This window comes from Metabacillus sp. 22489, from assembly GCF_052044855.1.
GTDB classification, from domain to species: domain Bacteria; phylum Bacillota; class Bacilli; order Bacillales; family Bacillaceae; genus Metabacillus; species Metabacillus niabensis.
Genome location: NZ_JBQENT010000031.1, coordinates 1 through 57,671, shown reverse-complemented (window position 1 = coordinate 57,671; position 57,671 = coordinate 1). Strand labels below are relative to the sequence as shown.

Below are 57,671 nucleotides of genomic sequence, written 5' to 3'. Positions count from 1 at the left end.
ATAAATCGACCATTTTTTGAACAATTCGATTTTGTTTAGATGATTTTAATTCTTCAAATTTATGAGCGTATAAATCAATGAAAAATTCAAAGGTAAGTACAGATAGAGTTAGCGGTCTGATAGGATGTGGTAATAAATATCGATCAACAAGTTTTTTTAATTGTAATTCTGTATACTCGGGGTTACTAACAGTACCTTTCTTAGGAAGTTTAATTTGTGAGGCATAAGTTTCTTCTAAGATTAAGGATGAATGCTGGTAGTATTGTGAATATTCAATCGGATTGTTTTCTTCATTTAAATATGGAGAATCATAAAAATGAATATAAAACCATTCTGTACCAGGACTATATAAAGAACCACCCCAATGCGGAATATTTTTTCTGAGAAAAAGATATGTTCCTTCATAAAGATTGTACTCAACACCATCTTCAAATACTTGTATATGCCCCTTTTTAACATAGACAAATACATTTATTTTCTCCATTAATCTGTCAGGATGTCCACTAGCTCCGTCTATATCAGTCATATGGCCAATTTCTCTTATTAATGGAAGAGAATTTGAATAGATGCTTATTTCATGCATATTAACGTATCCATCCTCTCTTTTTTCTTGATTATAGCAAAAAAACAAAAAATAAGATATGTAATATGCTAATCTGTGAATTCCGTTTCCATGCTTTTCGTTCCATAATATTAAACAAGAACAAGTTTAGGAGGACATCTAGATGGAAAAAGTATCATTATTAAATGGGATGTTTAAAGATTCACAAGAAAAAGGTATGGAGTATTTGCTTTACTTAGATGTAGACAGACTGATTGCCCCATGTTATGAAGCAGTTGGGAAATCTCCAAAAAAGCCGAGATATGGGGGATGGGAATCTACTGGTATAAGCGGACATTCGATTGGTCATTGGCTTTCAGCTGCCGCAACAATGTATTCTTTGACGTCAAACGAACAATTAAAACAAAAGCTGGATTATGCAATTGAAGAATTGGAAATAGTTCAATCATTTGATGATAAAGGATATGTTAGTGGTTTTTCTCGATCGTGCTTTGATCAAGTATTTACTGGGGAGTTTGAAGTGGATAATTTCAGCTTAAGTGGTGGCTGGGTACCATGGTATAGCATTCATAAAATTTATGCGGGTTTATTAGATACATATAATCTTACAGGAAATGAAAAGGCACTTGCTATCGTAATAAAGCTCGCGGATTGGGCGAAAAATGGTACAGATCAACTTACTGATGAGCAATTTCAAAAAATGCTAATTTGTGAGCACGGTGGAATGAATGAAGCAATGGCAGATTTGTACATGATTACAAAGAACAAAGATTATTTAGAGCTTGCTAAAAGGTTTTGCCATCAATCCATTTTACAACCTTTGGCTAACGAGGTTGATGAACTTCAAGGTAAGCATGCTAACACGCAAATACCAAAAGTCATTGGTGCTGCAAAATTATATGAGATAACGGGAGATAAAACGTACAAGAAAATGGCTCAGTTTTTCTGGAAACAAGTTACTAGACACCGTTCCTACGTTATCGGTGGAAATAGTATTAATGAGCATTTTGGTCCAAGCGATACAGAAGAGCTTGGGATTACGACTACAGAAACCTGTAATACCTACAATATGCTAAAGCTTACAGAACATCTTTTTCATTGGTCACAGGATGTTGAATACATTGATTATTATGAAAGGGCATTATACAATCATATTCTTGCATCACAGGATCCGGATTCAGGGATGAAAACTTATTTTGTTTCAACACAACCAGGTCATTTTAAAGTTTATTGTTCTCCTGATGAGTCTTTTTGGTGTTGTACAGGGACGGGAATGGAGAATCCTGCAAGATATACGAGAAATATATATTATTTAAAACAAAATGATTTGTTTGTTAATTTATTTATTGCTTCTGAAATTAAACTACCTGAACAAAATATTCACTTGAAACAAGAAACGTCATTTCCGGAATCTGACAAAATCAAACTAATCTTTGAACATGCAAAACAACAACAAATAACACTACATATTCGCGTACCTAACTGGACTGCAGGTCCGGTAATTGTAACAGTAAATAATGAAAAGAAATTTGTTAGTACAGAAAATGGATATATAAAAATAGATGAAAAATGGAACTCAGGAGATGTGATTGAAATCGAGCTTCCGATGAACTTGTATTTGTCTCCATCTAAAAGCGATCCGTTAAAGGCTGCAATTTTATATGGCCCAATTGTATTAGCAGGTGCTTTAGGAACAAAAGACTTTCCAAAAACTGATATTTTAGCTGATCACCTATCATTAAACAATCATCCATTAATTGATGTACCAGATATAGTTACTGACGATAAGGATTTGTTAAATTGGATAAAGCGTGTAGAGAATCAACCTTTAGAATTTATTACAGATGGAGTTGGCCAACCTGGAAATGTTTCAATAAAGCTAATTCCTTTTTATAAACTTCATCATCAACGTTATACAATATATTGGAATATTATGGATAAAGAGACGTACCAAACATTTGTTGATAAAGAAAAGGAGGAACAAGCTAGATTAAGAGAAATAACAATTGATGTTGTTAATCCACATGAACAACAGCCAGAGGTTGAACACGGAATAAAGAAGAAAAATTCAAGATCCGGATATTTAAATCTCTTTAATAAAGGGTGGAGAGATAGCATTAATGAAGGGTATTTTAGCTATGAAATGAAAGTGGAACAGGGGCAAATGTATTTGCTTGTTACCTATAGCGGAAATGATACAACGTTACATGAGAATGGAAAAGCATATCAACGAGACTTCTCGCTGTTAATTGATGGCACAGTAATCGCTCATCAAACATTGAAAGCAAATCAACCAGGGAAGTTGTTTGATGAATGTTATCCAATTCCACTCTCACTTACAAATGGAAAGAAGAAGGTTGAAGTCAAATTTGTATCAAAAGAAGGAAAAGTGGCAGGTGGGGTGTATGGACTTAGAATGATTAACAATATAGAAGGCTTGAATAGAGATAAAAGATAAATTAGATACAAGAAGGGGCAGTTGCGAATTAGCGACTGCCCCTATCTGTTTATAGCTTGAAATTATCGACAATATTCCTTAGCTCCTCGGCCTGATTGGATAATTGCGACACAGAATGAGTGATTTGTTCCATTGCAGCTGAACCCTCCTCTGAGGCTGCTGCAGTTGATTCAGTATTCGAAGCGGTTTCATTTGTAATTTTAATAACCTGATTGAACGATTTTGCAACTTCTTTGCTTAGTTTCAATGTTTCTTGGATATGCTCAACCATTTCGTTAACAACGACAGTCGTCCGTTTTGTTTGATTGATTATATCCTCTAAAGAGGAATTAGTTTGGTTTGTCATTTCTACTCCTGATATAACCTCAATTACTCCTTGCTGATTTTGTTGGACTATGTTTTTAACTTCTTGTTGAATCGAGAGAATGATATCTTTCACACTATGTGCAGCTTGTTGAGATTGCTCAGCTAATTTTCTCACTTCATCCGCAACGACTGCAAAACCTTTTCCATGCTCACCAGCACGTGCAGCCTCAATAGCAGCATTAAGTGCTAAAAGATTAGTTTGTTGGGCAATATCTGTAATTGTTCCTATTATTGAAGTGATTTCATTCGATTTTTTACCTAATGCTTCTACAGTTTGACTAGTATTTGACATAATTTCTTCTAGAGACATAATTTTTTCAGATGAAGCCTGCACTGTTTCTCCACCTTTTTGGGCAACAAGAAGCATTTCAGTTGAATTAGCTTTTACGATTTCAGCTTGGTTATTTAAGAAATGAGCTGCTTCTTCAAGACTGCTCATTTTTTCTGACGATAGATTCATTTTAGATTTTGTCGCATCACTTCCAGCGGCAATTTCACTAGATGTTGCTGCAATTGTATTGATTGTCGTAGAGGTTTCCTCTGCAGAAGCTAGTAATTCCTGACTGGTTGCGGTTACATTTTGTGCCATTAATGAAACCTGTCGAACTAAACCAGCGATACTATCGATTAATTTATTTGTATCATTTGCTAAACCACCAAGTTCATCCTGTTTGTTTATTTCAATTCGTTTTGTCAAGTCACCACCTGCATTGGCAATTTCAACAATTGATTCGCTGATTTTTGTAACATTTTTCCTAATACCTCTAGATATACTAATTGAAAACAATATGGCTAAAACAATTGCAAACAGTGTTAAGCTAATTGTAACGACTTTAAAAATAGAAACCTGTTGATTCAGTGCATCTATTCGATTAGCTTGTATTTCCTTTTGTTCCGATATAATTAATTCTACCTGGGTTTGAATCGCCTCCATAAATGCGGTACCTTCACCAGCTTCTACAATTGATGCTGCTGCTTCAAGCCCCTCTAACTTCCGAGTATTCACAAGAGAATCCGCATATTCAAGCCAACTTTCATAATTTTCTTTAATAATTGATAGCTTTTCTAGCTGTTTATTATTATCTTTAAACAATTCTTGTAAAATATCATATTCTTCTGTGAATTCGTATTTACCATTTTCAAATGGATAAATTAAATCGGTAAGACCTGTAATGACAAAGCCTCTTTGACTTGATTCCATTCTAAGTAAAATCTCGGATAAATCTTGTGAACTTCGATTAATTTCTAAGTCATTTTCAATTAAATAATCAATCTCTTTATCTAGGTGTGTCATATTTGTGTAGGAAATAACTGCGGAAACTAATAATACAAATGATAACATCCCAAAAGATAATGTAATTTTTCCACGAATCGTTTTTAAGTAGCTTTGTGATTTGTTTTTCTCTACATTTGATTTTCTTTTTCTCCCTTTTTTAGATTGCTTTCTGTCCAAGTTTTATCCCCCTCCAAAACGTAAGGCTTTTTTACTAATTAATATAGATATTAATAGTTAACATTTATATTTATATTAAACTGAATTCCGCTTTTTTGCTAGTCTTTATGGAAAAATTGTTAATTTTTTGATAAAGAAAAAGTGTGAAATATCTAGAAAAGAGTAACAAAAGGCTAGTCTTATATACCTATGAGGTGACAAAGAATATAATCCTTTTTATTGGTTTATTTTGAAAGCGGAATATATATTTTGAATACAATTTGCTAAAATAATAGTGGTATAAAATGTATGTGAATCTACATAGGAGGGAATTTAGATGGAATTTAATGAAGTTGTCGCTAATAGACGAGAGATTACAAGTTTTTTAACCAAACCAATTCCTTATGATGTACTAGAACGGATTTTATCCTCTGCTTATTTAGCACCAACAGGTAATAATTTGCCTTCTCGTGAATTTATTGTCGTTAACGATAAAGAAATGCTCCAAACACTATCTAAAACTACACCTTACGTATCTTGGTTAAATGAAGCAAGTTTCGCAATTGTAATTACTGGTCGACCAGATGTAAGTAAATATTGGATTCAAGACTCCTCCATTGCAAGTAGCTTTATTTGGCTTTCAGCTGTAAATGAAGGTATAGGATGTGCTTTTGGAGCAGTATTGAATACGACAGATGAAAAAGAGTCTGAGCAAAGAGAAACGTATGTAAAAGAAGCTTTAGCTATTCCCTCTAATCGAAGAGTTTTGGCAATCTTAGGATTAGGTTATCCAAATGAAAAACCAAAGGAAAAGGTTTTACCTGAAATGTCTGAGATTATATACTATGGGAAGTTTGGTGAAAACGAAATCTAATTGATAAGTTAGGATGCAAATTAATGCATCCTTTTTTTATTTGCTCGATCATAACTTGTACTATTTAAGAATAGAATAAAATCAATGAAAGACTATGTGGTGAAATAAAAATCAGGATGGGATTATGAAAAATTTTATCATGAAAGCAGGTTTTGTTTTAGCAGGCGGTATTACACAAGGTATGGGGATGGGATTTTTTTTATTTCCTCACGCGATTCCATCAGGGGGTGCGGGTGGTCTAGCGGTTTTAATTAATTATTTTTTTGATATTAATATGGGGCTTGCATTGTGGATTGTGAACTTTTCAATGCTTCTTCTCGCAATAAAGTATCTTGGGAATAGCAGTACAATTTGGACAATGGTAGGGATGACGATTACTTCCCTTTCCGTTTATTTTTTTCAAACTGTCATTAATTTATCTGTAGGAAACATTTGGACAGACCTATTGTTAGGTTCTATTTTTCTAGGAATCGGTATAGGGCTCTTATTAAGAGAAGGCGTCTCCAACGGAGGAGTTGGAGTTATCGCCTTAATTTTTGCAAATTCAAGAGGTATATTACCAGGTAAAACATTATTTTGGATGAATGGATTCATCTTTATTATCATTGCTTTTATTGTACGTTGGGAAATCATTTTACAAGCGTTAATTAGTCAATGGATTTCGACGAAAATGGTAGATAGAGTCTTTCGTTATCGAAAAACTTAATATTTACACATAATTATATCTGAATGACTCTTTTTTCTTTCCTTTTGGATCCTTTTCCACATGAATTAATGTTATGGCTAACAAGCCTGCAATAAGAGTTAATATCGCTACGGATAAAAACATTCCAGTTCTAGACCATTCTAATAGACGAGTAAAAACTGGTGGCCCAATCGCGACACCGAGAAAACGAACTGAACTATATAATGATGTGACAAATCCTCGCCTTTCCTTACCTACTGAACCTGTAATAAGACTGTTAATACAAGGTAATACAAGACCTGTTCCGACACTACTTATGACAAGCACAAGAAGAAAGGGGAATAACTTTTCAACCAAAATTAATAATCCATATGAAATTGTCATGAGAGTAAGTCCTAGAACAATTAATCTCTTCATCAACAGCATATTCTTCCCAATTTTACTTCCGGTAATATAAGAGGTTGTTACCATCACTAATAATGGAATTGCTAATATTAACCCTTTTACAACTCCGTCAATCTTATATGTCTTTTCGAGGACATCAGATAAATAAAAGAGGATTCCGAATAATGTAAAAAGGCAGATAGAACCAGCTAAGTAGACAGTGAATAACCATCTACCTTCATATTTAAAAACAGACAATAATCCTCTAACGTATTTTTCAAAGGGAGGGGGAGCTTGTCTATTTCTTTTCTCCTTTATAAAGATCCAAGTAAGAATTACGGAAACTAAAACAATTGCAGGAAAGGCAAAGAATACTGAATACCAAATTAATAGTCCTAATAAAGAACCTAAAATAGGGGATAAGACCTTTCCTAAACCATTAGATGCTTCAACGATTCCTAGGACCCTGCTTTGCTCTCCACCTTTAAATAAATCACCAGTAAGCGCCATGGCAATTGGCATACTTCCTGCTGCACCTATCCCCTGCAAAGTTCGTCCGATTAATATCCATAAAAACGGATTGGAAAATTTCCAAGCTGCAAAACCAGCGAGCAAACCACCTAAACCGTATAAAATAAGCGCAGGAATGATAATGATCTTTCTTGAAAAACGATCAGATAAATAACCTAATATTGGAATGAAAAATGCTGCAACAACTGAAAAAACGGTAATTGTTAAGCTAACTTGCATTTGTGATATATTCAAACTGGATTTCATTTGCGGCAAGATAGGTATGAGCATTGAGTTCCCTAATGTCATAATAAGGGGGATTGAACCAATTGCTGTTATGGTCATTCCGTTACTTTTAGCCACTCTCACACACCCTTTATATTTTATTTAAGTTGCAGATTTAACCATTAATGGTGGTGGGACGAGCCAACCTTTTTCTTTGCTTATTTTTAATAATTTTGCTTCGTACTCTGTTCGCTGTACTAAAAATTCATCGAACATTGTTGCGATATCCTCTCGAATGGCACTACTAGAAACATAACTAAAAAACATTTTTCCTGACATAAGTTCCTTTTGAACAAGAATAGCTATTTCAGGATCATTAAAACGTGCTCCAGCAGGAATATCCTCGACATGAACATCGGGACGGCCCGGGGGTGCAGGAGGTAGCCTAATGCCATTTTGCTTTAAGATTGCCTCTGTTTGTTGTTCTTCCTGTTTAAAGCAATTTTCCATTAAATCCTCTAAAAACACTTTTAAATCATGGTCTCCAGCATGATTATCTAGTATTTGCAAAGATACAAGGGTACCTTTTGTTGCAAAGAGGTGTGACCATAGATTATAAATTTCACCGGAATGAAGGGGTTCTTCTTGTGGCTTACCACTTAAAATGCCCACTAACACGACCTCCTGTTTGTTTGATTTAGCTTTTATATTCTTTCATAAAAATAAGAAATTTATGTCCTTCCTTTTTCAGGAAAGAGTGTTAGTTAGTGATTCAAGATCACAAAGATATATATTTTTTCATGGTAAGGAAAATTCAGCTAATAATGGAACTTTTTCCATTTTAAAACGTATTAAAGATGAAAGGTCATAAAGAACATTTGATACATACTCATGCAGGATAAACACAATTTTCTTTATGAATAGACAATTTTGGAGGGGGTGATATAGTGGATTTCTTTGGTCTATCGATTGAATCGATCTATTTAATTACACTTATTGTAGTAGGTTCGATTACTGTACTGTTTATCTTATTTGGTAACGGTCTTATAGATGTATCAGATGCTGGAGGGGTATTAAATCCTACGATAATTTTGTCCTTTATTACAATTTTTTCAGCATCTGGGTATTTATTTGAAATGTTTACACCGATTTCGAGCATGCTTATTTTATTGTTTTCTTTGCTTATTGCTCTTATTCTTGTCACAATTCTTAATATTTTCATTTTAATACCATTATCTAAGGCGGAGGAATCCTTAGTTTATTCCTCAAATTCATTAAAGGGAAGGGTAGGTAAGGTGATTACTCCGATTCCGTTAGATGGATTTGGTGAAGTGGTTTTAACAGATAAGAGTGGAACAATTGCAAAATCAGCAGTCAGCTTTAATCAAGAAGAAATAAGCGAAGGAGTAAACGTACTTGTAATTGATGTTCAAAAAGGAGTTCTTCATGTGACTCCATATGAGCAATCAACTCATTATAATTTATAGGGGGAGTTTTTATGACATTACTATTATCAGTTATTGGAGTAGTTGTATTTCTGTTAATAGCATTAATAGCTATCTTTATTACGAAGTATCGTACAGCTGGACCTGATGAGGCACTGATTGTAACAGGGAGTTATTTAGGTAGTAAAAATGTCCACGTTGATGAATCAGGAAATAAAATTAAAATCATTCGCGGTGGCGGTGCCTTTATATTACCAGTTTTTCAACAAGCTGAGCCTTTAAGCTTATTATCAAGTAAATTGGATGTAACGACACCTGAGGTATATACAGAACAAGGTGTGCCTGTTATGGCGGATGGAACAGCAATTATTAAAATTGGTGGCTCGATTGAAGAAATTGCAACTGCAGCAGAGCAATTTTTAGGCAAGAAAAAAGAAGACAGAGAGAATGAAGCTCGCGAAGTACTTGAAGGTCACTTACGGTCGATTTTAGGGTCGATGACAGTCGAGGAAATCTATAAAAATCGTGATAAATTTTCTCAAGAAGTTCAAAGAGTTGCAACACAGGATTTAGCAAAGATGGGACTTATTATCGTATCTTTTACAATCAAGGATGTTAGAGATAAGAATGGGTACTTAGATTCATTAGGGAAGCCAAGAATTGCCCAAGTAAAGCGAGATGCTGATATCGCGACTGCAGAAGCAGAAAAAGAAACACGAATTAAGCGGGCAGAGGCGAGTAAAGAAGCGAAAAAATCTGAGTTAGAGCGTGCAACAGAAATCGCAGAAGCCGAAAAAGAAAACCTTATGAAAATGGCCGAGTATCGAAGAGAGCAGGATATTGCCAAGGCACGTGCAGACCAAGCATATGACCTCGAAACGGCTAGAGCTAAGCAAGAAGTAATGGAACAAGAAATGCAAGTAAAAATCATTGAGCGTCAGAAACAAATTGAATTAGAGGAAAAGGAAATTCAGCGTCGTGAACGTCAATATGATTCAGAAGTGAAAAAGAAGGCAGACGCTGACCGTTATGCAGTAGAACAGGCAGCATCTGCAAATAAAGCAAAAGAAATCGCACAGGCTGATGCAAACAAATATCGCATTGAAGCGATGGCAAAAGCTGAAGCCGAAAAAGTAAGAATTGATGGATTAGCAAAAGCGGAAGCAGAAAGAGCCAAAGGGGAAACAGAGGCAGAGGTCATTCGTTTGAAAGGTCTAGCGGAAGCTGAAGCTAAGCGAAAAATTGCTGAAGCATTTGAACAATATGGTCAGGCGGCAATTCTTGATATGGTTGTTAGAATGCTCCCTGAATATGCTAAACAGGTTGCAAGTCCATTAGCCAATATCGATAAACTTACTGTCGTTGATACTGGAGGAAATGGCGAGAATGGCGGAGCAAATAAGGTCACTGGATATGCAACAAATTTAATGAGTTCTTTACAGGAATCGTTGAAGGCATCATCTGGAATCGATGTGAAGCAATTACTTGAAAATTTCTCAGGCAAGGGAAATATTCGAGAGAGCATTGATCAGCTTTCAAATGACTTAGTTAAAAGTGAGAAAGTAGAAGATAAGGAAATTGGTTAAAAACGTAATATGAATTGAACGGGCAGAACTTTACATGTTCTGCCTTTTATAATATGAAAAGTTGAAGAAAAGTTATGTTTACAAACTTCCCCTTAATTTGTCTTAATAATTTTCAAATCAATACTTGATAATGCTGTTGGTAAATCAGCAAATGTTGTAATGCCTGTAAAATCAACTCCGATTGAGATTATGGTCTGAGCGATCTCTGGACGAATACCAGTGATAATTGTTTCTACACCAAGCAATCTTAAGGCAGAAATTACTTTGAACAAATTATCTGCAACCATTGTATCAATGATAGGAACACCAGTTACATCTAATATCAAATATTCAAGCTTTAATTTGGAACATTCCTCCATCGTTACTTCTAAAACAAGTTGTGAGCGATGAGTATCAATTTCTCCAATTAACGGAACGACTGCAACATTTTTGTTAATCGGGACAACAGGAACAGATAATTCTTCAAGTGCGGTATATGCAATCTTCATTAAATTATTGTTATGCTCTTGATAGACATTTCCATATTCTGCACTAATTTCGTCGAGTAAAGGGTCGATAATTTTACTTACGTCAAGCATTGTAATTGCCGCAAACTGTTGTTGTTCCAATTCCTCAGTAAATACGTCCCAAATCACTGTTCGATAATAAGCTAACGATCTTAATGCAGTAGTGAGAGTCGTATTATCGACTAAAAAGCTTGCTTCATTATGAGCCCATTCAATTATCTCATTTGAGACATCCTGATTATCAATTAATGATTTACCTAATAATTCAATTAATTTAGATGAACTTTCATTTCTGCTTTCTTCCAATGTTTCATTCGTTAATAAATTTGCTTGTAGCTGTGTAACATTAGCAGCTAACACTGTCTTGTTTTTCATGATTTTTTGACCAATATAATTTAGTTCATCCTTCATTTTTCCAACTCCCTAAACAATATGTACCTTATATTATGATAACATAATTAAATAAATTGAAATGGCTTTAAAATAGCGGAACTTGAATTTTATACTTAAAGTTGCTCGAATACATGGGGGAGTGTTGGATTTCTATAAAGTAAATAGGCAAAGTGAAATTCTATGTTGCCCGAATGAGTCAAATAATAAAGGGAGGATAAATTTTTATTTACTACAAATAAAAAAACAATAAATATAAGGATATATCTAAAACTGTCTGTCAAATACTATTAAATATGCTATAGTTATTTGATTACAAATATAAATGAAGTAGAAATGAGATGTGATATTTTGTCAGATTTTATCAATTTAGGAGTTCGTAAAGAAATAAATCATACATTAAAGTCATTAGGAATTGTAGAACCAACAGCGATTCAAAAGCTTGTGATTCCCACAATACTTGCTGGTAAGGATGTAATCGCTCAAGCACAAACAGGTACTGGAAAGACTCTCGCTTTTGTATTACCAATCCTAGAGCGGATTAATGTTGATAATCATGAAATACAAGCACTTATTCTGACACCTACAAGAGAATTAGCCCAACAAATTTCGAAGGAAATTAAAATCCTTCTTGAGAATTTGGAAGGCATTCAAGTCTTAACAGTGTATGGTGGTCAAGATGTCGCCCATCAATTAAAAAAGTTAAAAGGGGTCCAGCATATTGTTGTTGCAACTCCAGGGAGATTATTAGATCATATTCGTCGACAATCAGTGGACTTATCAACAGTTCAAATGCTTGTTTTAGATGAGGCAGATCAAATGTTACATATGGGATTCCTCCCAGAAGTGAATGAAATTATAGTTGAAACATTATCATCGAGACAAACTTTACTTTTTTCTGCAACAATGCCACAAGAGATACGGTCACTTGCAAAAAAATATATGGTAAACCCTGAAACAATCCAAGTAAAGGCAAAAAATATTACACTTGATGAAATTAAGCAAGTTGTTATTGAAACTACTGACCGTAGAAAGCAAGCAACATTATTACACTTATTACAAGAGCAGCGTCCGTTTTTAGCAATTATTTTTTGTCGAACAAAAATCCGTGCGAAAAAGCTAAACGAAGCATTAATTGCAAATGGTTATGAGTCAGATGAATTACATGGCGATTTAACACAGGCGAAACGTGAAAAAGCAATGAAAAGATTTCGGGATGCGAAGATTCAGCTTTTAGTTGCAACAGATGTTGCAGCACGAGGACTTGATGTAGAAGGAGTAACACATGTTTTTAATTATGATATTCCTCACGATGTAGAGAGTTATATTCATCGAATTGGTCGAACTGGTCGAGCTGGGGGAGAAGGGGTTGCTTATACATTAGTAGCACCTAAAGATTTTGACTTTCTAACAATGATCGAAAAAGGGATTAAACATCGTTTGGAGAAACAAATTATAGAAGGGATAAGCGTACCTAATAAGGAAGATATTAAGACACCAAGAAACCCCAAAACTAGCAAGGATAATTTCAATTCTTCTTTATTAAATGGTAAAAGAAAAACAGGGCGTGAAAAAACGAAGCATCGCTCTAGTAATGGAAGAAGTAAAAGGAAAAATCGATAAATTTGAAGGAAGGAGTCACAATATAAACCGTGTTAGGTACTTAATATTGTGACTCCTCTAATGTTATTTTTTATTTTGTAAGTCTTTTTTCGTTATGTTACTTCTAATCGTAATATCCTTAGAAAATTCAGTATCTCGTTGATTATGTGGATACTTATTTTGACGTTCACGGTTATCGTTACGGTTCGTCATATTTTTTCCCTCCCCTTTAATTGAAGCACTTTTAGTATGAACAAGGATAGGAAGAAATACTAAAGAAGTAATTGGAAGTAGTAGGCATGCTTACTCTAGCTTATAAATTCGTTTACGGTTCTACAGTTTAAAAACCGCCTTCAGCTGGGGAAAAAGGTATATTTAACCGATTTTCAACTGCTCGAAGCCGTTGATTTAATCGGTTTAAACGTCTAGTATGCTGTTCAATACGATTGGTTAGTTCGCGATTTATGCGATCTACCTCTTGATTTAGCCTATTATGTTCTTGGTTTAGTCTTCTAAGTTCATTATTTAATCTTGTTAATTCTCTTGTTTGACGTTCAGATTGACGCTCAAGGGCTGCAACACGTCTTTCTAAAGCAGGCTGTCTCGTATCATCGTACATTTCTGGTTGCTGATAATATTCTTGTTGAGGATAATAGTACATGCTTTCTTGTTGTGGTACGTATTCATAATAATAACCATATGGATTCATGAAGGACTCTCCTTTTTTGTAAATAATATGAAATCCATATAAGTCTATGTAGGTTTTTGCGGAGTGTGAAGGCTTTTGCCTAGGTTGTAACAATCAAAATAATGTCTTTAAAAAAAAGAAAGAGAGCAAAAATTCGCTCTCTAGATTGATTATGTTTTTAATTAGTCAAATTTCAAAAATGGTAAGGAAATATCTTGTGAACGGTAATCACTCGCATCGAGCACCCATTTGTCTTTTCCTGATTTTTTCAATTGAAGTTCTACTGTTACTTCACTTGTAGATGGTTTCATAGTAGCAAATTCCTTTGCCATTTCATCAAAAACAAATTTTTGCAATTCCATTTCAGTCGCTTGTTGATTTTTACTCACATAATCTTCAGCTTTCTTTTGGAGTGAAGGTTGCATAGATGGTACATCAAGTGGTGAGGCAGTTAATTCAACAATTGCTGTATCTTCACTTATAGTTTTTGTTACAGTTTGCGCTTTTACTTTTTCTTTTAATGCAGCCTTCATGGACTTGACTAAATTAAATAAGCTTTGTTTATCAATTTGATCTTCTGAAATATAAGCTGTGCTCATGAAACCTTCGATAATTGCATCATCAAACTCTCTAACTAGAGCTTCTTTATCTTCTCCAACTAAAGTCTCGAACTCTGGGCTTTCACCATTGTAAAATAAAACATCTATGTAAGCTGAGAGAGCTTTTGCAGGATTTTGTAAATCTTCAGCCGTTTCTAATAACTTTTCATCTTTACCATCAATATCAAACTCAATTACTTCCTGTTCTTTTTCATATTGTTCAGTAGATGAATAAACTAATTGATAATCTTCACCTTTATCAACTAAAAAGTATAAACTTCCTTCAAGCTTTTTACCTTTACTAAGTGTTGCATATTTTAATACTGAATTATAGTCTTCAGGCTCTGATTCACCTGCCATTGTGTCACCTTGATAAAGAACGAAATTATTGTTGTCAACATCTAATGGATCTTTACCATTATTCGTAACGGAAATATCAATTTTTAATGCCAACTGGTCATCTGATGCATTATCATATTCTGAAGGTAATGTGTATTCCACATTATCGATACTAATATCGGCTACCTTTGCTTTTTCTTTCTTTTTATCTTCGCCACCTGATTCTTCCTTACTAGTTGAGCTTGATGAACATGCAGCAGCAAACGTTGTAAGTAAAATTAAAGATAAAATCATCATAAATTTTTTCATTATTGCGTCCTCCTAATTATCTTTTGAATACAACATTTTCCATGATATATAATTTATCCGAATTATGGAATAGGAGGAAAATCCTGAATGTCTACAAAAGATGAGTATTTTTTACTATATTCTACAAATTTTGACCTTCCTCAATTTGGATTAAAATAGGGATTTCATATTTTTCAAGAGCTTCAAAAAACTCATTTTCGTTTTTTAAATAAGATAAGGAAATATTAAAAGGTGGGAACCCCATTCTTTGATTAAGACCGACTAATTTTCTTGCACGACCAGATAATTTATCAATATAATGTTCCTCGTTTTTTAGAATAATACCTAGAAATCTACTCATCTGATATTTATAAGGGACAAAGCCTTCAAAGTCTTCCCAAGGTACAAACCCTGGATTTCCTGGACCGTTCAGTGTTATTCCATTTTTCGAAAGGATAACAATCGGTTCATGTTTTATGAGTCGTTTCAATATTGTATATGTACATAGGATTAAAATAATGGCCAATATAAAGGTAAAAATCATCATAAATATCTCTTCACCTGATAGTGCGAGAATAATAGCAAAATAGAAAGATCCGATTGTTAAAAGCGTCAAGAAAATAAATGCCAATACCATTTTTGTTTTAGAATTATAAAATTTTTCTTCCAATGGTGTACCTCCATTATAAGTAAATATTCATCACAACAATTTTTCAAAATCGTTGTGATCATTTAGTCAAACCATATAACATTATAGCAATCCAAAATGGAATTTTTTACAGTATAGAAATAATCAGGAAAAATGTCTTAGTAAAAAGTTTTGTACATAGTAATTAATTACTATGAATTTATTTATATAAAATATTTAATTAGATTCATCATTCTAATTTTGTGTGTTGAATTGCATAATTTCTATAAACATATAAAAGTAATTTTTCAATTAAGAAAAAGCCTTGATAAAAGGATAAAAATAATATAAAGTAAATCCATGTTTGAAAAGTTTAAAATTTTATAATGTTCAGTTAATAGGTGTTAAAAGTATTTGTTGCTTTTAACTTAAAAGGGAAGTTCGGTGTAAATCCGACACGGTCGCGCCACTGTAATGGGGAATTTTGTATCAAACCACTGTTACTCATTTATTTGAGAACGGGAAGGGATACAAAATGATGAGTCTAAGTCAGGAGACCTGCCTATTAAATGCACTTGTACCTACGCGTAATAGGGAGGAGTGATGGTCATATGTTGAATCAGTTTTTATATTTCAACTCCAGCTAACTATGGAATTTGACGATCAATCCCTCTCATCATTTTGAGAGGTTTTTATTTTCATACTAAACATAGAAGAGGAGTACATGAAATATGATAAAAAGTTCAAATATTGGTTATCCAAGAATTGGAGAAAATCGGGAATGGAAGAAGACGTTAGAACTCTTTTGGTCCGAACAAATGAGTGAAGAGGAATTTGAGAAAGAAATGAAACAGATTCGTTTATCGCATTTGAAAAAACAACAAGATAAAGGAATCGATCTCATTCCTATTGGAGATTTTAGTTATTATGATCATGTATTAGATACTGCAGTTATGTTTAATCTTATTCCTGAACGTTTTAAAACAACGAACGGAAAATTATCATTAGTTAACTATTTTGAGATTGCAAGAGGTAGTAAAGGCAAAGTTGCTTCTGAAATGACGAAATGGTTTAACACGAATTATCATTACATCGTTCCGGAACTAAACAAAGTGGAACCAAAATTAATGGAGAATAGACTTGTTCATTTGTTCAATGAGGCGAAGGAAGAATTAGGTATATATGGGAAGCCAGTTATTGTAGGGCCGATTACTTTGTTATCATGCTCAAAAGGTTTTACAAACGAACAAAGAGCTTCTTTGTTACAATCTCTTATTCCGTTATATATTGAAGTATTTACAGAACTTAGAGGTGCCGGAGCTGAATGGATTCAAATTGATGAACCAATTTTAGTGAAGGATGTCAAAGAGGAAATTGTTAACGAATTACAGCTTGTATATTCAGCTTTCGCGCAAAATGTTCAAGATGTGAATCTAATCATTCAAACTTATTTTGAAAGTACAGAATACTATAAAGAACTCATTAACCTTCCAGTAGCGGGAATTGGTCTTGATTTTGTTCATGATGCAGGCGCAAATCTCAAGCTTCTTGAAAAATACGGCTTCCCTAATGAAAAATATTTATTTGCGGGGATTATTGATGGGAGAAATATTTGGAAGTCTAAATTGGTGGATAAATTCGATTTTGTAAAGGAACTTTCAAATAAAATTGGTGAAAATCGTATGTTTTTACAGCCATCATGTAGTTTACTTCATGTTCCTGTTACAGTGAAAAATGAACAACAGCTCGAATCTCAAATAAGAGATGTTTTAGCATTTGCAGATGAAAAATTAGATGAAATCGCATTACTTACTCATGTTTTTACGGAAAAACAGCAGATTGATGATTTAGAAAATTATGATAAAGTTATTCATTCTTTTAAAGAGTCTGCTTATCGAAATGTTGAGCATATTCAGGAAGCGATAAATAATCTTGAACACTATTCAAGTTCTCGAATATCTGTAGAGAAGCGAAAGCAAATCCATGAAGAGAAGTGGAAGTTACCACTTTTACCAACGACAACGATAGGAAGCTTTCCGCAAACAAAGGAAGTCAGAAAACAAAGATTAAAATGGAGAAAAGGTGAACTATCCGATAAGGACTATGAACAATATATTCAAAGTGAAATTAAAAAATGGATAACTATTCAAGAAGAAATAGGATTAGATGTTCTAGTTCATGGTGAATTCGAACGGACAGATATGGTTGAGTTTTTTGGGGAAAAGCTTGAAGGAGTTGCGATCACAAAGAATGGATGGGTTCAATCATATGGATCCCGATGTGTGAAACCGCCTGTTATTTTTGGGGATGTATACTGTAAACAGAATATGACAGTTAAAGAAACTGTTTATGCACAATCCTTAACAGATAAGCCTGTAAAAGGGATGTTAACAGGACCTGTCACAATTATAAATTGGTCCTTTGTACGTGATGATATTAGTCGGACTGATGTAATGAATCAGGTAGCATTAGCAATTCGAAGTGAAGTTGAAGCTTTAGAGAAGCACGCTATAACAATGATTCAAGTTGATGAAGCAGCATTACGAGAGGGGTTACCATTAAAACAGGAAAAAACAGAAGCGTATTTAAATGCTTCAGTTTATGCCTTTAAACTAGCAACTTCTTCGGTAAAACCTGATACACAGGTACATACTCATATGTGCTATTCGAATTTTGATGATATTATCCATGCGATTGATGCCTTAGATGCCGATGTTATTTCTATTGAAACATCAAGGAGCCATGGAGAGCTCATCACTTCCTTTGAAGAGCATCATTATAATAAAGGTATTGGCCTAGGTGTATATGATATTCATAGTCCGCGCGTTCCTACAATAGAAGAAATAACGCAAAATATTAAACGAGCACTCGAGGTTCTTGATTATCGAGCATTTTGGGTAAATCCTGATTGTGGATTGAAAACACGTGGAGAAGCTGAAACAGTTGCTGCATTAAAAGTAATGGTAGAAGCTGCACATCAGTATCGAGTAAAAATTCAGTCATTAGAGACTGTTTAAGCGTAAAATATAATTTGTAACCATTTGGCACTGATACTTCTGTATCAGTGCTTTTTTATTAGCTGTTTTTCAGAGCTAGATTATATTTCTCTCTAAGGTTTTCTTTTAGACACACTTTATAATGAGATTTCTATCAAACGGGGCTCTCATAGATGATCCTTGGATATAGGTTTTAATTATTACTTTCCAAATTTACATTCTCCATTTTAATTTGTTTTGAAATTATAATAGAAGGTTTTATCGCTAGAAAATCGAATAATATTATGAAACGGGAGATTTTCCTAGTTGCATTCAACTCTGATATTTATTTATCTAGTTTAGGAAAGAGTCGCATTCTTTGAGACTATGATAGAAGTAAGAGGGACTGTCAAGTTGACAGTAATCCCCTTATGGTAAATCGGAGTGTTTACCAGGCTCATCTTTTCCACCAGTATCATTACCTGTTCCTGACGTATAACCAACTCGATAGACAGAATCTTTTTTTTGACGAAGTGCATCAGGCATTTGGTATTGTTTTTCATCATTTTGAAATTGCCCTTTTTTTGACATTGGAATACCTCCCAACATTTTATAGTAAACATTCCAAAATAGTTTAACCTAATAAGGACAAATTATTAGCGGATTTAGATTAGAGCATTTTTCTTGAAACATCATGATAAGTTATTTACGTTATAAAATAGCAAGTGAAGAAAAGGTATCAAGAGGAGGAAGTCATGAAACATTTTCATATTTTTATAGATGGTCAATGGATAGGGGAAGACCTTGAAAAAATAGACGTAATAAATCCAGCAACTAGCGAAGTGGTTGCAACTGTACCTAATGCAGGGAAGAAAGAATCGGAACATGCAATTGCTTCGGCTTATCGAGCATTTTCAGAATGGTCCTCTTTATCAGCATATGAACGTTCCGAATATATTCGTCAATGGTACGATTTAATAAATGAGCATCAAGATGAGCTTGCTAAAACAATGACAGTCGAACAGGGAAAACCATTAAAAGAGGCATTAGGTGAAATTGGTTATGCAAATGGTTTCTTATCGTGGTATGCGGAGGAAGCTAAGCGAATATACGGTGAATTGATTCCTGCCACTAGTCAGAATAAACGCCTTTTTGTTCAAAAACAACCAGTTGGAGTTGTAGCAGTTATTACCCCATGGAATTTTCCAGCTGCAATGATTACAAGAAAGGTTGCCCCTGCTTTAGCTGCCGGTTGTACAGTTATGATTAAACCTGCAGAGCAGACGCCATTAACAGCAATTAAACTGGTCGAATTAGCGGAAAAGGCAGGTATTCCTAAAGGTGTTATAAATATAGTGACTGGTAATGCAGAGGAAATCGGAGATGCTTGGTTACAGGATGAAAGGGTCCGAAAGCTAACCTTTACTGGTTCAACTGAAGTGGGAAGACTTCTTATGCAAAAAGCGTCAAAAACAATTAAAAAATTGTCTTTAGAGTTAGGGGGACATGCACCAGTTATTATCCTTGACGATGCAAATATTGAAAAGGCAGTCACAGAGGTAATCGCAGCGAAATTTCGCAATGCTGGACAAACGTGTGTTTGTGCAAATCGGATATATGTTCATGACTCCGTATATGAATCTTTTTTACAAAAGTTTAAAAATAAGGTAAGTGAATTGGTTGTCGGTAATGGATTAGAAGAAGGGGTAGATATTGGGCCATTAATTGACAAACATGCTGTTAAGAAAGTGATCGACCAAATTGAAGATGCAGTTGGGAAAGGTGCGGTACTTGAAACTGGAGGGAAGGTAATAAATGATTTATTTATTGAGCCAACCGTTCTTTCAAATGTAGAAGATGATATGTTATGTATGATGGAAGAAACATTTGGACCTGTTGCACCTGTTACAAGATTTAGTAGTGAAGAAGAAGTTATCGAAAGGGCCAACAATTCTATTTTCGGTCTTGCAGCTTATATTTTCACGGAAAGTATCTCAAAAGGCATTCGAATAAGTGAAGCATTAGATTACGGGATTATCGGTTTAAATGATGGTTTACCTTCAACACCACAAGCACCATTTGGAGGCTTTAAACAAAGTGGTTTAGGTCGTGAAGGTGGGTACCATGGAATTGAAGAGTATTTGGAAGTGAAATATATATCACTTGGTATATAAACTATAGTAACAAAAACAAAATAACTTTCCTTTAGATATTTTCATTTAATTATTTTAAATGATATTTAAATGGAGAGTTATTTTTTTATTTTTAAATAAAGAGTATAAATGAAAAAAAATGAGGGGAAATATGGAATTTAGCTCTCCTAACTCTAATGTTCATTTGTGTGAAAAAGATTACTAGAATGCTAGAAACAAACAGATTCACTCTTGGTTTTAATATAAATTAAAGTTATTTGGTCATAATTTTAACTATTAAATTATAATTATTATAAAAAAGTATTGATTTTTAATTGAGAGATGTTATTATAATACTATATTCAAATAAAATATGAGGTGATTCTTAAAAATGACTAATAACAGATTAACTACTAGTTGGGGTGCTCCCGTTGGAGACAACCAAAACTCAATTACAGCAGGCTCTAGAGGTCCAGTATTAATACAGGATGTTCACCTTTTAGAGAAATTAGCGCATTTTAATAGAGAACGTGTTCCAGAGCGTGTTGTTCATGCTAAAGGTGCTGGTGCACATGGATATTTTGAAGTAACAAATGATGTTTCTAAATATACTAAAGCAAAGCTGTTTAATGGTGTTGGAAAACGTACACCAATGTTTATTCGTTTCTCAACAGTTGCAGGTGAGTTAGGTTCTGCTGATACTGTTCGTGATCCACGTGGATTTGCTGTAAAATTTTATACAGAAGATGGTAATTATGACATCGTTGGGAATAATACACCTATTTTCTTTATTCGCGATGCTATTAAATTCCCAGACTTTATCCATACTCAAAAACGCCATCCACAAACACATTTGAAAAACCCTAATGCTGTATGGGATTTCTGGTCACATTCACCTGAATCTCTACACCAAGTAACATACCTTATGGGAGACCGTGGTATTCCTGCAACACTTCGCCATATGAATGGATATGGAAGCCATACATTTAAATGGACAAATGCTGAAGGTGAAGGCGTATGGATTAAGTATCATTTTAAAACAGATCAAGGTGTTAAAAATCTAGACCCAGCAGTTGCTGAGAAATTAGCAGGAGAAAATCCTGATTATCATACAGAAGATTTATTCAATGCAATCAAAAATGGTGATTTCCCTTCTTGGACATTATATGTTCAAATTATGCCATTAGAAGATGCAAATACTTATCGTTTTGACCCATTCGATGTAACAAAAACTTGGTCTCATAAAGACTATCCATTAATTGAAGTTGGTCGAATGGTGCTTGACCGTAACCCGGAAAACTATTTTGCAGAAGTTGAGCAAGCAACATTCTCACCTGGAACACTTGTACCTGGTGTAGATGTATCACCTGATAAAATGTTACAAGGTCGTTTGTTTGCTTACGCAGATGCTCATCGATACCGCGTTGGTGTAAATCATAATCAATTACCAATTAATCGTCCACGTGTTGATGTAGACAATAATCAACGTGATGGATTCATGACTATGACAAATGGTAAAAATCCAGATGTTTATTATGAGCCAAACAGCTATGGTGGTGCTGTTGAAACACCTGAAAACAAACAAGCTGCTTTCCCAGTTTCAGGTGTTGCTGAAAGTGTACCTTATGACCGTGATGATCACTATACACAAGCGGGAGATTTATACCGTTTAATGAGTGAGGAAGAACGTACTCGTACTGTGAATAATATTGTAGGAGCAATGAAGCCAGTTGAAAAAGATGAAATTAAACTTCGTCAAATTGGTCACTTCTACAAAGCAGATCCTGAATTTGGAACACGTATTGCAGAAGGCTTAGGATTATCCGTACCTGAAACAGTAAAATAATTTTTAATAGTATAGAAAACTAATTTAATAGTAATACACGACTTATTCTCAAACTATTCTCATTTTTTCTCAAATAAAAAAGTATCCGTTTTTGCGGATACTTTTTTTATGGTTCTTTTGATTAAGGGTACAAATTTTTTTCTATCAAAAGAGTACTAAATTATAATGTAACGACCTTTGCAAATGCAGCGCTATGCTCTCTTCGCTCTTTACGATGATTAATTCGTTGCTGTGCTGTATTAAATAACATAATTTCCTCATCTGATTCTGGTTTTACTTTCGGAACAGTGACTGGCTTTCCATTGCTATCTAAGGCAACGAAAGTTAAAAAGGATGTGGCAGCAAGCTTTCGTTCCCCGGTTTTTAAATCCTCAGAAATAACCTTTACAAAAACCTCCATCGAGGAACGCCCTACAGATGAGACGTACGATTCCAAACTAACTGAATCACTTTGACGAATCGGAATAAGAAAATCTACTGAATCTGTAGAAGCAGTAACTACTTCACATCTCGAATGTTTTGCGGCTGAAATTGAGGCAACATCATCAATATAGCTCATTAATTTACCACCAAATAATGTATTGTGGTTATTTGTATCAAGTGGGAATACACGACTAGTTTTAATGACAAGTGATTCTTTACATGTCTTTTCTGTTCTTTCAACCATAAAAATCGTTCGCCTTCCTTCTTAACAAATAGGATTTTCACTTAAACTGACATAGGTGAGGAAAAGTTACCCTTTAAACCCTCTTAGCCCTACTATTATTAGCTTTTTAACAATGTATAGTCAATTATTTAGTTAACTCATCTTCCTAATTATATCGTAAGGTAAGAAGAAAAACCTATAGAATGCATCATTTATATATTGTTACAGAAAAAGAAACATATTATAATGAACGATAACGAACAAAAAAATACTAAACTGTACAAAAAATATTACTTTTTTGGAAAGGATGAATAGGATGGGTAGAAAAAAAGGAGAAACGCATTGGATTATTCCGGATGGTTATATTCCACCATTAAGCTCAGGAGAATTAGTTAGTCATGAATCAATTTGTATTTTAAATTGCAATGAAACAGCTGCTTCAGTATTCATTACAATTTATTTTGAGGATCGGGAACCTTTTGAGAAAATTCCTGTTATCATTGATGCAAAAAGAAGCAACCATTTACGTACATCATCTTTGGAATTTAACGGTGAAAAAATCCCTGTTGGCGTTCCTTATTCAATTGAAGTTGAGAGTGACCAACCGATAATTGTCCAATATAGTCGATTAGATGCTACACAGCCAAGCTTAGCTTTAATGTCAACGATGGGTTATCCGTTAATTTAATTATCATTTAGTATGAAGGCTTATAAGATAAAAAGATTTGTTTTATAATTATTTCATATAATAGATTGTAAACCCTTTCATACTCTGGTAAATTTGATAGACAAGCAAGGTTGTAGTGTTTTAGTTTCAATTAGCATAATAGAATTTTATTGTTTAAGTACGAAAATGGTGGAGGAGAGACGAAAAAATGATGAAAAAAATAGTTAATTTCGTTTTACACCTCCTTAATGCATACAATGATTTAAAAATTAAATATAAGCTAATTGCAATTATTTCAATTATTATGCTTGTTTGCCTTTTATTTACGATTGTTGGATTTCAGTATGCATTTAAAAGCTATGATGAACAAATCTATCGAAAATCCTCACAAGTGTTAATTATGTCTTCTAATCAAATTGAGGATGAGTTAAAAAACATTGAAGAATTATCATTTAATATTTTAAAAGATAATACCCTTCAAACGAACTTAATGAAATCAAAGGAAGAAATTACGAACTACGAGCAATATCAAATTGAGAGTGAAATTTGGGAGAAGCTCACAAGCTACATAGGGAATGAAAAATACATTCAATCGATTTATTTGTTTGATCAATATGGGAGAGAATATCGCGCTGGAAGAGATAATTCTGAAAAAATTGATAAATATAAAAGTAAGCTATTTAAAAAATCGATTGCAGGTGATGGAAGTAACGTATGGGTTTCGTTTGAAGACTCTAGTAATTTAATTTACTCAACAAGACAGATTAAGGCGTATAAAAACTTAAGCTTTGAATTATTAGCTACATTAGTCATTGAAGTAAATTTAGATGAAATCGTAAAAGAGTTACCAAGAGAATGGGATGGTCAAGAGGGTGGAATTATCATTTCGAATAGTGAAAGGCCATTTTACTTAGAAAATAGCATCCTAAACTATGAACAACTCATTTTTCCTATAAAAAATAGTCAAGGTTACTTAATAAAAAAAGAGAAAGGGAGAACGTTCTTTATTACTTATTCAAAATCTCCTTATGCTGATTGGACATATTGGAACATCATCCCGTTCGGTGCGATGTTTGCGAAAGTAACGGCAATGAAATATATTGTTATTATTATTTTTTTATTATTATATTCAGGAGCTATTTTTCTAGCTATTAAGTTTTCAAAACATATTACGAATCCAATTGAAAAATTAGTTTCTTCGATGAAATCTGTACAAAAAGGAGATTTTAATATACCTGAGTCGATAAAGTCAAACGAATATAATTTTCATAATGAAGTCGCTATCTTGCATAACAATTTTTATATGATGATTGATCGGATTAATGAGTTAATTAAAGAAAACTATGAAAAGCAATTGTTAATAAAAGATACTGAATTTAAAGCACTTCAATCGCAAATAAACCCACACTTTTTATATAACACTTTAGAATCAATTAACTGGTTAGCAAAGATAAATAATCAGCAAAAAATATCTAATATGGTTGAATCGTTAGGTTATTTATTGAGAAATGCGATTAGTATTAAAGAGGATGTAATAACGGTCCGAGAAGAATTAGAAATTGTAAAACATTATGTCACAATTCAAAAGTTTAGATTTGAGGATCGTTTGAATTTTGAAATAGAAATCAATGAGCAGGAAATGGATTGTATCGTTCCGAAATTAGTAGTTCAGCCATTGGTAGAAAACTCGATAAATTATGCATTAGAAACTATGATTGAATGTTGCCAAATTAAAGTGATAGTTAAAAAAGTTAAAAACGATCTTCATATAATTGTAGAAGATAATGGAATAGGTATGGATAAAGACCACTTAGAGAATGTGATGAAAGGTGAATACAAAAGTAAGGGAAATGGAATTGGATTAAAGAATATTGAATCTAGAATAAAATTTGTCTTTGGTCAAGAATATGGTTTAACAGTTGAAAGTAAGTTAAATGTAGGTACGAAGGTAATCCTTGTCATACCATATCGAATGAGGTGGGAATATGCATAAGGTTTTATTAGTTGATGATGAAAGAATTATTTTGGATGGAATATCCAAAATAATCGATTGGGAACAATTAAATCTACATTTAATTGGAACTGCACGAAATGGTTTAGATGCCTATAACATCATAAAAGAAAAAAAACCAGATATCGTTATTTGTGACATTAGAATGCCTGGGCTCAATGGTCTTGAGTTGGTAAAAAAAGTAACCAATGAGGAAATCAATGTGAAATTTATTATATTATCTGGATTTGGTGAATTTTCTTATGCTAAACAGGCGATGGAATTTGGAGTGAAACATTATTTGCTTAAGCCATGTAATGAAAACCTAATTGTTGAGGCTTTGAATTCAATAAAAAATGAACTTTCTCTTGAAGAAAAAAGAGAGCGTTTTCTTGTTGATATGCGGAATCAATTGAACCAAATTCAACCATATGTAAAAAAGCAGCTATTAAAAGAATTTATCTCAACTAAATTGGATAGTAATCATGGTATTACCTTTTACGAAAGATTATTCCGGATTGATTTCGATGATGAAAAAATTAGAGTCATTTTACTTAAGCCTGAAGGTGATTATCATTATGAGCATATGTTTGTCATCGAAAATATCGGGGAAGATTTATTTGCTCCATCTATTCTTACAACAACTATTGGTGAACATATAGTGTTTATTGTAAAGGATTTAGAAATGGTTTCCCTTCACGAAAATTTAAAGCAATTAAAGGAGTATTTTTATCAAATATATGAGCTCGATATGACCGTTGCAATTAGTGAAGTAAATCAAATTACAGCTGCCAGAGACTTATATTTAGAGGCGTTAGAGTGTTTAAATCATCGGTTTTTCTTAGGTGAAGGGAGCATCATTACGAAACTAGATATTCAGAAAACAAAAATTCGAAATCAATATGAATACGATGGACAAAATTTATGCCTTTTAATAAAAACGGGAAATTGGGAAAAAGTAGAGAGTGAAATTTCTAACTTTTTTGGAAATTTAACGAAAATGATGCTCTCAACTAATATGACGCGCTCGTATGTTATGCATCTTTTCATAGAAATGATTCAACATTCTGATTCAAATTGTATTCATGCCTATATGGAAAAGATGTCATCATTAATGGATATGGATACAATTCAACAAATGAGATCTTTCTTTGTCAACAATGCAAAAGAAATAACAGATTTTCATTTAAATAGGCATAAATCAAATCATTCAGAAATAATAAAAAATATGATTGAGATTGTAAATGAGAATCTAGGAAACTCCGAACTTTCGTTAAAATGGGTTGCAAATAGAGTATTTATGAATGCTGATTATTTAGGTAAGCTTTTTAAACAAGAAACTGGTGAAAAGTTTTCGAGCTATGTGACAAGGGTCAGAATTGAAAAAGCAATTGAGCAAATCCAACAAATGGATGATGTAAAGGTATTTACATTAGCTGAAATGATTGGGTACGGAGATAATCCGCAATATTTTAGTCAGGTTTTTAAGAAATATACTGGATATACGCCATCTGAATATCGGAAAGTTATTTGTTAGACTCATTATCTTATAATTCTTTGATAATGAGTTTTTTTTGGCTCCTTTCGAAAGATGCGTTGTTTCAAACTAATTGAGTTCCGAGGTTATATTTAAACTCTTGAGGGTATTCCCACAAAGAGTCTTTATGACATCTCTAAAGACGGCAGACATGATCATTTTAGTTATTCTTATATTTTGAAAGCTAATAATATCATCAATATTTGTCATGAAAAGGATTATTTTGTTTTAATTGGTGGAAGGTTGTACAAATTTCAGTCCAAAAGTATGAATAAAAAATAATGAACTCTGTTTTTTAAACATAAATCTCTGTTTTTTAAATTCCTATGAGACCGAAAAGGCTCTAGAATAGTAAGTGTAAGCGGTAACAAAAAATAAGGGGGATGAAAATGAAGAAATTTTTGTTGTTATTTGTAGCAATTTTTATGGTATTCTCAATGGCTGCTTGTAGTAGTGGAACGAGTTCTTCTGGTGAATCGGGATCTGATTCTGGTGGAGGAAAAGACGATAAAGTTACTCTACGTATTGCCTGGTGGGGGGAACAGACAAGAAATGATTACACTCTAGAAATTATTAAAATGTACGAAGAGAAAAATCCAAATGTAAAAATTCAAGCTGAATATGCAAGCTGGGATGATTATTGGAAGAAATTGGCTCCTCAAGCGTCAGCAAATCAATTACCTGACATTATTCAAATGGATTTATCCTATTTCTCTCAATACGCTGAAAACGGACAATTAGCAGACTTAACACCGTTTATTGGGAAGGAAATTGACACGACTAACTTTACAGAAAATTATATTAACGGTGGGAAAATCGGAGACAAGTTATACGGATTTAATGCTGGGGTAAACGTACTTGGCTTCAATTATGACCCTGCACTGTTGAAGAAAATAGGAGTAGAAAGTCTTGATGAGAATTGGACATGGGATGATTATAAAGAGATTGCTGCTAAAGCAAAGGATGCTGGATTATATGTTGATACAGGCATGAAAGCAGATGTGTTCTTTAATTATTATTTAAGAACGTTAGGACACACATTATTTAGTAAAGATGGAACTGGTTTAGGATATGATGATGATCAATTATTTATCGATTTCTTTGAAATGACATCAGGTTTGGTGAAGGATAAGGCTGTTCCAACTCCTGATTATCTAGCTCAGTTAAAAGGAATTGAAGATGACCCAGTTGTAACAGAAGATGCGATTGGAATTTGGCAATGGTCAAACCAGTTCGTTGGATTGCAACAGGTTGCTAATCGACCATTACAAATTCATAATATGCCAGGACCGAATGCTAAAGAAGGCTTATATTTAAAACCAAGTATGTTCTGGTCTGTAGCGAATAATTCAAAACATCAAGAAGAAGCAGCAAAGTTTATTAATTTCCTTGTAAACGATGTTGAAGCAAATAAATTAATTTTAGGTGACCGTGGTGTTCCAGGTTCCTCTGAAGTTAAAGAAGCTCTAAAACCAGAGTTATCTCCTGAGCAAACTCTAGTATTTGAAAGTGTTGAATGGGCGGAACAAAACAGTTCAGATTTTGATGGTCCAGACCCAGTTGGAGCTGGTGAAGTAATTGAACTACTTGATAGCTTAGGTGAACAAATGGCATACGGACAACTTGAGGTAAAAGATGCTGCAAAACAATTTAGACAACAAGCGGAAAGCATCTTAGCACAAAATAAATAGTTGCTAGTTAGTGAGATGAGGGTGGCTCGGAGTAAAGGGTGTAATACAGCATGAACTGTTCTCCCTTTAAAAGGAGATCAAGTGCTTTGGAACATTTCCATTATCCCTCCCGAGTTATCCTCTTCTCATATATTAAAGGTTTTAGAGCCATAGAAAGGAAATGATTATATGAGTGCTCAAACTATTAAACAAAATTTAAGAGGGTACTTGTTTATTAGTCCCTTTATTATCGGATTTTTGGCGTTTACGTTGATACCGATTGTTACCTCATTATATTTATCATTTACTAAATATAATTTGTTTGGGGCACCTGTTTGGATTGGTTTAGAAAACTATCAAAAAATGTTTACAGAGGATCCAAGATATTGGCAGTCTTTAAAAGTAACTTTAATTTATGTTTTCGCTGGAGTCCCTTTAAGATTAGGTTTTGCTTTACTAATAGCGATTATTTTAAATACTGCTTCTCGAGCTGTAGGTCTTTATCGAACTTTATTTTATTTACCATCATTAATTGGTGGAAGTGTCGCTGTTGCAATTATGTGGAGAAATATTTTTGGCGATGAAGGAATCGTTAACATTCTCTTAGGGTTGTTAGGTATTCCAGATGTACGTTGGTTTGGAGATCCAACTGCTGCACTTTGGATGTTAATATTCTTATCAGTTTGGCAATTTGGATCATCTATGTTAATTTTCCTAGCAGGTTTAAAAGGAATACCAGCAACATATTACGAAGCAGCGAGTGTAGATGGAGCTAATTATTGGCAAAAATTCATTAAAATCACTTTACCGATGTTAAGTCCAGTTATTTTATTTAATACAATTATGCAAACGATCGCAGCGTTTATGACATTTGTTCCTGCATTTATCATTACTAAAGGAACTGGTGGTCCACTTGATGGTACACTTCTATATTCACTTTATCTCTTCATTCAAGGATTTGAATTCTTCAATATGGGTTATGCTTCTGCGATGGCTTGGATTATGTTAATTATTGTAGGAATTTTAACTGCAATTATTTTCTACACATCAAAATTCTGGGTTCATTACGAATCAGAAGGGGGGAAATAACGGATGAGTTCAAATACAAATGTAAAAACAGTAGCAAGAACACCAATTATAAAAGTTTCCAATGTTAAGTCAGTAAAGTGGTGGGTATATCACATTCTTGTTGGTGGCTTTGCATTATTAATGCTTTATCCAGTTATTTGGCTCCTAATGAGTTCATTTAAACCTAGTGATACGATATTCGTAACTGCAAAATCATTAATTCCAGATACATGGACTTTACAGAACTTTACACAAGGCTGGGAAGGTATTGGTGGAAATTCATTTGGCGTTTTTATTAAAAATACTGTAGTTCTAGTTATTTTTACAATGATTGGGCAAGTGATTTCGTCGGCATTTATTGCGTTCGGTTTTGCGAGATTAAACTTTTTCGGAAAAAACTTTTGGTTTGCAATTATGATGGTTACGCTCATGCTTCCGTATGAAGTGGTCATGATTCCACAATATATTATTTTTGCACAGTTAGGATGGCTTGATTCTATTAAACCAATTGCTGTTCCAGCCTATTTTGGTCACCCATTCTTTATATTCCTACTCGTTCAATTTATTCGAACAATCCCGAGAGAATTGGATGAAGCTGCAACAATTGATGGATGTAACACGTTCAAAATATTTTATAAAATTATACTCCCATTAATAAGACCAGCTTTAGCAACTGTATCAATTTTCTCCTTTTATTGGACGTGGGATAATTTACTCGGACCAGTATTATATCTAAATAATCCGGCAAAATACACTGTTTCAATGGCTTTAAACATGTTCTTAAGTAATGATACTGTTTCAAATTGGGGAGCGATGTTTGCTATGTCAATCGTTTCATTAATTCCAGTATTCGTCATTTTCTTCCTATTCCAACGCCATGTTGTAGAGGGTATTAGTACAAGTGGTTTGAAAGGCTAAATTTATAGGCTGTTTTTAAGAAAGGAAAAAGACTAATGTATAGTGGCAAATCCTTTATCTTCAATAAGGAAACGTATTTAGATTATCAAGGACCTGAACTGAAAAGTGTTTACCATTTTATGAAAGTCTTGATTCGAGATAAGGACAAAGTTTTTCAAGTGAAAAGTACTGAGGTAAAAACAACGATATTATTCCAATTTGATGAGCGGAATGTCCACAATTTGAAAAGGGAACAATTCCATATCCGATTTTCTAACGATTTGACTGAAATGAAAGTCGTTGCACCAGATGAATTAGGAATCATATATGGAATTCTCCATTTAAGTGAAAAATATCTTGGAGTTGATAAGTTTTGGTTTTGGAATGATTGTGAACCAACTATAAAGAAAATGGTAAAAATTCCGTCAGATCCCTATTTTTCTGATGTACCTAAAGTAAGGTTCAGAGGATGGTTCATCAATGATGAGGTGCTTATTTCAAAATGGAAACATAACAATTCAAATACTTATGTATGGGAAATGGTATTTGAAGCACTGTTAAGATGCCACGGTAATATGGTTATCCCAGGAACAGATATTGAAGATCCTACTTATAAAAAAATTGCTATTGAAATGGGATTATGGATTACACATCACCATGCAGAGCCACTTGGGGCAAAAATGTTCAATAGAGTTTTCCCAGAACATAATGCTTCTTATATTGAAAACGAAGACTTATTCAAAAAGCTATGGAAAGATGCAATTATTGAACAACAAAATGACAAGGTCATATGGAATATTGGATTTAGAGGACAAGGAGACCGGCCATTTTGGGTTGACGATCCAACGTTTGATACTGATGAGAAACGCGGAGCACTCATATCAAAAATTATGAGAGATCAATACGAAATGATTGCTGAATATCAAAAAGAACCGATCTGTTGTGTGAATTTGTATGGGGAAATTACTGAATTGTACAAAAAGGGATTACTTGACTTGCCAGATGGAGTTATTAAAATATGGGCTGATAGTGGATATGGAAAGATGGTATCTAGAAGACAAGGAAACCATAATCCAAGAATCCCTTCAACCCCTGTCAAGGATGATCCTGGACCACATGGTATTTACTATCATGTAACATTTTATGATTTGCAAGCTTCTAATCATCTTACAATGCTGCCGAACGATACAAACTTTGTAAACGATGAACTAAGTCAGGCTTTTGAACACAATATGTGTGAATTTTTAATTGTTAACTGTGGCAATATTCGACCACACCTCTATTTTTTAGACTTTGTTAGTCAATTATGGGATAAAGGAAAAATAAATTCTTATGAATTTCTAAAGGGATATGTTTTGCGGTACAATCCATCCTATTCAAAAGAAATGTCTAACTATATTCAAGACTTCTTTCATGCTGTAGTCCAGTATGGCGATCATGAAGATGAACGAGCTGGGGAGCAGTTTTATCATTTTTCAATTCGAAATCTTGCAAATCAATGGGTCATTTCTAATGGGAAAGAAAGTGCGAAAAATTTATATTGGGCAACAGGCAAAGCTGACTTAACTGAGCAATTTGATTGGTTCAAAAATAAAGTCAAATCTAAATTACCTCTATGGGAAGCATTATTGGAAAAAGGTAAAGCTTTCGTAGAAGATGCAAGAAATATCGAACAACAAAGACTTAACGATCAATTGCTCATCCAGGTGCAGATTCATAAGAATGGGTGCAAGGCTCTCTACTGTTTTGCGGAAGCATTTGAGAAATTCAAATCTAAAAATTATATAGAAGCGTATGTACTTGTAAATATGGCGATAGAAGAGATAAAAGAATCTGAAAAGATGATGAAGAACCCAAAAAATGAAAAATGGAAACGATTTTACGATAATGATTGTTTAACAAATGTTGCATTAACTAATTATACTTTAGAAACAGTTAGGCGATTTTTAAGAATGTACGGAGATGGACCTTCCTTTTACAATTGGGAAAAGAGATATCTTACAAGTGTTGAGGAAAGCTCGGTAATGCTACTGACGAATAAATCAAAACAATTGTCAGACGATAATTTGATTAAAAAGCTTAAAGAGAAAGGGAAATCTTTAGTTTAAGAACATTTATGCTAAGTAAATAGTAGTTTAAGTGAATTAGCAAGCTAAAAATTAGTTTAGAATATACATTGGAATTTATGGGGGGAAGAAAATGGAGACATCAGGATTTTTTGGCGGTTTAAATAGTTTATTCGAATGGATTACTAGACTTGCGTTTTTAAACCTATTATGGATAGCTTTCACCGCCTGTGGACTTGTCATCTTTGGGTTTTTCCCTTCCACAGTTGCAATGTTTGCGGTTGTTCGTAAATGGGCATTAGGTGATTTACATGTCCCAATTTTTAAAACCTTTTGGGATTCTTATAAAAAAGAATTCATGAAAAGTAATATTCTTGGGGTTTTAATTGGCTTGATTAGTTTCGTATTATGTTTGGATTACCTTTACTTAAGGCAGGCATCAGATGAAATTTATCAGTTATTCTCAGTTCCTTTACTGATTGTGATTATTCTCTTTATTTGTATGTTACTTTATATATTCCCTATGTATGTCCATTATGAAATGAAAGCAGTTCAAATAATAAAAAACTCATTTTTCGTCATTATTATGAATCCAATTTCTACTTTCATCATGTTAATAGGTACGCTTGGATTAATATTCTTACTGACTTTTGCACCGCCTCTAACTATCGTTATTAGTGGTAATGTTATCGCATTAGCGATCGTAAAACCAGCAATCAACAGTTTCAATAAAATAAATAGGAAGTATAAATTGATGCAACAACAGGCGTAAGAAAAATAGATTTATAAACTTTCTTAATGAAATATCAATAATATTACACTTGTGTTCTTTTCTTGTTTAATTTAGCTTAAAAACAAGGGGGAATGGAAGTGAAGAAATTTTTTCTAATACTCTTAGTTTATGTACTACTATCTACTACTACTTCCTGTAGTTTTAATAACCAATCTACATTAAATTACGATAACAATGCAGAGGATAAAATTACAATTAGAGTTGCTTGGTGGGGAACTCAACCAAGGAACGAATATACAACTAAGATCATTGAACTTTATGAACAAAGGAATCCAAATGTGAATATCGAATCTGAGTTTGAGGATTGGGATAATTATTGGAACATGCTGGAACCAATGGCGGCTGCAAACCAGCTTCCGGACGTCATTCAAATGGATATTGCCTTTTTAGCTCAATACGGTGAAAAGGGATTGCTGGAGGATTTAACCTATTATATAGAAAATGACATCATTGATAGTTCAAATATTCAACAAAGTGTATTAAATAGTGGCAAAATATCAGAAAAATTGTATGGGTTTACAATTGGTATTAATGCCCTATCAGTTATATCAAATGATGAGCTATTAGAAAAAGCACAGGTGGAAATTGATGATCGAAATTGGACTTGGGAGGACATGGTTCAAATTGCTATGAAAATAAAAATGAATGCTGGTGTGTATGGATCAAATGGAATGAATCCACCAGACATTTTTTTCCCTTATTATTTACGGACAAAAGGGGAGCAATTTTATAAGGAAGATGGCACAGGCTTAGCCTATACAAATGATCAATTATTTGTTGATTACTTTAAATTACAATTAAGATTAATAGAAGAAGGAGCTTTTCCAACTCCTGATATCGGAATGACTGTAAGAGGAATTGAAGAGGATTTTATTGTAAAAGGAACCTCAGCTATAACTTGGAATTATTCGAATCAATTACTTGCTTTTGATCAAATAACAGATTCACCTCTATCACTTCATTTACCGCCAGAAAATGACCGACAAAAAGCACTATTTTTAAAACCGAGCATGATGTTATCAATTCCAAAGACTTCAAAGGTAAAAGTGGAAGCTGCAAAGTTTATCGATTTTCTCGTAAATAATATTGAGGCAAATAAAATGATGAATGGCGAGCGAGGGATTCCTGTATCATCAAAGGTTGTTGAGGCGATTAAACCTGAGCTTTCAAAAAGTGAATTAAAAATTATGGAATATGTCGAAGAAACGACAAAATTGACTGATGATTTTTATTCACCAGATCCAATTGGTAGTGCAGAAGTAATGGAGGTCCTCACAGATATTTCTGACCAAATCTTGCTGAAAAAAATAACACCTGAAGAGGGAGCAAAGAGTTTTCGAAAAAAGGCAGTAGGAATTCTAAAATTGAACAATAAATCATAATGGAGAATGAGCAAATGGAGGAATTAATAATGGCAAAACTAGAATTCGATGAGATGTTAATTGAGGAAATAATCGATAAAGTTGTCAAACGTACTTTTCAAATGGATTTTAGTTGGGATTGGCCAGGTGGTGTCGCTTTTTATGGAGTTGCCGAAGCATATGAAGCGACTGGCAAACAAGAATATATTGATTTATTACAGGGATGGGTCGATGAATGGCTTGAAGATGGGTTACCAAAGCTATCAATTAATGGGGTATCTATCGGCCACACATTGATAACGTTATATCAAGTAACAGAGGATGAGAAATATTTAAATGTAATTAAAGACATGGCAGAATATTTAAAAAATGATGCGCCGCGTTTTGCAGATGGTATTTTTCAGCATACTGTTAATTCTGTGAAGGATGTATTTCCTGAGCAAGCATGGGTAGACACGATGATGATGGCAGGTTTGTTTTTAGTTAGAGTTGGAAAATTATTAAACCGTGAAGATTATTTTGAAGATGGCTTAAAGCAATACCATGGTCATGAAGACTTCCTACAGGATCCTGTGACAAATTTATATTATCACGGCTGGGACAATATTGCGAAAAATCATATGTCCTCAATTTATTGGGCCCGTGGAAATGGCTGGGCAGCCTTAACAATGGCTAAAGCGTTGGAATTAGTCGAAGTTCAGCATCCTTCATATATGATTATTGATTGTTCATTAAGAGATCAATTAAGTGCTTTAGTGAGATTGCAGGATGAATCTGGATTATGGCATACAATAGTTAATGATCCATCTTCATACCTAGAGGTTTCGGGATCATCTGCTATTGCTGCAGCACTAATTACGAGAGGTACTCTTTATAATAAGTACATTCAAAAATCAATCGCTGGAATTTTACAAGAAATTGAAGAAGATGGTAAAGTGTCCAAAGTATCTGCTGGTACAGCAGTTATGAATGACGCTGATGGATATAAAAATGTACCTTACAAGCGAATACAAGGTTGGGGACAAGGATTAACACTTGTATTTTTAGCGGAATTATTAAAATCTAGCAAGCAAATCTATCGTTAATTTCTCGAATGAAGGCTTTTATTTGGAGGGACATAATGGTTCAATCTAGTACAATATCAATCTATTTAGCAGGTGATTCAACAGTTGCTAACTGTCCGGAGCATGAGGCGCCAATGGCAGGCTGGGGTCAAGTGTTTCAATCTTTTTTTAACGATCATGTCGTTGTGCATAATGAAGCAATGGGAGGAAGAAGTTCAAATAGCTTTATTGAAGAAGGAAGACTTAAATCAATTCTTGAACGCATCCAAGAGGGAGATTATTTATTTATTCAATTCGGACATAATGATCAAAAATCATATGGAACGGAACCATTTACAACCTATCAAATAAGCTTACAGAAATATATAAATGGAGCGAGAGAAAAGAAAGCAATTCCGATACTGCTTACCTCTGTGCATCGAAGAAAATTTAATAAGCTTGGTGAAATTGAAAATACTTTAGGTGAATATCCAAACGCCATGATTGATTTGGCTAAAAAGCTAGATGTACCTTTAATTGACCTATGGAAAAAAACGAAACTACTTTATGAAACACTTGGAGTTGAAAAATCAAAGGAGCTTTTTACCATTTTTCCGCCGAATGTGGAGCCAAACTATCCCGAGGGAATTGAAGATAATACGCATTTCTCGATAAACGGTGCAACGAAGGTAGCACAACTAGTTATCGAAGGAATTAGAGAATTAAAGATTCCTCTTTGTAAATATGTCGTTCAATAACCACGGTAGCGTGGTTATTCCTTTTTATCTCATTTCATTAGCAAAATTATCTAATGTTGCTAAGTAATAAGTTTAAGTAAGGATGCGTTAAAAAAGGAGGGAAAATAATGACTAAAAAATTATATCACGGTGCTGCTTATTATCCGGAGCTTTGGGACGAAGAAGTCATTGAGCAAGATATAAAATTAATGAAAGAAGCAGGAATTAATGTTGTAAGAATGGGAGAGTTTGCCTGGTCATCCATTGAAAAGGAAGAAGGTCATATTGATGTAAGTTTTTTTGTCGAAATAATAAATCGACTTTATCATCATGGGATTGAAACGATTTTTTGTACGCCGACTGCTACTCCGCCAATTTGGCTATCTTATCAACACCCGGAAAGAATGTATGTAGACAATGAAGGGAGAGTCATGGGACATGGCTCAAGACAGCATGTTTGTACAAACAATCCTTGTTTTCGTGAAAAGGCATCAATAATAACTGAACAATTAGCTTCACATTTAGGGAACCTTGATGGTGTAATTGGTTGGCAAATTGATAATGAGTTTAAGTGTCATGTTGGTGAATGTATGTGTAATATATGTAAAACCCTTTGGCATCAATGGTTGGAACAACGTTATCAGACAATCGAACAATTGAATAAAGCATGGGGAACTCATATTTGGAGCCAATATTATCATAGCTTTGAGCAAATTCCTCAACCAAGTGCAACACCTTTTTTACATAACTCGTCTTTACAAACGATGTATCAATTATTTTCGTATGAAAAAATTGCGGAGTTTTCAGATGAACAGGCTTCTATTATTCGCAAGCATTCGACAGCACCGATCACACATAATGGTGGAACGTTTTTTCATGTTAATAATGAGAGATTATATGAATCTTTAGATTTCGCTTCCTTTGATACGTATGCTGATTATAAAAATTATTCAGCTTATTTATTTAATTGTGATCTGTGGAGAAATTTTAAGTCTAGCAGAAATTATTGGGTTATGGAAACAAGTCCTTCTTATAGTGCTTCACTTGAAAGTTATGCCATTCCACATCCAAATGATTACTTAAAGGCAGAAGCTGTTGCTTCATATGCTCTTGGTGGTGAAGGCTTTTGTTATTGGCTTTGGCGCCAACAAAGAACAGGCTGTGAACAGCCTCATGGCTCAGTAATTAGTGCTTGGGGTAAACCGACAATTGGCTTTGAAAATGTAAAAAAAGTAGAAAAGGCAAGGAAAGAAATAGAAGATTCAATAATAGCAACAACACCTATGCAAGCGGAAATTGCGATAACCTATTCAGATAATGCGAGAGCTTTTATGAAAACAGAACCACACCAAAACTTAAATTATCGAAATTTAATCATCGATTTCTACAAAAATATATTGCAGCTCGGCTATCATCGAGATTTAATTCCAGAAGGAGCAACTTTAAAAGGATACAAAGTCCTTTTTACTCCGTTTATTCCATATTTATCAGATGAATATCTAGCTAAAGCTGAAGCATTTGCTAAAAACGGCGGTGTCTGGATAGTAGGTCCTCTGACAGGTGGAAGAACAGAGCATCATACCATTCATACAAATGCTGCATTAGGAAAGCTTGACGAGCTTGCAGGAGTAGAAACCCTTTATTCTTATCCATTCGATGGTACTGGTTCCGTCGGAGAATTTAAGGGAGTGAAAGCTTCATTAAGTTTATGGAGCTCACTTTTTCACCCTATTGATGCAAAGGTGATGGGAACACTTACAGAAGGTATTTCCATTGGAAAGGCATTTATAACTGAACGTAATATAGGAAATGGAAAAATCGTTATGCTTGGCTCTTTACCTACTGGAGATGAAGGTGAGCTTTTACTAAAAACAATTATTAACCATTATGCTAATGAACAAGGTGTTACGGTGAAGGCACAAGTTACTGAAGGGACAATTATTGTGCCGAGACAAGGAAACGGATATTTACTTTGGGTTATCGTAAATATGGATGGAAAGAGTGGAAAGGTACAACTACCTTATAATGGAACAAATGTCCTGACAGGAAAGTCCGTTGAAAAAGGAGAGCATTTTATTAATGGCTATGACTATCAAATAGTGAAATTTGGTCAGGATTAATGAGCAAGGGTAGGAGCAAATATGTTCCTACCCTTGCTGTATTTTCGTTCAAAAGGGGAATAGGTTCAATTGAGTATGAGCACTTTTGTATACATTTACCATTTATTAAAAATAGATGATAAAATAAAAAATTAGCAATTGATCCCATTATGTATCTAATTTATAATATAATTAAATGTTCACGTGTGCAAAAAAAGATTTACTTACATTTGTTCACGTGTGCAATTTTTAAAGGGGATGAATAAAAATGAAGCCATTTATGGGAGAAAATTTTTTATTGTCAAACGATGTTGCTGTTACTTTATTCCATGAGCATGCAAAAGATTTACCGATAATTGATTACCATTGTCACCTTAGCCCAAAAGAAATTTTTGAAAATAAACAGTTTCATAATATAACAGAGGCGTGGTTATATGGGGATCATTACAAATGGAGAGCCATGAGAGCAAATGGGATTTCAGAGGAATATATTACAGGTTCTGCAAGTGATTATGAGAAATTTTTAGCTTGGGCGAAAACAGTACCAATGACGATAGGAAATCCATTGTATAATTGGACTCATTTAGAACTACAACGTTTTTTTGGTATCAATGAAATATTAAATGAAAAAACTGCACCGATGATTTGGGAAAAAGTGAATCAATTATTAAGTCAAGAGGATTTTTCGGTAAGGGCTTTAATTAAAAAGTCGGGTGTTGAAGTGATTTGTACAACTGATGATCCTGTAGATGAATTAGAATATCATCAAATGTTAAGGAAAGAGGAAAATTTTGATACAAAGGTATTACCAAGCTTCCGACCTGACAAAGGATTGGAAATCAATCGAGATGGATTTGTTACATGGGTGGAAAGATTAGCGATTGTTTCTGGTAATGCAATCAATGATTATCATGATTTTTTATCCTCTCTAGAATCGAGGATTGAGTTTTTTCACGAATTAGGTGGAAGGGTATCGGATCATGCAATTGATGTTATGATGTTTACCGAAACGACTAAGGAAGAGGTAAATCAAATTTTCTGTAAGGCATTAAGTGGTGAAAAAGTAACACTTGATGAGGAACAAAAATATAAATCGTTTACTCTCGTATTTCTTGGTGAAAAATATGCTAGCTTAGGTTGGGCGATGCAGTTACATATTAATGCACTTAGAAATAATAATAAAAGGAAGTTAGCAGAACTAGGGCCTGATACAGGATTTGACTGTATGAATGATGATTTAATTGCAAAGCCTCTAGTTCAATTCCTTGACAGCTTAGAACAGAAGCATTCATTGCCAAAAACGATTCTATATTCCCTTAATCCACGAGATAATCATGTATTAGCAAGTATCATTGGCAGTTTTCAAGGGGATGGAGTTCCAGGAAAAATGCAATTTGGTACAGCATGGTGGTTTAATGACCAGAAGGATGGAATGTTGGATCAAATGAAGGCTCTTGCAAATATCGGATTATTTAGTCAATTTATCGGTATGCTTACGGATTCTAGAAGTTTTCTTTCTTATACAAGACATGAATATTTTAGAAGACTAGTATGTAACTTGATAGGTGAATGGGTGGAAAATGGTGAAGTACCAAATGATCCTGACTTATTAGGAAGCATTGTAAAAGGGATATCATATGATAACGCGAGAAATTACTTTCAGTTTTCGAAGGTAACAGTATGATATTCTAGGTTAAAAGGATGTTTAAGGTAGGTTTATAATAAATGGCTGTAACGATAAAGGATATCGCTAAAATAGCGAATGTATCACATACAACAGTTTCACGGGCATTAAACAATAGCCCATTAATTAAAGAAAAGACAAAGAAGAAAATAATGGAAATAGCAAAGGAGCTTAATTATTCTCCAGATGTTCATGCTAGAAGCTTAGTCTTACAAAAGTCCTATACGATCGGTTTATTTTTTACGAGTCTTTCTAATGGAACATCATCAAGCTTTTTAGCTGAAACGATTAAAGGAATCAATGATGTGATTGATAAAAACTATCATATTGTAATTAGAGGTACTGAGGATTATCATGATTATTCAGCAATCTCTAGTAAGAGGTTTGATGGAATTATTTTGATGAGTCAAAGTGACGCGGACAATCCATTTATTGATGATGTTGTCAAAAAGGAGATTCCTCTAGTTGTTTTAAATCGTCATGTTGAGCACGAAAATATTGTCAACATCCTCTCAAATGATCGTGAAGGAGCTTTTCAAGCAGCTAATTTATTTATAGAGTTTGGCCATACAAATATTGCGATTATTGAAGGGACTTCTCAATTTCGTTCATCTAAGGAAAGAAAATCTGGCTTTATTCAAGCACTAAAAGCGAAGAAGATTCCAGTTCGAAGTGATTATATGGTGCAAGCAAATTATGATATGGAAAGCGGTTATGAGGCAATGAAGAGGCTATTGGTATTGCAACAGCCTCCAACCGCTGTATTTTGTTCAAATGATGATATGGCAATAGGTGCAATGAAAGCAATCTATGAAGCAGGATTAACTGTACCAAATGATATGTCGATTATCGGATTTGATGATATAGGTTTTTCACAATATACGATACCAGCCCTTACAACAGTAAAACGACCTATTGAAAAGATAAGTCAAGTTGGAGCAGAAAAGCTAATGGCAATGATCGAAAAGGAAAAGTCACAAAAAAATTCTTGCTTTTTACCAACTCATCTCGTAAAACGCCAATCTGTAATGAGACCGCAAAGTTAATTAGTAGACCGCAAATTGCGGTTTGCTTTTTACAGTATTGTTAACGTGTGCATTAATAAAAGGAGGTATTCTATTGGAACAATTATCAGCTAATATTGTACAAAACGAGTATGAACAATATCCTGAAAGAGTTATCCAATTTGGCACAGGAAATTTCTTGAGAGCGTTTTTGGATTGGCAGGTCCATGTTATGAATCAACATCAATTATTTCGTGGTCGAATCGTTGTTGTCCAATCAACTAAAAGCGGAACAGTTCAAACGATTAATCAACAAGATGGATTATATACAATCTATTTGCAAGGAATAAAAGAAAATAATCCTGTGAGTGAACATGAGGTAGTAAAAAGTATTAGCAGGGGAATCAATATTACGAATGAATATGAAGAATATGTAGCTCTTGCTTCAAATCCAGATTTACGTTTTATCTTTTCAAATACGACGGAGGCGGGTATTTCATTTTATCGTGATGATACGTTAGATAAGCCACAAAGTAGTTTTCCAGGTAAATTAACGGCATTTCTTTATAAACGGTACCAAGTTTTTAATGGTGATAAATCAAAAGGCTTTATCATTTTTCCATGTGAGCTAATTGAGAATAATGGGGCTGAATTAAAAAGAATAATCGTGGAATATGCACGTTTATGGAAGTTAGATGAAGCCTTTATCTCCTGGTTAAATGAAGCTAATACATTTTGTAATACATTAGTCGATAGAATTGTTCCAGGATTCCCTAAAGATTCGATTGATAAAAAAATAACAGAGCTGGGATATAAGGATGAATTAATTGTTGTAGGTGAGCAATTTCATCTATTTGTCATCGAAGGACCGGAATATATTAAAGAGGAATTTCCTGCTGAGCTAGTTGGGTTAAATGTTCATGTTGTCAATGATTTACGACCTTTCAGATTGAAAAAAGTGAGGCTATTAAATGGGGCACATACATTAATCTCGCCTGTAGCTTACTTAATTGGTTTAAACACAGTTTATGAGGCAGTTACTACAGAATTGTCAAAGAACTTTATTGATCATGTCTTATATAAAGAAATTGTTCCCACTTTGCCATACAATGAACAAGAAGTGTTAGACTTTGCTAATGATGTGATGAATCGGTTTAAAAATCCATTTATTAAACATTACTTAACTAGCATATCATTAAATTCAATTGCAAAATTTAAGGCAAGAGTCGTGCCAACTTTGAAAGATTATTTAGATAAATATGAAACAGTTCCAAAAGGAATTCTTTTCTCACTTAGTGCACTCCTTTTATTTTACCGAGGAAAGCGAGAACATGAAGAAATTCCACTTGTTGATGATGAATACGTAATAAAGCAATTTCATAATGCTTGGGACAAATATGAGAATGAAAAGCTATCACTTGAACAAGTAGTAACAATTGTTCTTTCCGATGAACGGCTTTGGGGAGTCGATTTAAGTGAAATCAATAAATTAGTCGATACAGTTACAGATTTTCTTAATAGAATGATAGAAAAGGGAGTACAGGAAGCGCTTATTTTATTTTTAAAGGGTGAGATTAATGAAAGCGTTTATTAAAATCCATGAGCAGGATAATGTAGTTGTTGCTGTAAGAAAACTAGAAATAAATGAAGAGATTGTTGTGAATGATTGTTCTATTCAAATAAAAGAGGTAATCGAAAAAGGTCATAAAGTTGCAATAACTAGAATATTACATGGTGAAAATGTTATTAAGTATGGATTTCCAATAGGTCATGCAACGAAAAATATTGAACAAGGTTGTTTAGTACACACTCATAATACAAAAACGAATTTATCAGGTGTTGAAGAATATGAATATCATCCAGTTTTCCGACCTATTCCATTTAAAAATGAATATAGGACCTTTAAGGGCTATTGCAGACAAAATGGTGAAGTTGGGATTCGTAATGAACTTTGGATAGTTCCAACAGTAGGTTGTGTAAATGGCATCGCTGATCAAATCATCCGAGAGTTTAAAAATCGTGTTGGAGATATAGCACCTTTCGAACATATCCAGGTTTTAAAGCATAATTATGGATGCTCTCAGTTAGGTGATGACCATATCAATACGAGAACAATTTTATTAAATGCAGTAAAACACCCTAATGCAGGTGGAGTGCTAGTATTAGGACTTGGCTGTGAAAATAATGACATTGAAGAATTTAAAGAAGCATTAGGGGATTACAATACATCGCGAATTAAGTTTTTACGCTCACAAGAGGTATCCGATGAAGTAGAAGAGGGTGTAAATAGGTTACTTGAAATTTTTGAAGATGCGAAAGATGACCATCGAGAGGATGTGCCACTTTCAGAATTAAAAATAGGCTTAAAGTGTGGTGGCTCTGATGGATTTTCAGGAATTACAGCAAATCCACTTCTAGGAAGGCTTTCAGATTTTCTTGTTTCGCAGGGTGCTACAACTGTATTAACAGAAGTACCTGAAATGTTTGGGGCGGAAAAGATCCTTATGGAACGAGCAATCAATGTGGACATATTCGATAAAATTGTCGAGCTAATTAATGATTTTAAACTTTATTTTCAAGCACATAATCAACCAGTATATGAAAATCCCTCCCCAGGAAATAAGGCAGGAGGAATTACGACCTTAGAGGATAAATCACTTGGCTGCACCCAAAAAGCAGGTATTGCACCTGTAGTGGATGTATTAAAATACGGAGAGGTCCTACAAACAAAAGGGCTAAACTTACTAAGTGCGCCAGGAAATGACCTGGTTGCTTCTACAGCTTTAGCTGCTTCAGGATGTCAGCTTGTTCTATTTACAACAGGGAGAGGGACTCCATTTGGTACCTTTGTTCCAACTATGAAAATTTCAACAAATACACAATTATATGAAACAAAGCGTCATTGGATTGATTTTAATGCAGGTACTCTTATAGAGCAGCAATCACATGATGATTTATTACAAGAGTTTATTACGTATATTATTCAAGTAGCTAGTGGTGAATATGTGAATAATGAAAAGAATGATTTTAGAGAAATAGCAATATTTAAAACAGGAGTAACTTTATAAAAATAAAAAAGAAGATGGTGTTTATACAAATGCCATCTTCTTTTTTATTTATAATAATATTATTATGTAAACTAATTCTTTTTATTAAGAAAATACTACCTCAAAACCTCCAAAATCAAATGGGGAAATCCCATTTTCAGATAAGGAGAGTTTAGAGGTAGCAATCTTTAGATTATTTCCACCAATTATCAAACATTGTCGCAGGAAGCTCACGTTTATGCTGTGTTAATATATAGCGTTTTTCGATTTTTTCTGCAACATCTTCTGGTACTTCTTTTCCTTCTAAGTAATCATCTAATTGATCATAAGTAATACCGAGTTCTGTCTCATCAGCTTGTTGTGGAGTATTGTCGAGTAAATCTGCTGTTGGTGTCTTTAGATAAAGTCGTTCAGGTGCATTTAATTCGATTAACAGGCTTTTCCCTTGACGTTTTGTAAGTCCTGTAAGCGGGAGAAGGTCTGCGCCGCCATCACCGTATTTTGTGAAGAAACCTGTAACAGCTTCTGCTGCATGATCAGTACCAATTACTAATAGACCGTTTTGCCCGCCAAATGCGTATTGTGTAATCATTCGAACTCTAGCCTTAACATTACCTTTATTAAAATCAGATAGTGATTCTTTTGCTGTTTCTAAATAGCTTTTTGAAAATGCATCAACAGTATTTAAAATATCGAACGAAATGCTCTCATCTGGTTTGATAAAAGATAAAGCAAGCTGTGCATCGTCCTCATCCTTTTGAATGCCATACGGGAGTCTAACGGCAATAAATTTTGCGTCATATCCTTCGTTTCTTAATTCCTCTACAGCAATTTGAGCAAGGCGACCAGCAAGGCTGGAATCCTGACCACCGCTAATACCTAATACAAAGCCTTTAGCACCGGTTTTTTTAAAATAGTTTTTCAAAAAAGATACTCGGTTTTGAATTTCTTCTTTCGGATCAATTGACCCTTTAACATTCAACTCATTCATAATTTTTTCTTGATAGCTACGCATTTGATCATTCCTCCGTTTGATATAATCCATGGTCTTTAATGTATTGATAGCATGCTTCTGGAAGTAGGTAACGCGGTTCTCCACCTAGTGAAAATTCTTCTCTAATATAGCTAGAACTGATTTCCATCGCTAGTCCTTTATCAATTAAATGAAATGTTTCACCGTCATCGTTATTGCGTAATATAGGTGAGCTGCTTATTGCTTTTAACATATCAATTCCATCTCTTGCCATGACGATAAATTTATTTTCCTTTACTAGCAGTTCTGAATTTCCCCACTTACCTTTTCCGATATCTATGAGCAAATCAGCACCCATAATAAAATATATCGTATCATTTATAAATTTTTTTTTGAAATATTTCAATGTTTCGTACGTAGAAATATTCCATGCATTTTGCTTCATTTCGTAATTATCAGCAGTAAATTTATCGTTGTCTTGAATGGCTAACTGAAGCATATTCCAACGATGCTGGTCAGCTGTTTGCATTTGTTTATCCTTACGTTTATTAGAGCAAGGTAAGAATATAACTTTGTCAAGCCTACAACGGTGTTGGATCGTACTAGCCGTCCAAAGATGAACATTTGTAACAGGATCAAATGATGAACCATAAATGCCGATTTTGGCCATTTTTCTCCCTCCAAAGCAAGGATTAATATATCAATTTTAGAAGGGAGTAGGAAGGGAAGGCTATTCCTTACTCCGTTTTGCAATCATTTCAGATACTTTTTGTCTTACTTCATCGATGTTTCGCATCTTGTTGTCCCAGCACTCTTGGCTAAGGTCTACTGGATATTCCTCTGGGTGAAGTGAGCGTTTATATTCATCCCATAGTAGTTGTAAATTCTTTTTAGTGTATGCTTGCATTTCTTCTAATGAAGGGGTGTCATAAACAAGTTGACCGTTATTAAAGATCATTTGATGTAATTCTTTTGCTTCAAAATTAGTTACAAATTTACTTATAAATGTATGAACTGGGTGGAACATTTTTATTCTTTCTTCTTTTTCAGGTGTTTCATGTTGAAGAGTAATATAATCACCTTCAGATTTGTTGTTTAATCGATTAATAATTCGATATACTTTTTTAAGACCAGGTGTAGAAACCTTTTCTGGATTTCCACTAATTTTTATCGTATCGATCATTTGCCCATTATCGTCTTCAATTGACACTAATTTATATACCGCACCTAATGCAGGCTGGTCAAATGCAGTAATAAGTTTTGTTCCGATTCCCCAAATGTCAATTTTTGCACCTTGAGATTTTAAATTCATTATCGTTTCTTCATCTAAATCATTTGATGCGATAATTTTCGTATCGTAAAAACCAGCATTGTCTAACATCTTTCTAGCTTCTTTACTTAAATAAGCAAGGTCACCACTGTCAAGACGTATGCCTTTAAAAATTATTTTGTCTCCCAACTCCTTCGCAACTTTAATAGCATTTGGAACGCCAGATCGTAATGTATCATACGTGTCAACGAGAAATACGCATTCCTTATGTCGTTCAGCATATTTGTGAAAGGCAACATATTCGTCCTTATACGCTTGGATAAATGCATGTGCATGTGTTCCAGAGACAGGGATGCCAAATAATTTTCCTGCTCGTACATTTGATGTAGCATGGAAACCACCAATATATGCTGCTCTTGTACCCCAAATCGCAGCATCTAATTCCTGTGCACGACGTGTTCCGAATTCCATAAGAATATCATCACCAGCTACATGTTTAATACGTGCAGCTTTTGTTGCGATTAATGTTTGGTAGTTCACAATGTTTAGTATCGCTGTTTCAATCAATTGAGCTTCAGCTAACGGTGCCTCAATTCGGATAATAGGCTCATTTCCGAATACCATTTCGCCTTCAACGACAGAATAAACGGTTCCAGTAAAACGTAGATCCTTTAAATAATTTAAAAAGTCATCATCATATCCTAAATCATTTTTTAAATAATTCAAATCAGACTCACTAAAGTGGAAATTTTCAAGATATTGTATGATTCTTTCAAGACCAGCAAAAACGGCGTACCCATTTCCAAAAGGAAGTTTACGAAAGTAGACTTCAAAGACAGCTTTTCGTTCGTGAATACCGTCATCCCAATACGATTCTGTCATATTAATTTGATATAAATCTGTGTGTAAGGCGAGACTATCGTCTATATAATTGTTATTCATTCTATTATCCTCCAGTACATTCTTTCACATTAGGTCACTTTATAAGTGAATGCTAGATAACTTGTGCGTTTAAACAGTTTTTAAAGTGATTAAGTGCCCATTCATGACCTTGCCCGTTAAAGCTAGCGCATGCCTTTTCGTGAATGACAAGTTTATAACCTCTATTGTAAGCATCAATTGCAGTGTGTAGTACACAAATATCAGTGCATACACCAACTAAATGTAATTCGGTAATGTTTCGTTCCCTTAGCTTAATTTCTAGATTTGTACCGGCAAAAGCACTATATCTCGTTTTATCCATCCACATAACATGCGGAAAATCTTTGTTATTCAAATATAGCTGATTTAATTCGCCATATAAATGTCGGCCATTTGTATCTTTCATATTGTGAGGGGGGAATAGCTTAGCTTCTGGATGAAATGGATCATTTTCAAGATGCATGTCAATGGCAAAAACGACGAAATCACCAGATTTTATAAAATCATTTGTAATTGTAACAAGGTCTTTTTCAATGTCCTGACCAGGCTTTCCACATGTTAAAGCACCATTATCATCAACAAAATCATAGGTATAATCAATATTAATTAAGGCTCTATTCATTTTTAGCCCTCCTATTTATATCATTTAATATCTTGCTGTATAAATTGGTTTTACTATATTTACGTCATCTATAAATTGGTATAATTGTGTTGGCGTTTTTGACGTTCTCTGTGTTTTTTGTCCAGGAACTTCTTTAATAAAAGGTAGAGATTTGATTTTCCTTGCAAATGCTTGATCACTAGTAATACCAGAATCATTTGTTACAGTCTTTAATACAGCCTGTAATTCAGAATACGTAAATTGGTCTGGTAAAAAGCTTTTAGCTATTGTTGTATGGAGTAAATCATGCTTTATTACCTTTATCGCATCCTCGATGATTTGACGGTGATCAAATGCTAAATCAAGTGTTAAAACATCATCAATCGAGAACAATTTTACATCATCTGCATCATCATTTGCTTTTCGTTTCGCAAGGGCATGTTCTGGAACGATTGCATAGTGTGCATTCGATATAATCCAGCCACGAGGATCTCTTCCGGGTTTATCATATACGTTATAATGTTTAATGTGGATACTGCTTACACCTGTTTCCTCCTCAAGCTCGCGTTTTGCTGCTTCAAATGCAGATTCATCAGGCTGAACAAACCCTCCAGGTAAAGCCCATTTGCCTGCTTCAATATTCGGTAAACCTTCAGCGTTTAATTTGGATCGTTTAATTAGCATCACCATCAATGTCATGAGAGGTGGTTTAAAATCTCCAAGCTTTGATGAAAGGATGGTGAAAACAGCAATATCTGATGTGTAACCATCTGGGGTTCGAAATAAACTAGAATCATATTGCTTTAATGCATCATGGTTAGACATAGTTCTGCATCTCCTACAAGTTTTTAATTAACTAAGTGTTAATTGTTAATAGTATTATATGCTAACTTTTTCACAATGTCTACAAAAAATGAGAAAAAAATTGGAAAGAAGAAAAGGGGATAGATAGGGAGGTACCTTTTTAGTGTATGGATTTTGAAAAATAATATTAGGAGTACTTAGAAACAGACATTTCTTTTCTTAGAACAACTCAAATACACACATGTTTTCAAGTTTTAACATGTTGCTTTTTTATTTATTAGAAGGAGCTCGTAATATTGTTTAATAGTAAAAGGAAAAGACTGCCTCTTAAAAAGAAACAGCCATGTTCATTAAGGATTATCAATTTAACATTTTATGGATTTGTGGACCAAAGTCCTGCAGATTTAATAAAGACACGAGGATGAAGCTTTAATTGAGCAACAATAAATTCCGCCAAATCTTCAGGCTGCATGACTTTCTCTGGATTACCATCTGTTAGATTTTCTTTATATGCTAATTCTGTTGCAACAGTACTTGGAGTTAATGCTGTCACACGAATATTATGTTTGCGAACTTCTAGAGCTAGTGATTCAGTTAAACCTAATAGACCAAATTTAGATGCGCTGTAAGCACTTGTCACTGGTGCACCTTTTTGTCCAGCAGTAGAGGAAATGTTAATAATATCTCCACCATTTTTCTCAATTAATTGTGGCAATACGGCACGAGTCACATAATAAACGCCCATAAGGTTTACATCAATTATTCGTTTCCATTCCTCAGGTTCAAGCTCGAGGAACTTACCAAATTTACCTGTACCTGCATTATTAATTAAAATGTCAACTGAACCTAATTCATTTTTTAGCTTCTCAATAGCTTTATTGACCTCATCTATTGATGAAACATCTGCAGTTGCATAAGCAGTTTTCACACCAAAAGCGTCAAGTTCCTTCTTTACATTAAGTAAATCATTTTCTGTACGTGCTAATAAAGCGATATGTACACCTTCTTGTGCAAGGGCGATTGCGGTTGCTTTGCCAATTCCCTTACCAGCACCTGTTACAAGTGCAACTTTACCTTTTAAAGATTGAGCCATTATCATTACTCCTTTCAATATGTATGTGCATATTCATTTATACCGAGTAACGATTATAAAGTCAAAGAAACTGCTTTTCATTTTTTGTTTATACTTATATATCTACGGTAGACGGATATCTTTATATTTATACGAAATTGATAATGAATATACAGATTTCGCTCTATATTTCTACTAAAATCTGAGAGAAGATGCCAATTATCTTAAATGTTCTTTAAGTGTAACCGCTTTCTGCTATAAAATTATAAAAATACAGAAAATTTTAATAGAAAGCCCTTGTCAAATAGTGTCGGTTTTCATATAATAAATTCATGTTATTTAATTCGACATTGAATGAGAGGTTTTGTGACATGGTTGAAGCGGTTATTTCAAAAGAGAAAAATGAAACAGAAGTTATAGCTCAAATAAAAGAAACGATGAAAGTTAAAAATGTTGAACTAATTCATCTGCAATTTGTTGATATTGAAGGCATTCTTAAAAGTATTACAGTTACAGGTGAGCAAATCGACGATGTTGTTGAAGGAAAGCAAATGTTCGATGGTTCATCTATTAAAGGATTTTCTCCTATCAATAAATCAGATCTTTATTTAGTTCCAGACCTTTCAACATTTGCTGTTCTTCCGTGGACAGTAGAGGAAGATTATTCTGAAGCAAGATTTATTTGTTCTGCAACAAACCCTGATGGAACACTTTTTGAAGGTGATACACGTAATGTGTTAAAGAAGACAGTTGAACGTGCTGCTGAAAAAGGTTACACAATTTCAGTAGGGCCTGAGTTAGAGTTCTTCTTATTCAAAACAGATGAAAACGGAAATCCGACAATTGAATTAGGAGATAACGGAGGCTATTTCGAACCTTCACCAAAGGATTTAGGTGAGCGTGTAAGATTAGAAATCTATCGTGCCTTAAAAGCGATGGGCTTTACAATCGAAGCTTCACATCATGAGGTTGCAGAAGGTCAACATGAAATTAATTTTAAATATGCTGACGCTTTAGGTGCAGCTGATTTAGCTACTACTTATAAATGGGTTGTTAAAACAATTGCACAACAATTTGGTTTACATGCGTCATTTATGCCTAAACCAGTTTTCGGAATTAACGGATCTGGCATGCACGTAAATATGTCATTCTTTAAAGATGGCGAGAATGCGTTCTTTGACCCAACTGATGAAATACAATTATCTGAAGAAGCATATCAATTTATTGCTGGACTTGTTGAGAATGTAAAAAGTTTTGCTGCTATAACAAATCCATTAGTTAACTCATATAAACGTTTAGTTCCTGGATATGAAGCGCCATGTTATATTGCATGGTCAGCATCTAACCGTTCAGCGTTAATTCGTATCCCAGCGAAAAAAGGAATGGCAACTCGTGTTGAGCTACGTTGTCCAGATCCATCTTCAAATCCATATTTAACTTTTGCGGTAATTGCTTCAGCAGGGCTTGACGGAATCGAAAAAGGACTGAAAGCTCCAGCTTCAATCAACGATGATATTTTCCATATGACTGAGGAGCGCCGTGCTGAATTAGGTATCGAAAACCTACCAGGAAGTCTTGAAGCAGCAATTGCTGAACTAGAAATGGGAGAAATCGGCCGCAAAACTTTAGGTGACCACGTTTTTGGTGAATATGTAGCTGCGAAAAAAGCGGAATGGGATAGCTATCGTACCGCAGTTCACACTTGGGAACTTGTTAACTATCAATCTAAATTTTAATTTTTATGATGACTCAACATATGTTGGGTCATTTTTTTCTGTTTCATTTTAAATAGTCACTGAGAAGTTTACCAACTTGTATGTTTACTCTTCATCAAAAGAAATTCCTCAAAAATTGAAAAATGGCATGTAATACTTTCACTTCTTACTTACTTTTCTATTATTATCGTCTAAACAATTAAAAATCTTATACATACATTAATCTAGATTCTCAACTAAGAAGGTGTTAATATGGGATTTCAATTTAATAAAAAAAAGGACGGTTCATTAAAAAGGACCATCTCAATGGAAGTCGGAACAGGAGAAGTTGAGCAGGGAACTATGTGGGAAATTGAATCTCCTAAAATTTCCTCTCCCTTTACAATTCGAAGAGATATAGAAAAAAAACTTTCGGTTGTTATTCCTGCTATGAATGAGGAGGACACACTGGAAGATGTCTTAATTGAAGTAAAAAAATTAATACCAGATGAAATTATTGTTGTTGTTAATGGTTCTACTGATAAGACTGCATTAATCGCTAGAAAATATGATGCAAAGGTTATAGAGTTTCATGATCGGATTGGCCATGATGTTGGCAGAGCTGTTGGTGCACTTCATACAGATGCAGATATTTATTTGTTTACTGATGCAGATATTCCGATTCCAGCTGAAGACTTGTATCCATTCGTCGAGGCGATTGAAAATGGAGATGATCTTGCATTAAATTCGATTTGTTGGGTAACGAGATATCCAAAACCTGATGCTCCTACGATTGACCGTGTTTTTATTAATATGGTTCAAGAACGAGAAGATTTAGGAGTTGAAAATGTCCTTACGATACCACATGCCTTTAGCAAAAAAGGGTTAGATACAATTAGTAAGGAGGCGCTTGCTAATCCACAATTAGCCAATGCACTTGCAATAGATAAAGGCTTACGAATTTCTGTACCTATTGAAATAAATGTTTTGCGTAGTAATAAGCGTCGTTCCAATCATAAAAAGGAAAAAGGCGAAATTATGTCTAAAGCGTATCAGCGCATGCATGGAGATACGATCGAGGCCATCCAATATTTACTAGATGAGTATGGAGAAAGGGGGATATATAAAGATAACTTAAAATTTAAAGCGGATAATGTTGAAAATTTAATTACCCAATGGAAGCAAATGAGTATCTCGAGAAATATTTCAATTGTTTTATCGATTTCTCCCTACACTGTTTGTTTAAGAAACTTATTAGATGAACTCGTTCAATGTGGTGTGGAAATTATTCCGGTGGTTCAAATGCCGAATTCGTTAATAGTAAGGGAATTGAGAAGATATGAACTTCCATTTGTTAAGATAAATCAGTTTATAGGGCAGCATTCAGTATTTGCTCTAGGTGCTCAGCTTGCCCAAGGAGGTATAATTGTTTTTCACGATACAAGCTCACCGATAAAACCTTGGGAGCTTGCCCCATACTATGAGGAGATTATGCAAAATAAAATAGACATGACGATTAATAATCAAGGAAGATATCTTGGGAAAATGGAGTCTATGCATACAGCACATATCGGAAATTTGTTTATGAATATTGTCGGTTCTAAAAATGAAATTGCAACCTCATCAATGCTTATTCCGCCATTTGCATTAACGAAAGAAGCCTTAGAGAGGTTAAATCCGATTACACTGATGAGTCCGATGGTTGCCCATATGAAGGCTATCCATCTTGATCTTTCTATAAAGCCGATTCATGAAATTGATTATATTGGGCGGATTACCAAGCAATATCGACCTATCATTGTTAATGAGGAAAGATTGAAAGGAGATATTTTGGAAGGTCTTGCTTATTGGAATTCACTTTACGGAATTCGTGGTGGTTTTTTTGATGAGGGAAGAAATCGTGAACTACTTACAGGTAGTAAATATCTTAAAACAAATTTTCAAAGCTGTACAAAAGTCTATGAAAATCATGATATCTCCATATTAAATGATATAACTGTCACGAAATAATAGGTTTTCCCTATTAAATCAATAAAAATAGTGTTCTGTCCCTTTCGAAATAGAGGTAATCATCATAATTTGTAAAAGAACTTTTTAGAAAGGGGCAACAATGTGAATCAAAATAACACTCAAAAAATAGCAGTAATAGGATTAGGATTTGTTGGTCTTCCTTTAGCATGTGTTTTTGCAACTAAGGGATTTAATGTAATCGGGATAGATGTCGATGCTAATAAAATCGCATCTTTAAATGAAGGAAAAAGCTATATAACAGATGTTAGTGACGATATGTTAAAAGAAGTTATGGAAACGAAGAGATTATCAGTCACTACTAATCCAGATGAAATGAAACAAGTGAATGCGATAATTATTTGTGTACCAACACCAGTTAACAGTGATAAATCTCCTAAATTAGACTATGTTACTAGCGCAGCAGAAGAAATTGCCAAAAGACTTCAACCTGGTCAATTAGTTGTTTTAGAAAGCTCAACTTTTCCAGGAACTACCCGCGATATAGTGAAACCAATCCTTGAACAAAATGGTTTAAAGGCAGGAATTGATTTTAATTTAGCGTATTCACCTGAGCGCGTTGACCCAGGAAATGATAAATATCCGATTGACAGTATCCCTAAAGTTGTTGGTGGTATTAGCGAGAAATGCAAACAGGCCATCCAAGATTTATATGCAAAAGTCTATCAAACCATTGTACCTGTTTCTTCCACTGAAGCGGCAGAGGTAACAAAATTATTAGAGAATACGTATCGATTTATAAATATATCATTTGTAAATGAGATGGCGATTTTGTGTGATGAATTAGGTGTGAATTTATGGGAAGTAATTGAAGCGGCAAGCACGAAGCCATATGGTTACCATCCATTTTATCCTGGCCCAGGTATAAGTGGGCACTGTATACCAGTCGACCCACTTTATTTACAATACGTCTTTGAACAAAAGGGAATTACAAGCCGTTTCATTCAATTGTCAGATGATATGAATAAGGAGATTGTTGAATTTATTGTTCAACGTACATTAGAACTAGCTGGTAAAGAAAAACCATCAATTTTCATTTATGGATTAACGTATAAAAAAGATGTAGCAGATATTAGAGACTCAAGGGCAGTTGATATTTTTAAACAGCTTATCTCAAGTGGAGCACAAGTTGAATATCATGACCCATTAGTTCCAGAAGTTAAGATAAATAATGAATTTAGACGTAGTATTACACTCGATAAGCATGTGTTAGAGAGTGCTGACATCGTTCTTATATTAACAGACCATTCAATGATTCCAATTGATTTTATTGTTCAACACGCAAAAGCTATTTATGATACACGTGCTGTTACAAAAGCAAATCATCTACAAGACAATGTGTATCAATTGGGGAATGGTGTCAAATGAGAGTACTAGTAACAGGTGGAGCGGGATTTATCGGATCCCATTTAGTAGAAAAACTTGTATTAAAAGAGCATGAAGTCATTGTAATTGATGACCTTTCGAATGGGTATATTGATTATTTAAATCCTATTATCCACAATAATAATTTAACGTTTATTAAAGGATCGATTCTCGAAACGGAATTGCTTGAGTCTATTGTTCCTAATGTAGACGTGGTTTATCATCTAGCGAGTGTTTTAGGTGTCAAAAATACAGTTGAAAATCCATTGAAGGTAATCGATGGAAATATAAATGGTACGAGAAAAATTTTGCAATTAGCAAATGACCATCAAGTAAAAGTAGTTTTTGCTTCAACATCTGAAATTTATGGAAAAAATACACAGCTTCCTTTTAAAGAGGATTCTGACCGAGTTTTAGGGCCTCCACAAACTCATAGATGGTGCTATGCAACTGCTAAAGCATTAAATGAGCATATTTGCTATGCGTATGCAAAACAGGGGCTAACAGTAACGGTTGTTCGCTATTTTAATACGTTTGGTCCGAGACAAACCGCCTCACAATACGGAGGTGTCATTCCGAAATTTATCACGGCAGCGTTAACAAATCAACCGATTACAGTTTATGGGGATGGAAGTCAAACGAGAAGCTTCCTATTTGTAAAAGACACTGTTGAGGCTACCTATCGTTGTATGTATCTTGAAGGCAAAAGTGAAACAATGAATATTGGAAGCACAGAAACTTTATCAATTATGGAGCTTGCCCAAAAAATTAAGGCCTTTACACAATCAAACTCTGAAATTGTCTGTATTCCATATGAAAAGGTATATGAAGATGGGTTTGAAGAAACGAAAAATCGATTACCAGACATTTCTAAAGCGAAAGATATTATTGGATTTTCACCAGTTACTTCATTTGATAAAGGCCTCCTTGAAACAATTGGATGGTATAAATCCAGGTTATAAAATTTCATTAGGAAGTGTTTGTTCGTTCACAAACACTTCCTAGTTTTTTATATAAAAAAGTAATTTGAAGATTTTTGGAATGAAATTAAGTTTTGTGAGAAAACCCTAAAAACTAATGGAAACGCCGATACCATTTTATCACGATAGGAATATAGTGGAACTAGAAAATATGAAAGGATGGTATGAATGGCGTTGTCTCCAGAGAAACGAGAAAAACTACGAACTGAATTAAAATTATTATCACTTCGAATGTCTTTGAATTTAGCAGAACAACTTGGAATTAAACCATATCCACTTACATTGCCAAAGACATCTGAACAAGAAATCGATACATCAGATGAAAGTATTGTTGAAGAATTAGAAAGTGAAGTTGAGGAAGAAGTTCAAGAATTAGAAGAATATGATACCAATGAAGTAATCGTGGATGATATGGACGATGATGAAGATGACGAATACGAAGAAGAGGAAGTCGAAGAAGAAGAGGAAGTCGAAGAAGAAGAGGAAGTCGAAGAAGAAGAGGAAGTCGAAGAAGAAGAGGAAGTCGAAGAAGAAGAGGAAGTTGAAGAAGAAGAGGAAGAGGACGAAGAAGAGGAAGAGGACGAAGAAGAGGAAGTTGAAGAAGAAGAGGAAGAGGAAGAGGACGAAGAAGAAGAGGACGAAGAAGAGGTTGCAGAAGAAATAAAAGAGTATGGTCTTACAAATAGAGATTATGAAAATGATGTTGTAGAAAATCGTTCATATCGATTGGATAAGAATATCAGCGGGTTAAGAAAAATACTTTTGCCAATGGTTAATACTCAAGTGCTTGTGGAAACATCCTCTGGAGATATTTCAGGTACTTTATTAGCAGTCATGAAGGATTATATTGTAGTCGGTTATACGGTCTACATTCCTTTAAACAAAATAGAAGTCGTGACACAATTATAAAGGAGGGGCACATGATGTATGAAAAGCAATTAATTGACGAATTGTTGCGTCAGGTAGGATCTGATATTGAGGTTAGTACAGATACTGTAGAAGTGGAAGGTTTGTTTGGATAGGCTACACTTAGTTGGACAGAATTTTTAAGGTCAAGTAGAATACTACTAATACATTTGAGGAGAATCTACATGCCTAAAAGAGAACGTCGAACTTTTACTGAAGAATTTAAGG

The 57,671-nt window shown here is 34.1% G+C and carries 47 protein-coding genes and 1 riboswitch (1 of these 48 running past the window's edge); of the genes, 30 read left to right on the top strand and 17 right to left on the bottom strand.

From position 1 onward, the window contains the following. Positions 1–583: the 5' portion of a helix-turn-helix domain-containing protein gene (locus tag ACTJJ9_RS17230; protein ID WP_145584358.1), read on the bottom strand. Its footprint begins 293 nt before the window's first position; the window shows 583 of its 876 coding nt (coding positions 1–583); its start codon is at positions 581–583; its stop codon lies beyond the left edge, outside the window. 142 nt (positions 584–725) lie between these two features. Here ACTJJ9_RS17230 and ACTJJ9_RS17225 point away from each other — a divergent pair, with 142 nt between their 5' ends. Further along, positions 726–3,020, top strand: coding sequence for a glycoside hydrolase family 127 protein (locus ACTJJ9_RS17225; protein WP_145584360.1), 2,295 nt, complete (start codon positions 726–728; stop codon positions 3,018–3,020). 49 nt (positions 3,021–3,069) lie between these two features. Here ACTJJ9_RS17225 and ACTJJ9_RS17220 read toward each other — a convergent pair whose 3' ends face one another. Then, positions 3,070–4,839 carry a methyl-accepting chemotaxis protein gene (locus ACTJJ9_RS17220; RefSeq protein WP_145584362.1) on the bottom strand — a complete coding sequence of 590 codons (1,770 nt, stop codon included), beginning with the start codon at positions 4,837–4,839 and terminating at the stop codon, positions 3,070–3,072. A 316-nt stretch (positions 4,840–5,155) separates the two neighbouring features. Here ACTJJ9_RS17220 and ACTJJ9_RS17215 point away from each other — a divergent pair, with 316 nt between their 5' ends. Continuing rightward, complete coding sequence (locus tag ACTJJ9_RS17215; protein WP_145584365.1) at positions 5,156–5,692, top strand: nitroreductase family protein; 537 nt, start codon at positions 5,156–5,158, stop codon at positions 5,690–5,692. 124 nt (positions 5,693–5,816) lie between these two features. After that, complete coding sequence (locus ACTJJ9_RS17210) at positions 5,817–6,398, top strand: YitT family protein (protein ID WP_145584367.1); 582 nt, start codon at positions 5,817–5,819, stop codon at positions 6,396–6,398. A 3-nt stretch (positions 6,399–6,401) separates the two neighbouring features. On the opposite strand, the gene ACTJJ9_RS17205 is transcribed toward ACTJJ9_RS17210, so the two are convergent. After that, a complete protein-coding gene (locus tag ACTJJ9_RS17205) occupies positions 6,402–7,616 on the bottom strand; it encodes an MFS transporter (protein ID WP_145584385.1) in 1,215 nt (404 codons plus the stop codon). 42 nt (positions 7,617–7,658) lie between these two features. Further along, positions 7,659–8,168: a DUF3231 family protein gene (locus ACTJJ9_RS17200; RefSeq protein WP_095301829.1), complete on the bottom strand. Its 510-nt coding sequence runs from the start codon at positions 8,166–8,168 to the stop codon at positions 7,659–7,661. Positions 8,169–8,443: 275 nt separating this feature from the next. On the opposite strand from ACTJJ9_RS17200, the gene ACTJJ9_RS17195 reads away from it, so the two are divergent. Both ACTJJ9_RS17195 and ACTJJ9_RS17190 read left to right on the top strand, forming a co-directional pair. Next, the gene (locus ACTJJ9_RS17195; RefSeq protein ID WP_095301830.1) at positions 8,444–8,983 is read left to right on the top strand and encodes an NfeD family protein; all 540 of its coding nucleotides are present in this window, start codon (positions 8,444–8,446) and stop codon (positions 8,981–8,983) included. Between the two features lie 11 nt (positions 8,984–8,994). Continuing rightward, positions 8,995–10,527, top strand: coding sequence for a flotillin family protein (locus tag ACTJJ9_RS17190; protein WP_095301831.1), 1,533 nt, complete (start codon positions 8,995–8,997; stop codon positions 10,525–10,527). Positions 10,528–10,619: 92 nt separating this feature from the next. Here the strand turns inward: ACTJJ9_RS17190 and ACTJJ9_RS17185 are convergent, their stop codons facing one another. Continuing rightward, on the bottom strand, positions 10,620–11,444 hold the full coding sequence (locus ACTJJ9_RS17185; protein ID WP_145584371.1) for an STAS domain-containing protein: 825 nt from the start codon (positions 11,442–11,444) through the stop codon (positions 10,620–10,622). A gap of 330 nt (positions 11,445–11,774) precedes the next feature. On the opposite strand from ACTJJ9_RS17185, the gene ACTJJ9_RS17180 reads away from it, so the two are divergent. Then, a complete protein-coding gene (locus ACTJJ9_RS17180; protein ID WP_186324291.1) occupies positions 11,775–13,046 on the top strand; it encodes a DEAD/DEAH box helicase in 1,272 nt (423 codons plus the stop codon). 63 nt (positions 13,047–13,109) lie between these two features. Here ACTJJ9_RS17180 and ACTJJ9_RS17175 read toward each other — a convergent pair whose 3' ends face one another. From ACTJJ9_RS17175 to ACTJJ9_RS17160, 4 genes are all read right to left on the bottom strand, one after another. Next, a complete protein-coding gene (locus tag ACTJJ9_RS17175) occupies positions 13,110–13,238 on the bottom strand; it encodes a hypothetical protein (RefSeq protein WP_255452004.1) in 129 nt (42 codons plus the stop codon). Between the two features lie 127 nt (positions 13,239–13,365). After that, complete coding sequence (locus ACTJJ9_RS17170) at positions 13,366–13,734, bottom strand: hypothetical protein (RefSeq protein ID WP_145584375.1); 369 nt, start codon at positions 13,732–13,734, stop codon at positions 13,366–13,368. Positions 13,735–13,895: 161 nt separating this feature from the next. Next, positions 13,896–14,960 carry a DUF5105 domain-containing protein gene (locus ACTJJ9_RS17165; protein ID WP_145584377.1) on the bottom strand — a complete coding sequence of 355 codons (1,065 nt, stop codon included), beginning with the start codon at positions 14,958–14,960 and terminating at the stop codon, positions 13,896–13,898. A 121-nt stretch (positions 14,961–15,081) separates the two neighbouring features. Next, positions 15,082–15,609, bottom strand: coding sequence for an STM3941 family protein (locus tag ACTJJ9_RS17160; protein WP_145584379.1), 528 nt, complete (start codon positions 15,607–15,609; stop codon positions 15,082–15,084). A 340-nt stretch (positions 15,610–15,949) separates the two neighbouring features. Next, positions 15,950–16,147: riboswitch (cobalamin riboswitch) on the top strand. A 151-nt stretch (positions 16,148–16,298) separates the two neighbouring features. Between ACTJJ9_RS17160 and metE the strand changes: the two genes are divergently transcribed. Further along, on the top strand, positions 16,299–18,584 hold the full coding sequence (gene metE / locus ACTJJ9_RS17155; RefSeq protein WP_145584381.1) for a 5-methyltetrahydropteroyltriglutamate--homocysteine S-methyltransferase: 2,286 nt from the start codon (positions 16,299–16,301) through the stop codon (positions 18,582–18,584). Positions 18,585–18,971: 387 nt separating this feature from the next. On the opposite strand, the gene ACTJJ9_RS17150 is transcribed toward metE, so the two are convergent. Further along, positions 18,972–19,133, bottom strand: a complete 162-nt coding sequence (locus ACTJJ9_RS17150; RefSeq protein ID WP_186324292.1) for a hypothetical protein — start codon at positions 19,131–19,133, stop codon at positions 18,972–18,974. Positions 19,134–19,297: 164 nt separating this feature from the next. Between ACTJJ9_RS17150 and ACTJJ9_RS17145 the strand changes: the two genes are divergently transcribed. Next, positions 19,298–20,716 (top strand): NAD-dependent succinate-semialdehyde dehydrogenase, encoded by a 1,419-nt coding sequence (locus ACTJJ9_RS17145; RefSeq protein WP_145584383.1) that lies wholly within the window; start codon positions 19,298–19,300, stop codon positions 20,714–20,716. A 349-nt stretch (positions 20,717–21,065) separates the two neighbouring features. Beyond that, positions 21,066–22,520: a catalase KatA gene (katA, locus tag ACTJJ9_RS17140; RefSeq protein ID WP_095301989.1), complete on the top strand. Its 1,455-nt coding sequence runs from the start codon at positions 21,066–21,068 to the stop codon at positions 22,518–22,520. 160 nt (positions 22,521–22,680) lie between these two features. Here katA and ACTJJ9_RS17135 read toward each other — a convergent pair whose 3' ends face one another. After that, positions 22,681–23,187 carry an acyl-CoA thioesterase gene (locus ACTJJ9_RS17135; RefSeq protein ID WP_095301990.1) on the bottom strand — a complete coding sequence of 169 codons (507 nt, stop codon included), beginning with the start codon at positions 23,185–23,187 and terminating at the stop codon, positions 22,681–22,683. 295 nt (positions 23,188–23,482) lie between these two features. Here ACTJJ9_RS17135 and ACTJJ9_RS17130 point away from each other — a divergent pair, with 295 nt between their 5' ends. From ACTJJ9_RS17130 to ACTJJ9_RS17055, 16 genes are all read left to right on the top strand, one after another. Further along, positions 23,483–23,854, top strand: coding sequence for a sensory rhodopsin transducer (locus ACTJJ9_RS17130; protein ID WP_095301991.1), 372 nt, complete (start codon positions 23,483–23,485; stop codon positions 23,852–23,854). A 187-nt stretch (positions 23,855–24,041) separates the two neighbouring features. Next, positions 24,042–25,826: a cache domain-containing sensor histidine kinase gene (locus tag ACTJJ9_RS17125; RefSeq protein ID WP_145582505.1), complete on the top strand. Its 1,785-nt coding sequence runs from the start codon at positions 24,042–24,044 to the stop codon at positions 25,824–25,826. Then, a complete protein-coding gene (locus ACTJJ9_RS17120) occupies positions 25,819–27,360 on the top strand; it encodes a response regulator (protein ID WP_145582504.1) in 1,542 nt (513 codons plus the stop codon). The genes ACTJJ9_RS17125 and ACTJJ9_RS17120 overlap by 8 nt, the downstream gene beginning before the upstream one ends. A 389-nt stretch (positions 27,361–27,749) precedes the next feature. Further along, a complete protein-coding gene (locus ACTJJ9_RS17115; RefSeq protein ID WP_095301994.1) occupies positions 27,750–29,051 on the top strand; it encodes an ABC transporter substrate-binding protein in 1,302 nt (433 codons plus the stop codon). A gap of 168 nt (positions 29,052–29,219) precedes the next feature. Then, positions 29,220–30,119, top strand: coding sequence for a carbohydrate ABC transporter permease (locus tag ACTJJ9_RS17110; RefSeq protein WP_440768775.1), 900 nt, complete (start codon positions 29,220–29,222; stop codon positions 30,117–30,119). Between the two features lie 3 nt (positions 30,120–30,122). Continuing rightward, complete coding sequence (locus ACTJJ9_RS17105) at positions 30,123–31,016, top strand: carbohydrate ABC transporter permease (protein WP_095301996.1); 894 nt, start codon at positions 30,123–30,125, stop codon at positions 31,014–31,016. A gap of 35 nt (positions 31,017–31,051) precedes the next feature. Then, positions 31,052–33,103, top strand: a complete 2,052-nt coding sequence (locus ACTJJ9_RS17100; protein WP_145582503.1) for a glycosyl hydrolase 115 family protein — start codon at positions 31,052–31,054, stop codon at positions 33,101–33,103. Between the two features lie 91 nt (positions 33,104–33,194). Beyond that, positions 33,195–33,833 (top strand): YesL family protein, encoded by a 639-nt coding sequence (locus ACTJJ9_RS17095; protein ID WP_145582502.1) that lies wholly within the window; start codon positions 33,195–33,197, stop codon positions 33,831–33,833. Positions 33,834–33,925: 92 nt separating this feature from the next. Beyond that, positions 33,926–35,236, top strand: a complete 1,311-nt coding sequence (locus ACTJJ9_RS17090; RefSeq protein ID WP_145582501.1) for an extracellular solute-binding protein — start codon at positions 33,926–33,928, stop codon at positions 35,234–35,236. 29 nt (positions 35,237–35,265) lie between these two features. Next, positions 35,266–36,300 carry a glycoside hydrolase family 88/105 protein gene (locus ACTJJ9_RS17085; RefSeq protein ID WP_095302000.1) on the top strand — a complete coding sequence of 345 codons (1,035 nt, stop codon included), beginning with the start codon at positions 35,266–35,268 and terminating at the stop codon, positions 36,298–36,300. A 35-nt stretch (positions 36,301–36,335) separates the two neighbouring features. Then, entirely contained in the window at positions 36,336–37,016 is a 681-nt protein-coding gene (locus ACTJJ9_RS17080; RefSeq protein ID WP_145582500.1) for a rhamnogalacturonan acetylesterase, read from the top strand. A 107-nt stretch (positions 37,017–37,123) separates the two neighbouring features. Then, positions 37,124–39,115: a beta-galactosidase gene (locus ACTJJ9_RS17075; RefSeq protein ID WP_145582499.1), complete on the top strand. Its 1,992-nt coding sequence runs from the start codon at positions 37,124–37,126 to the stop codon at positions 39,113–39,115. A 247-nt stretch (positions 39,116–39,362) separates the two neighbouring features. After that, positions 39,363–40,778, top strand: a complete 1,416-nt coding sequence (gene uxaC, locus ACTJJ9_RS17070; protein WP_145582498.1) for a glucuronate isomerase — start codon at positions 39,363–39,365, stop codon at positions 40,776–40,778. 41 nt (positions 40,779–40,819) lie between these two features. After that, the gene (locus ACTJJ9_RS17065) at positions 40,820–41,824 is read left to right on the top strand and encodes a LacI family DNA-binding transcriptional regulator (protein ID WP_145582497.1); all 1,005 of its coding nucleotides are present in this window, start codon (positions 40,820–40,822) and stop codon (positions 41,822–41,824) included. Positions 41,825–41,897: 73 nt separating this feature from the next. After that, positions 41,898–43,376, top strand: coding sequence for a tagaturonate reductase (locus ACTJJ9_RS17060; RefSeq protein WP_145582496.1), 1,479 nt, complete (start codon positions 41,898–41,900; stop codon positions 43,374–43,376). Then, the gene (locus ACTJJ9_RS17055) at positions 43,360–44,850 is read left to right on the top strand and encodes an altronate dehydratase family protein (protein WP_145582495.1); all 1,491 of its coding nucleotides are present in this window, start codon (positions 43,360–43,362) and stop codon (positions 44,848–44,850) included. Before ACTJJ9_RS17060 ends, ACTJJ9_RS17055 begins: the two co-directional genes overlap by 17 nt. A 172-nt stretch (positions 44,851–45,022) precedes the next feature. Here the strand turns inward: ACTJJ9_RS17055 and nadE are convergent, their stop codons facing one another. The 6 genes from nadE to ACTJJ9_RS17025 form a co-directional block, all read right to left on the bottom strand. Further along, complete coding sequence (nadE, locus tag ACTJJ9_RS17050; protein WP_145582494.1) at positions 45,023–45,844, bottom strand: ammonia-dependent NAD(+) synthetase; 822 nt, start codon at positions 45,842–45,844, stop codon at positions 45,023–45,025. Between the two features lie 4 nt (positions 45,845–45,848). Then, positions 45,849–46,472 carry a nicotinate (nicotinamide) nucleotide adenylyltransferase gene (nadD, locus tag ACTJJ9_RS17045; RefSeq protein WP_145582493.1) on the bottom strand — a complete coding sequence of 208 codons (624 nt, stop codon included), beginning with the start codon at positions 46,470–46,472 and terminating at the stop codon, positions 45,849–45,851. Positions 46,473–46,532: 60 nt separating this feature from the next. Beyond that, on the bottom strand, positions 46,533–48,014 hold the full coding sequence (locus ACTJJ9_RS17040; protein WP_145582492.1) for a nicotinate phosphoribosyltransferase: 1,482 nt from the start codon (positions 48,012–48,014) through the stop codon (positions 46,533–46,535). Positions 48,015–48,066: 52 nt separating this feature from the next. Next, entirely contained in the window at positions 48,067–48,615 is a 549-nt protein-coding gene (locus ACTJJ9_RS17035) for a cysteine hydrolase family protein (RefSeq protein WP_145582491.1), read from the bottom strand. Positions 48,616–48,639: 24 nt separating this feature from the next. Next, positions 48,640–49,419, bottom strand: coding sequence for an NUDIX hydrolase (locus tag ACTJJ9_RS17030; protein ID WP_145582490.1), 780 nt, complete (start codon positions 49,417–49,419; stop codon positions 48,640–48,642). A gap of 352 nt (positions 49,420–49,771) precedes the next feature. Continuing rightward, a complete protein-coding gene (locus ACTJJ9_RS17025) occupies positions 49,772–50,491 on the bottom strand; it encodes a 3-ketoacyl-ACP reductase (protein WP_095302012.1) in 720 nt (239 codons plus the stop codon). Positions 50,492–50,841: 350 nt separating this feature from the next. On the opposite strand from ACTJJ9_RS17025, the gene glnA reads away from it, so the two are divergent. From glnA to ACTJJ9_RS17000, 5 genes are all read left to right on the top strand, one after another. Beyond that, positions 50,842–52,206 carry a type I glutamate--ammonia ligase gene (gene glnA, locus ACTJJ9_RS17020; RefSeq protein ID WP_440768774.1) on the top strand — a complete coding sequence of 455 codons (1,365 nt, stop codon included), beginning with the start codon at positions 50,842–50,844 and terminating at the stop codon, positions 52,204–52,206. 231 nt (positions 52,207–52,437) lie between these two features. Beyond that, positions 52,438–54,174 carry a glycosyltransferase family 2 protein gene (locus ACTJJ9_RS17015; protein ID WP_145582489.1) on the top strand — a complete coding sequence of 579 codons (1,737 nt, stop codon included), beginning with the start codon at positions 52,438–52,440 and terminating at the stop codon, positions 54,172–54,174. A 102-nt stretch (positions 54,175–54,276) separates the two neighbouring features. Next, positions 54,277–55,560 (top strand): nucleotide sugar dehydrogenase, encoded by a 1,284-nt coding sequence (locus ACTJJ9_RS17010; RefSeq protein WP_145582488.1) that lies wholly within the window; start codon positions 54,277–54,279, stop codon positions 55,558–55,560. Continuing rightward, positions 55,557–56,519: an NAD-dependent epimerase/dehydratase family protein gene (locus ACTJJ9_RS17005; protein WP_145582487.1), complete on the top strand. Its 963-nt coding sequence runs from the start codon at positions 55,557–55,559 to the stop codon at positions 56,517–56,519. Before ACTJJ9_RS17010 ends, ACTJJ9_RS17005 begins: the two co-directional genes overlap by 4 nt. Positions 56,520–56,705: 186 nt before the next feature. Then, positions 56,706–57,446 carry a hypothetical protein gene (locus tag ACTJJ9_RS17000; RefSeq protein WP_440768773.1) on the top strand — a complete coding sequence of 247 codons (741 nt, stop codon included), beginning with the start codon at positions 56,706–56,708 and terminating at the stop codon, positions 57,444–57,446. Positions 57,447–57,671 lie beyond the last annotated feature (225 nt).

Excerpts from the sequence above, each read along its gene's own strand:
- ACTJJ9_RS17145 (WP_145584383.1), top strand. The coding sequence starts at position 19,298 with ATGAAACATTTTCATATTTTTATAGATGGTCAATGGATAGGGGAAGAC.
- ACTJJ9_RS17080 (WP_145582500.1), top strand. The coding sequence starts at position 36,336 with ATGGTTCAATCTAGTACAATATCAATCTATTTAGCAGGTGATTCAACA.
- ACTJJ9_RS17015 (WP_145582489.1), top strand. The coding sequence starts at position 52,438 with ATGGGATTTCAATTTAATAAAAAAAAGGACGGTTCATTAAAAAGGACC.
- ACTJJ9_RS17005 (WP_145582487.1), top strand. The coding sequence starts at position 55,557 with ATGAGAGTACTAGTAACAGGTGGAGCGGGATTTATCGGATCCCATTTA.
- ACTJJ9_RS17000 (WP_440768773.1), top strand. The coding sequence starts at position 56,706 with ATGGCGTTGTCTCCAGAGAAACGAGAAAAACTACGAACTGAATTAAAA.
- ACTJJ9_RS17090 (WP_145582501.1), top strand. The coding sequence starts at position 33,926 with ATGGAAGTGAAGAAATTTTTTCTAATACTCTTAGTTTATGTACTACTA.
- ACTJJ9_RS17135 (WP_095301990.1), bottom strand. The coding sequence starts at position 23,187 with ATGGTTGAAAGAACAGAAAAGACATGTAAAGAATCACTTGTCATTAAA.
- ACTJJ9_RS17100 (WP_145582503.1), top strand. The coding sequence starts at position 31,052 with ATGTATAGTGGCAAATCCTTTATCTTCAATAAGGAAACGTATTTAGAT.
- ACTJJ9_RS17040 (WP_145582492.1), bottom strand. The coding sequence starts at position 48,014 with ATGAATAACAATTATATAGACGATAGTCTCGCCTTACACACAGATTTA.
- ACTJJ9_RS17075 (WP_145582499.1), top strand. The coding sequence starts at position 37,124 with ATGACTAAAAAATTATATCACGGTGCTGCTTATTATCCGGAGCTTTGG.
- ACTJJ9_RS17225 (WP_145584360.1), top strand. The coding sequence starts at position 726 with ATGGAAAAAGTATCATTATTAAATGGGATGTTTAAAGATTCACAAGAA.
- ACTJJ9_RS17105 (WP_095301996.1), top strand. The coding sequence starts at position 30,123 with ATGAGTTCAAATACAAATGTAAAAACAGTAGCAAGAACACCAATTATA.
- ACTJJ9_RS17125 (WP_145582505.1), top strand. The coding sequence starts at position 24,042 with ATGATGAAAAAAATAGTTAATTTCGTTTTACACCTCCTTAATGCATAC.
- ACTJJ9_RS17120 (WP_145582504.1), top strand. The coding sequence starts at position 25,819 with ATGCATAAGGTTTTATTAGTTGATGATGAAAGAATTATTTTGGATGGA.
- ACTJJ9_RS17210 (WP_145584367.1), top strand. The coding sequence starts at position 5,817 with ATGAAAAATTTTATCATGAAAGCAGGTTTTGTTTTAGCAGGCGGTATT.
- ACTJJ9_RS17030 (WP_145582490.1), bottom strand. The coding sequence starts at position 49,419 with ATGTCTAACCATGATGCATTAAAGCAATATGATTCTAGTTTATTTCGA.
- ACTJJ9_RS17085 (WP_095302000.1), top strand. The coding sequence starts at position 35,266 with ATGGCAAAACTAGAATTCGATGAGATGTTAATTGAGGAAATAATCGAT.
- ACTJJ9_RS17205 (WP_145584385.1), bottom strand. The coding sequence starts at position 7,616 with ATGACCATAACAGCAATTGGTTCAATCCCCCTTATTATGACATTAGGG.
- ACTJJ9_RS17175 (WP_255452004.1), bottom strand. The coding sequence starts at position 13,238 with ATGACGAACCGTAACGATAACCGTGAACGTCAAAATAAGTATCCACAT.
- ACTJJ9_RS17190 (WP_095301831.1), top strand. The coding sequence starts at position 8,995 with ATGACATTACTATTATCAGTTATTGGAGTAGTTGTATTTCTGTTAATA.
- uxaC (WP_145582498.1), top strand. The coding sequence starts at position 39,363 with ATGAAGCCATTTATGGGAGAAAATTTTTTATTGTCAAACGATGTTGCT.
- glnA (WP_440768774.1), top strand. The coding sequence starts at position 50,842 with ATGGTTGAAGCGGTTATTTCAAAAGAGAAAAATGAAACAGAAGTTATA.
- ACTJJ9_RS17185 (WP_145584371.1), bottom strand. The coding sequence starts at position 11,444 with ATGAAGGATGAACTAAATTATATTGGTCAAAAAATCATGAAAAACAAG.
- ACTJJ9_RS17215 (WP_145584365.1), top strand. The coding sequence starts at position 5,156 with ATGGAATTTAATGAAGTTGTCGCTAATAGACGAGAGATTACAAGTTTT.
- ACTJJ9_RS17055 (WP_145582495.1), top strand. The coding sequence starts at position 43,360 with ATGAAAGCGTTTATTAAAATCCATGAGCAGGATAATGTAGTTGTTGCT.
- ACTJJ9_RS17025 (WP_095302012.1), bottom strand. The coding sequence starts at position 50,491 with ATGGCTCAATCTTTAAAAGGTAAAGTTGCACTTGTAACAGGTGCTGGT.
- nadD (WP_145582493.1), bottom strand. The coding sequence starts at position 46,472 with ATGGCCAAAATCGGCATTTATGGTTCATCATTTGATCCTGTTACAAAT.
- ACTJJ9_RS17165 (WP_145584377.1), bottom strand. The coding sequence starts at position 14,960 with ATGAAAAAATTTATGATGATTTTATCTTTAATTTTACTTACAACGTTT.
- metE (WP_145584381.1), top strand. The coding sequence starts at position 16,299 with ATGATAAAAAGTTCAAATATTGGTTATCCAAGAATTGGAGAAAATCGG.
- ACTJJ9_RS17095 (WP_145582502.1), top strand. The coding sequence starts at position 33,195 with ATGGAGACATCAGGATTTTTTGGCGGTTTAAATAGTTTATTCGAATGG.
- katA (WP_095301989.1), top strand. The coding sequence starts at position 21,066 with ATGACTAATAACAGATTAACTACTAGTTGGGGTGCTCCCGTTGGAGAC.
- ACTJJ9_RS17150 (WP_186324292.1), bottom strand. The coding sequence starts at position 19,133 with ATGTCAAAAAAAGGGCAATTTCAAAATGATGAAAAACAATACCAAATG.
- ACTJJ9_RS17170 (WP_145584375.1), bottom strand. The coding sequence starts at position 13,734 with ATGAATCCATATGGTTATTATTATGAATACGTACCACAACAAGAAAGC.
- ACTJJ9_RS17130 (WP_095301991.1), top strand. The coding sequence starts at position 23,483 with ATGGGTAGAAAAAAAGGAGAAACGCATTGGATTATTCCGGATGGTTAT.
- ACTJJ9_RS17035 (WP_145582491.1), bottom strand. The coding sequence starts at position 48,615 with ATGAATAGAGCCTTAATTAATATTGATTATACCTATGATTTTGTTGAT.
- ACTJJ9_RS17065 (WP_145582497.1), top strand. The coding sequence starts at position 40,820 with ATGGCTGTAACGATAAAGGATATCGCTAAAATAGCGAATGTATCACAT.
- ACTJJ9_RS17110 (WP_440768775.1), top strand. The coding sequence starts at position 29,220 with ATGAGTGCTCAAACTATTAAACAAAATTTAAGAGGGTACTTGTTTATT.
- ACTJJ9_RS17115 (WP_095301994.1), top strand. The coding sequence starts at position 27,750 with ATGAAGAAATTTTTGTTGTTATTTGTAGCAATTTTTATGGTATTCTCA.
- nadE (WP_145582494.1), bottom strand. The coding sequence starts at position 45,844 with ATGCGTAGCTATCAAGAAAAAATTATGAATGAGTTGAATGTTAAAGGG.